We start from the raw sequence: 57,671 nt of genomic DNA, 5'->3' as shown, positions 1-57,671 counted from the left end.
GAGTTTACTATAATGATGATATTAAAATTACTTAAAAAGGATAGCGAAATTCAAAAAGATATGAGAAAAAAAGACTTTCGCTTTAGTGAAAATAAATTAGGGCAAACTATTAGAGGAAAAACTATTGGTATTTATGGTTTAGGCACAATAGGTTATTTAGTTGCACAAGGATTAACCGGATTTGGTGTAGAAATAATATCGACAACTCCACATCCAAAAACTTACTCAAAAAACATAGTGGATTTTGTAGAATTTGATGAACTTTTAGCAAAATCAGATATTATTACAATCCATTCAGCCTTAGTTAAAGAAAACTTCCACCAGTTTGATAAAAAAGCTTTTGACAAAATGAAGGATGGATCATTTATTGTAAATACTTCTCGAGGTGGATTAATTGATACAAAAGCCTTATTATCATCAATTAAAAGTGGAAAGATTCATGGGGCGGCTTTAGATGTTTATGAGAACGAAGCTGATATATATGGCTATGATAAGCCTAAATATGATGATAAGATCTTTGATAGTTTACTAGAAAATCCTAAAGTTGATATGTATAATCACGTTGCATATTTTACAAAAACTGCATTAGAAAATCAAATTAAATTTGCCTTAGATAATGCAGTAGAGGTTATTGAAACTGGTGATAGTGAAAATAGAGTGAATTAAAAATCGGGTTTAATGCCCGATTTACTTATTTAAATAAAGTACATATTCATATATCTCATTTTTTGAAAAATCTGTAGTTTTTTTTATATTTTTGACTATATCTTTTGTACTAATACCTTGGTCGATTTGATTTTTAATTTTATCTTCATAGTCAGTAATTTTTAGATTATTGCTTTGCTTTTTTCCTGATAATAGCAATACAAATTCACCTTTTAAAGTTATTTCTTCTATACTTATTTTTGAAATATCTTCTAATATATATTCCTCAAATTTTTTTGTAAGCTCACGTGCTATACATAGTTTGCGATCAGAAAAATATTTCTTAAAGTCAGCTATAGTATTTTCTAAATTATGGGGGGTATCAAATATTATTGATGTTTTATTTTCATTTTCTAATTCTTTATAAAGTTTAATCTTATCAGATTTTTTTTTAGGGATAAATCCATAGTAAGTAAATTTATTATTATCAAGTCCTGAACCTACAAGAGCTGTTATCATAGCACTTGCACCTGGCAATATTGTATAAGATACATTTTCTTCTATACATTGTTTTATAAGTATATGACCTGGATCAGAAATACCTGGCATACCTTGGTCGGTAATAACTCCATAAGTTTTTCCTTCTTTTACATTTTCAATAATTTCTATTGATTTACTTGTTTCATTAAATTTATGATAAGAGGTAAGAGGCTTGTTAATTTCATAATAATCGAGTAATTTTTTACTTTCTCTGGTGTCTTCACATGCAATAATATCTACTTTTTTTAAAGTATTTATTGCTCTAATTGTCATATCTTCCAAATTTCCTATTGGTGTTGGAATAAAATAAATTTGATAATCCATAAAATCTCCTTTAATTAATTGTATCAAAAAACACGTCTAAGTAAAATTAGACGCGTTTTTATATGTTTATTAATTATTTATTGATATTTTCTGCTGCTGATTTACCAGAGATTCTACCAAATATAACTGCTGATGAATATGCTCCAGAAGTATCTGTTACTTCACCTGCTGCATATAGTCCATCAATTATGTTATCATCCTTATCTAAAACTTGTGCTTTTTCATTAGCAACAATTCCACCTTTTGTCATGTGTAGGGCAGGAGTTACTTTTACGCAATATAATTTGCCATCTGTATTTATTTCTTCTTCTCCAGCTTCTTCTCTAAATGGATCGTCAGCTTCACCTTTCACGGCTTTGTTATAAGTGTCAAGTGTATCATTTAATGTATCTGTTTCACATCCTATAGCTTTAGCTAAGTCTTCTACTGAATCATATTCATCTATATAACCTTTTTCAACTTGGCTTGATAATCTATAGAATGAATCTTTGGCAGTTTCGTCAAATATATAATAAACTGGGCGATGTTTTACCATTTCTTGTCCGTATTCGATACCACTGCTTGTTTCATCTATAAATCTTTCTCCATCTTCATTTACGAAGATAAAGTTGTTATCAAATGCTCCTGTTAGGTCACGTCTAGGATCTAAAATTTTTGGAAATACAGATGGTTTATCCATATCATCTAATTTAATATTGTGATCTTTAGCTATTTTTACAAAGTCACCAGTTGCTCCTATTTGATTTGATGTTGGAAGTTCTTCTCCACCTGGAATATATTCTGCAAGTAAGTCAGGATTATTTGAGAAACCACCTGTTGCGATGACAGTAGATGTAGCATTTATATTGTAAGTATTTTCTTTATCTTCTACAACAGCTCCGCTTGCTTTGCCATCTTCTATTATTAAATCTGTAGCTTTTGTTCCAGGTATAATTTCGATACCTAATTTGTTTGCAGTTTCTTCTAATTTTGTTTGGATATAGTTACCGGCATATTCATCTTCCTTAGCCATGTGGTTCATTGATCCATCTTCACCGAAGTTGTATTCAAGTTTAATTCCTTGATCTCTTAACCAACTATCAACTTCAAAAGCTCCGTCTGTCATAGCATCTATTCTTTCATCACTATCCCAAGAATTTTCAGCAAATTTTTCTTTGTATTCTTCTTTAGTAACTTCGTTGTTATTTGCTTTCATAGCTTCGGAATTAGCCATATCAAAGAAGTTCATATCAAATTTTCCGTTACCACTTAAGATATCCATTTTTTCGATAACTGTTACATTTTCAACTCCATCTTGTTTAGCTTGGATAGCTGAAGAAAGGCCAGCTGGACCAGCACCGATTACTAATAAATCAGTTGATTTATCCTCACCTTCTTTTAATTCTCTATCTTCTTCATAGCCTGTGGAGTTTGTAACTTTTATAGAGTCTTTTTCAAGACCAGCTTCTTCTAAAGCAGCTAAAGTTGCTTGTTTTACTGCTGTTGTAGAATATGTGGCTGCAGAAACAGAATCAACATCTGGGCTATTTGCCTCGATTATTCTTTCTTTAATTATAGGAAATGCTCTGTTAATTACAGGATCTGATTCGTGATTATCTAAAAGCTCTATGTCACTAATTTTGCCATCTGCAATTTTTACTTCTAGATTTAATTCACGGTCATAGCCGTTTGCACTTGCCTTGTATGTACCGTCTTTTAAAGATGAATTGCTTTTAGCTTCTTTATTTTCATCTTTATCTTCTTTTTGATCCCCTGCTTGATCAGTTTCTTCGTTTTTTTCTTTATCAACTTTATCGGTATTTTCTACTGATTCGTTTTGTTCAGTTTTATTAGCTGGTTCTTCTTTTTGATTATTATTTTCGCAACCAGCAAATACTAATGAAAGTGATAGTGCTAAAACTATTGGTGTTAGTTGATTAAATTTCATATCTCCTCCTAATATAATAAAATTTATTATTATAATTTTAACATATTTACAAATATTTAACAAATTATACGTTGTTTAGAGTGATCCGTTTATTCTTTTCATTTCCTCTGTATAAGTACTATTCTCGTATATAATTAGTGGATCTTCTATCTTTATTCCATCATTAGCATTTTTTACAAATTCTATTAAAATAAACTGTGGTTTTTTATTGTAGGTAGATTGAACAAATCTTATTCTCTTAGGCTTTAAATTACCTGATTTGTTAAAAATTTCTACCATCCTTTCAGGTTTGTGGATCATAAAGAGTTTTCCTCTATCTTTAAGAGTTTTATTTGCAAAGTCAAAGATGTTTTCTAACTTTAGGTATTTTTCTTGACGAGATATTAAAAATTCTTCGTTTTTATTTCTTATATTGTCTGTTATTTTATAGTAGGGAGGATTTGTTATTATGTAATCAATTAAATTTGACCCAAGATCAACATTATTTAAATCTTTATTAACAACTTCTACATTATAAATGTCATTTATATTTAAATTCTCTTTTAATAAATTTGCTTTTTCTTTTTGGATTTCTATAGCGTAAACTTTTTTTAGATTGTAGTAGTCATTCGCACCTAAGCTAAGTATGCCAGAACCACTGCCTATATCTATTAGATTCTTGTTTTTTTTCATTTTTGCAAAATCTAATAAAATTATAGAATCAACTCCAAAAGTATAAGACTTATCAACATGTAGCATTTTTATATTTGTTTTTGGTATATAATCTAATTTTGTCATAATACAATTATAGTATATTTCTAGGCAAAAAAAAGAAGAGCCTAAGCTCTTCAGAAATTTATTTTGTGTATATTGATTTTAACTCATAGTATTCTAGTAAGCCGTAAAGTCCACCTTCTCTACCTATACCAGATTGCTTGTAACCACCAAATGGTAAATTTGGTCCTTTTGCTGATGTATTTACATAGCATTCGCCAGCATTAATTTCTTTTGCGATTTCGATAGCTTTATCATTTTTTCCGAATACTGCTGAAGATAAACCGTAATCTACAGAGTTGGCAACCTTTATTGCCTCGTCAACGTCTTTTACCTTTATAATGGAAAGTACAGGACCGAATATTTCCTCATCGTGAATTGTCATTCCAGCTTTTACATTTGTGAATATTACAGGTTTTACATAGTATCCCTTGTTATTTTTGTTTGGTATTTCACCACGAATAAGTTCAGCACCTTCTTCAATACCTTTTTCTATATAATATTTAACTCTCTCAAATTGTTTTTTACTTGAAAGAGGTCCTATAACTGTTTTTTTATCTGTAGGATTTCCTACAGGATAATCTTCATATTGTTTCAAAAATTCTTCTAAAACTTCATCGTATATATCTTCTGTAACTACTGCACGTGATAGGCATGAGCATGTTTGTCCGATATTTTTATAAACTGTACCTAATACTTGGCTAACACCTTCTTTTATATTGGCTCCCTTAACAAATACTGCAGGTGATTTGCCTCCAAGTTCTAGGACAACTTTTTTTGCTGTATCCATTCCAGCTTTTGCAGACTCTGCACCACCTTTAAGGGAACCTGTATAAGAAATCATAGCTACTTTTGGATGCTTATTTAATATATCTCCAACTTCTGATCCTTGACCAGTTATTAAATTAAATACACCTTTTGGGAAACCAACTTCATCAATACCTTTTGCAAGTAAATATGCAGATAAGGGAGTATTTGTTGCTGGTTTTTGCACTACTGTACATCCAGAAAGTAGAGCAGGTATTACCTTTTGAATTATTTGACCAAGCGGATAATTCCATGGAGTAATTGACGCTATGACACCTATTGGTTCACGAACTAATATTCCACCTTCCATTGATGTTTCTAAATCGATATTTTGGACTTGTTCGATAAATACATTTGTGCGATCTATTTGCCTACCTACTTGAGAATCATGACCTATATTGATTGGAATGCCAAGTTCAAGTAGTATTAATTCATCAAACTCATCTTGATGATCTTTTATCCATTGATTTAATTTTTTTACTAATGCAACTCTTTTATCTAAGGAAGTTTTTGACCAAGTTTTAAAGGCATCATAAGCTGCATCAACTGCTTTATTTATATCTTCTTCGTTAGCACTAGGGATTTTTGCAAAGATTTCTTCTGTAGCTGGATTTTCTACATCTATAAATTTACCACTAGAACTTTCAACGTATTCTCCATTAATATAAAACTTTTCGTTATTTAATGTTTCTAAATTCATTATATCACCTCTGTTATTTTTTACCCATAAGGACTTTTTACAAGCAATTCTTTTGATTATTAGCTCAAAGTGTATAATAAAAAATATATAAACAGATATACACTTTAGGAGGTTTTATGAAATATTTTGGAACCGATGGTTTTAGAGGTGAAGCAAATAAAGGGCTAAATGTCTATCATGCTTTTAAAATAGGTAGATTTTTAGGAGATTATTTTAATAAAAAAAATGGCTATAGTGGGAAAATTGTAATAGGGAAGGATACTAGAAGATCATCATATATGTTTGAAGATGCATTATCTGCTGGTATTACATCATCAGGAGCAAATGCTCATCTATTACACGTTACTCCAACTCCTTCTGTTTCTTACATAGCAAGGAGTGAAGATTTTGATTGTGGCGTAATGATTACAGCTAGCCATAATCCTTACTATGACAATGGTATAAAAATTATTAATTCCGATGGCGAAAAAATGGATGATGATTTTTTAGAAAAATTAGAAAAATATATTGATAGTGATATAAATGACATCGATCTTACAGTTGGTGAAGATATTGGTAGGACAGTTGACTTTATTGGCGGTCGTAATAGATATATTGCGTTTTTAATACAGACAGTTGATAAATCATTTGAAGGAGTAAAAGTAGGTCTAGATTGTGCAAATGGAGCAAGCTTTACAATTGCAAAACCCGTTTATGATGCGCTTGGTGCTGATACTTATGTAATAAATGATAAGCCAAATGGATTTAATATAAATGTAGATTCAGGATCAACTCATATAGAAAATTTACAAAAATTTGTATTAGATAACCAACTTGATATAGGATTTGCCTTTGATGGAGATGCTGATAGATGTATAGCAGTTGATAGCAAGGGGAATATTGTAGATGGAGATTCTATCATTTATATATGCGCAAAACATATGAAAGATGAAGGCAAACTTCCTTCAAATACAGTAGTAACTACAGTTATGAGTAACATTGGTCTATATAAGGCTCTAGATAATTTAGGGATAGATTATGTTAAAACTAAGGTAGGAGATAAATATGTTCACCAATCTATGGAAGAAAATGATTATGAAATAGGTGGGGAACAATCAGGTCATGTTATTTTTAGAAAATATGCTAGCACAGGAGATGGTATTTTAACATCCTTAAGAATAATGGAAGCTATGATTGATCAAAAGAGTGACTTATATTCATTAACTAGAGATCTAAAAATATATCCACAAACTATGCTAAATGTCAAAGTAAAAGATAAAGAAGCTACTTTAAATAACGATATTGTAAAACAAAAAATAGATGAAATTTCCAATCAATTATCTGATACAGGGCGAGTACTAGTTAGGGCAAGTGGAACAGAACCACTAATAAGAGTTATGGTTGAGGCTGAGACTGATGATACTGCAAAAAAAGCTTGCCAGGAAATAGTAGATACTATTAATAAAGAAGGCTTGAGTATAGATGCGTGATTTTAAAACAGGCAGAAAAGTAGATCCTAAAGAGAGAGTTTTAGTAGTAAAAAATAAAGTTTATACAGATGATAGCTTTGTGATTTTTGATACAAGTAAATTAGAAGATTACCCACCAGAAGTATACTATGACAGGGAGGATATATATCTTGGGAAAATGTTTGATGAAGATGTATATGTACTACCTGATATAGAAGAAATTTTGTTAAACTATCAAGACCAATGTTTTTCAAACCATGACCTTGATGATTTAAGAGAATTTTTAGTATCAAGGCGCATATCATTTTATGAAAAATTAGAGCAAATATAGGTTGACAAATATATATATGGATGGTATCATTATCACTTGTAGGAATTATCCGTATATTAAATAGGAGGTGTTTTAATGGCAGATAAAGTAAAATTAGAATGTACTGAATGCAAAAACAGAAACTATGATACTACAAAAAATAAAAAAACTCACCAAGAAAGAATTGAGTTAAAAAAGTATTGCCCATTCTGTAAAAAACATACATTACACAGAGAAACAAAATAGGAGCAAAATATGGCAAAAAAAGATGAAGGTTTTTTCGCCGGTGTCGCAAAAGAAAGAAAAAAAATTCAATGGCCAGATAAACAAACTACACTACAATATACATTATTAGTATTACTAATAAGTGCTATAACAGGAGTAGTAATTTGGTTATTAGATATGTTATTTGCAAACCTATTAGGTTTTATAATTTAATGTAGGTGCATGATGACAGATTCCTTTGACAGAAATGAACCTTTAGAAGATCAATCAGAAGCTGTAGAAGATACAGTAGAAGAAGTAAGCGAAGCTTCTAAAAAGGCAAAATGGTATGTAGTTCATACCTATACAGGTTATGAAAATAGGGTATGCGATAAAATTAGATCTATGATTGATAATGAGCAAAACCCAGATATAATCGATGTAACAGTGCCAACAGAAGAATACGTAGAAGTAAAGAACGATCAGAAAAAAGTAAAAACTAGAAAATTGTTCCCAGGCTATGTTATGGTTAAGATGAATGTTACAAACAAATCTTGGTATATTATAAGAAATACTCAAGGGGTAACAGGATTTGTAGGTCCAGATAGAAAACCTGTGCCACTTACACCAGCAGAAGTTAGAAAATTTGGTGTAAAAGAGAAAAAACCAATTATGGATATCAATGTAGCTGTCGGAGATAATGTAAATATAATTGCAGGTCCATTTAAGGATTTTGTAGGAGAAGTCAAAGAAGTTGATGCTGAAAAACAAACTATAAAAGCATTAGTAGATATATTTGGACGTGATACTTCAATTGACTTAGAATTTACAGACATAGAAACAATTTAGTTTATAAACTGCTAGAACGTGGGAGGGCAAACCCCCGCTATGACCACAAGGAGGTAAATTATGGCAGAAAAAGAAGTACAAGCAGTAGTAAAATTACAAGTACCAGCAGGAGCAGCATCTCCAGCACCACCAGTAGGTACAGCACTAGGTCCACACGGAATTAATATTATGGACTTTGTTCAAGCATTTAATTCACAAACAGCAGATCAAGCTGGAATGATTATACCGGTAGAGCTTACAGTATTTACGGATAGAAGTTTTACATTTATAACTAAAACACCACCAGCACCAGTATTAATCAAAAAAGCTATCAACCTAAACAAAGGTTCAGGTGAGCCAAACAAAAATAAAGTTGGTACAATCAAAAGAAGCCAACTAGAAGAAATAGCTCAAACAAAAATGAAAGACCTTAATGCAGCAAGCTTAGATGCAGCTGTAAGTATGATAGCAGGAACAGCAAGATCTATGGGAGTTACTGTAGAAGATTAGTGGGAGAGGAAACTCGACTTACCACAAGGAGGAATTAAATGGCAAAAAGAGGAAAAAAATATTTAGAATCTAAAAATTCATATGACTATGCACAAGAATATGAATTAAACGACGCATTAGAAATTGTTGAAAAATCAGCAAAAGCTAACTTTGATGAAACTGTAGAACTTCACTTAAAACTTGGTGTTGATAGCCGTCACGCTGACCAACAAGTTAGAGGCACAATTGTACTTCCACACGGAACAGGTAAAGAACAAAAAATTCTTGCCTTCGTAAAAGAAGATAGAATTGATGAAGCCTTAGCTGCAGGTGCAGACTATGCAGGTGGAGACGAATTAGCAGAAAAAATCCAAAATGAAAACTGGTTAGACTTCGATGTTGTAATTGCAACACCAGATATGATGGCTACAGTTGGTAAAATTGGTAGAATATTAGGACCTCAAGGTCTTATGCCAAACCCAAAAACTGGTACAGTTACAATGAATATTAAACAAGCTATCGAAGAAATCAAAGCAGGTAAAGTAGAGTATAGAACTGATAAAGCAAACTTAATCCACGTACCAACAGGAAAAGTATCTTTTGGACAAGAAAAACTTGCTGAAAATATCAGAGCTCTATTAACAGCTGTAGTAAAAGATAAACCAGCAGCATCAAAAGGTAGATACATTAGATCAGTAACAGTAACATCTACTATGGGACCTGGTGTAAAACTATCACCTCAAAGAGTAATGGATTTAGTTGAAAAATAGTTTGCAAAATTAAAAATCTGTGATATAATATCATAGTCAAATAAACAGGCTACCAAAGACTACGCAGACAGTAATGTTTAATAATTGCGTATAGGTGGGATAAAAGAAACTTACATCCCCACCGATGTAAGCATATTTAATATGCTTATGTAAAGTGGGGATTTTTTAATACCTACCACAAAAGCCTTTAGGAGGTGAAAAAGTGAGCGAAAAAGCTATAGCAGTAAAACAAGAAGTTGTTAATGAAATTAAAGAAAAAATCGAAAATTCAAAATCTGTAACACTTGTTGGATTTGATAGAATGGACGTGCAAGAAATCACTGATCTTCGTACAAAATTCAGAGAAGGAAACTCAGAATACAAAGTTTACAAAAACACAATGATGAGATTTGCTTTTGAAGAACTAGGATATGGTGATTTAGCAAGCGAATTAAAAGGTACAAATGCTTTAGTCTTTTCAAATGAAGATTCAGTAACAGGACCAAAGGTTGCTGTTGATTATAGAAAAGCTGGAGATGAAGAAAAAGAGAAACTTCTAATCAAAGCTGGTCTTTTAGATGGAGTTATCCAAACAGGTGACCAAATGACAGCAATAGCATCATTACCAAGCAAAGACGTACTTTACTCAATGCTTGCAAATGTATTACAATCACCAATCCAATCACTTGCTGGTGATCTTAACAATACAGTTGCAAAAATTGCTCTTGCTCTTGATGCAGTACGTGCTAAAAAAGAAGAAAATGGCGAAGTTGCAGAATAAGTAGATGAAAATACAGAAAACGAAGCTGAATAATAAATAATAAAGGAGAATTAAAATGGCAAGCGAAAAAGTAACACAAATATTAGATGAAATTAAAGAACTTACAGTATTAGAATTATCTGATCTAGTACACGAAATCGAAGAAGAATTTGACGTAACAGCACAAGCAGCAGTAGTTGCAGCAGCTCCAGGAGCAGCAGCAGCTGGTGGAGAAGCAGCAGAAGAAGAAAAAACAGAATTTGACGTAGTTCTTAAATCAGCTGGACAAGCTAAAATCAACGTAATTAAAGTTGTTAAAGATGCAGCTGGATTAGGATTAAAAGAAGCTAAAGCATTAGTTGATGGTGCACCTGCAAATGTTGCTGAAGGCGTATCAAAAGAAGAAGCAGAAGACTTAAAATCAAAATTAGAAGAAGCTGGTGCAGAAGTAGAACTTGCATAAGTTTAGATAATAATAAAAAAAGCTCTATTAAGAGCTTTTTTTTATGCTTAAAATAAATCTTTATTTTCAATAACTGTATTCACAATCATTATTTATAGTAATTTTTTCTGATAAGATATATATTTTAATTTTTTATGTATATTGTAAATTTTTATATTATATACTAGTAATCTGTCTAACTGGTTTATATGAAAATATTATTTAAAAAATTATCTATATTATTATTTATATTAATATTTACAGCTTGCGGAAAAATAATAATACAAATGATCAATCTGCATAGACAAATAATAAGACCAACAAGTTATAGTTAAACCAAATGAATATTATATTGGAGACAAGGTTACATTTTTATTCTTCAAAGAGCTAGATCTGGCTCTAGTTACTGCACAATCTGGTGCTTGTGTTATAATTAGAACCTCTATCAGTGCAAAAGATACAGATTTCCCAGTTTGCTATATTGAATTTGTCAAAACTGTAGATAATAGAGGTATTTTTTCCAACAGTAGCTAATAAAGGAAAAGTTACGGATTATACTTAACTGGTACCATTTTATACTATTGGAAATAACCTAACATCTCAAATGAATATTATACATGCTTTTGATTTTGCTGTGGATACAGATGAAATAATTGAAACTATTCTAGATTGATAAGGAAGACCAGCTTATTCAAGTGCAGATAGTCTTGCTTGTTTTTAATGAAATAACTATTGAAAAAGATGAGGTAGACTTAAAAAAAGCTAAATAGATACTCGATGATGCTGCTTAGAAAGAGGGCTCAGATGGTATAAGAGAAAAATACGGTTAATAGCTAAGTTTAATTTATACTATGCTTATCAAGATCGTAAAAATATAGCTTTATATTTTGCAGATCAAACTAAAATAATTTGCATTGAAATTAATCCAGTGCTTGTTCATTAAGATTTCGTTACTCTACATATGCACTCAGATGCAGTTCTATTTGTTTGGGGTGGATATGACCCATTAAAAATATTCTATAATTATCCATCAAATTACAAAGGAGTGTGGAATATTATAATTCTAGCTTCTATTCAAATCTTGAAGTTTTAAATCATTTTAAAAATGAAAATAATATGGATATGAATCTAATTTCTTATAATCAAAAGCTTTTTGAAGTACTAGATGGCAAAGTAATAGATATAACCAACTATTAATATATGGTAGCTTATTTTATATTTAGTTTTAAATTATCATAAAATTTTTTGCATTTATTCTATTGATTAACTATTATTATATTGTATACTATTATTCATAGGGGGTGCTATGGAAACTAAAATAAATGAGATAAAAAACCTCAGTAACGAAAATAGGATGAAGGAATTAAAAGAATTGTTAGAAGAAAACAATATAAGATTATCACATCAAAGGCTTTTAATTTTGAACTATTTGGTTTTAAATCACACCCATCCAACAGCAGAAAAAATATACAGGGATTTAAAGGAAATTGATCCGGTTATATCCCAAGCGACAGTTTATAATACTTTAAATCTATTTACAGAAAAAAAAATAGTTAAAGAATTAGATTTTAATATGAATAGTAAAATGTATGAATTTAGGAAAAAATTTCACGGGCATTTTATATGTGAACAATGTGGAAAAATATGTGATTTTGAGATTATTGACCATAACTTACCTAATGAACTAGAAGATTATGATATACAGTCCGAAGAAATAGTATATAGAGGACTCTGTCCAGATTGTAAAGAAAAAAAGACCTCATAAGAGGTCTTCTTATATATCAAAATATTATTGAATTCTATCAAAGAAAACCATAGAGTGATCAATATCGTGATATTTATATCCTAAATCAAAAGCTTCTTTTCTTTGGGCTGATGATCCATGGGTAAATGTATCTACGTTTACATTTCTACCAGACATTTCTTGAATTTTGTCATCACCTATAGCGGAAGCTGCATTCATAGCTTCATCTATATCTCCTGCTTCTAAGTATCCTTTTTCTTCAACATAGTAGGAAAATAAACCTGCAAAATAATCTGCTTGTAATTCTTGTGCCACAGAGTATTTATTATATTCCCTAGTAGATAAAGTTTTTCGTAATTTATTAGTTTGGTCTAATATGCCTAGCTGTTTTTGTACGTGGTGTCCGACTTCATGAGCTAATACATAGGCTAAAGCAAAGTCACCACCAGCTCCAAACTGATTAACCAATTGATTATAAAAATCAACATCTATATAAATACTTTCATCTACTGGACAATAAAATGGTCCCATATCTGATTGGGCAACACCACATGCTGACCTAGTTGATCCAGTGTATGGAACCATGGTTGGTTCTTCGTAAGTTGCATCGATTTCTTCAAATTTTGCATGCCAAACATCTTCTGTATCTGCCAAAACTACTGATAAAAAATCTTCTAATCTCTCTCGTCCACCAGATTCATTAGTAGTTTTTGGTCTAGCTTCTATTTGGTCTTGGTACTGAGTTTGATTATTATTATTTGAATTATCATTTCCCAAATTTGAGCCTATGCCAAAAAGACCTCTAATTAGTGCCATTAGTATAAAAAAGAAAATAATGCCACCAATACCACCTCTTCCGCCAGTTGGTATAAAAATAGGCCCACGATATCCGCCTCCTCCAGAGCCACGGGTATTCATACTAGGACCTCTTCTTACATTTGAGCTCCTTCTTCTATCTTCCCATTTCATATATTCCTCCATAAATCTTAGTATATTAATTATTACCCAAAAGTTCTTATGGATAATTATAAATCAAGTTTATAGTTAATTATATCGTGTTTTTGCAAATGTTTTCTTGACTAAAAAAATTTTCAAATTATACTTAAAATATAAATATTAAGGAGGAATCTATGGATAAAAAAGTCCGACTTAAAGTCGCTCTTTTACTAGCGATTGGAATAAGTATAACACCTTGTATAAATTCTCATGCTGCAGATGTAAATGAGGAAAATGTTTTAGAGTATGATGCTGACAACTTAGATGATATTTTTAATCAAGAAAATGATCCTGAAGTTGAAGAAGAACTAGAAATTGATGATGAATTGATTGAAAATGATCAATTTAAGACAGAAAATAGCGATGTAGATAAAAAAGAAGACAAGCAAAGTATAGAGAATGATAAATCTGTTAGCAAAAATAAAGAGACTCACAAAGAAAAAAATAAGAAAATTGAAGATAAAATTTCAAATATGACCTTGGATGAAAAAATAGGTCAAATGTTAATGCTTGAGTTTAGATATTGGGAAGATGAAAATGGTAATCTAAAAGAAGTCACAGAATTAAATGACGATATAAAAAATGCCATTTTAAAATACAAAATTGGTGGAGTTATTTTGTTTGCTGAAAACATTCAAGATACCAAGCAAACAACAAAACTCACACATAATATCCAAAAAGCTGCAATAGAAAATGGACTTGATCCATTATTTATTTCTATTGATCAAGAAGGTGGGATAGTAGTTAGATTAGCAACAGGAACATCTTTACCAGGCAATATGGCTTTAGGTGCTACAAGAGATAAGGATTTAGCTTATCAATACGGAAAGATTATAGCTGATGAAATAAAAGCATTAGGTATAAATGTAAACTTAGCGCCAGTTATGGATACAAATAATAATCCAAACAATCCAGTAATTGGACTACGTTCTATATCCTCTAATCCAGAGTTAGTCGGAGAATTAGGATCAGAAGTTGTCAAAGGAATACAAGATCAAGGTGTTTCTGCAGCTATAAAGCATTTCCCAGGACATGGAGATACAGCAACAGATAGCCATTTAGGGTTGCCAGTAGTTGATAAATCTTATGAAGGAATAGAAAAACTTGAACTAGTTCCATTTAAAAAAGCTGCAAATGAGGGTGTAGATATGATAATGACAGCTCATATATCATATCCTCAATTAGAAAAAGACACTGTAATTTCTAAAAAAGATGGAAGTATTATAGGCATACCTGCAACTTTATCTGATGATATAATAACAGGAATTATTAGAGACAAGATGCACTACGATGGCATAGTTATTACTGATGCTATGAAGATGCAAGCTATAGCTGATCATTTTGGAGAAGAAGATGCTGTTATAATGGCTATAAAGGCAGGAGTAGATATTCCACTAATGCCAGCTTTACTTCAAAAAAATTCTGATTTGGAAAAATTAGATAATATTGTTGGTAGAATTAAAAATGAATTAGAATTAGGAAATATTTCAGAAAAGCAAATAAATAATTCAGTTTATAGAATCCTAGATCTTAAATATAGAAGAGGGATATTAGACCTAGACCAATACAATAAACCATTAGAAGAAAAAGTTGATAATGCTTTAATGATAGTAGGTAATAAAGAGAATTTTGAAAAACAAAGAAAAATAACTGATAAGGCTATTACTGTTACTAAAAACTTAAATAACACTCTTCCTTTATATCCTAAAGCTGGAGAAAAAGTTCTGATCTATACTCCATATGAAAATGAAATCCCAGGATTTAAATATGGATTTGAAAAATTACAAGAAGAAGGAGTAATTGATAAAGGAGCTTCTTTAGATGTACTTACTTTTGAAAACTTTAAAGAAAATCCGGATCAAGCTAATGATGATATAAAACAATATGCAAAAGACTATGATTATATAATTGGGATTAGCGAAATAGGAAGAGCCGGTCAACTAAGTAAAAATGATTGGTTGGCGCAAATTCCAGATATGCTTACAAGATATGCAAAAGAAAATAATAAAAAATCTACAATTATAAGTATAGGTAAACCTTATGATTTAGATAGATATGAATCTTCTGATGCCCATGTATTAGCTTATGGATCAAAATGTATGGATCCTACAGAAAAAGGTAAAGATCCAGTAAAAACATTTGGACCTAATATTCCTTATTCATTAGATATAGTATTTGGTAAAGTAGCATCAACAGGAAAACTACCAGTGGATGTACCAGGGCTAACAGATGAGTATGAATATAATGATGAAATATCTTATGAAATAGGATATGGCTTAGAAACAAATATAAATAATAGTTTAGTAGATAAAACTAAGGGAGAATCTAAAAATATAGAAAAATCTGATAAAAAAGATTTAAATAATAAAGACTTAGTTAAAAAAACAGAAGCTCAAAAAAATATTCAAAGCGATAAAGAAAGAAAAATAGATACAAAGAAATCAAATCCAGGTACAGGAGTTACAGGTTTAACTGGTATAATAGCAACTCTTATAGCAGCTTCATCTGGATATATAATTAGTAAAAAAAGAAACTGAAAAGTTAGGAGGACTTAATGGTCTTCTTTTATATTTATAATGAACTTTGAAATACTGAATTTTAGGCAAAAAAATGGAGCCACTTCCCGGGATCGAACCGAGGACCTCATCCTTACCATGGATGCGCTCTACCTACTGAGCTAAAGTGGCATTACTCATATAGTATACACTAAAAAAGTAATATAAGCAAATGAAAATAATAATAGGTCTAATATATAGAATTTTCTTTTTATTTATGGTAGAATATTCTTAAAATGATTACATTTGGGAGGATAAAATGTCTAAACAACAATTCGAAAGAACAAAACCACACTTAAATATCGGAACAATCGGTCACGTAGACCACGGTAAAACAACAACAACAGCAGCAATTACACAAGCATTAAACAAAAAATACGGAACAGGCGAATTCGTGGACTACGAAAACATAGATAAAGCACCAGAAGAAAGAGAACGTGGAATCACAATCAACACATCAGTAGTAGAATACGAAACACCAAATAGACACTATGCTCACATCGACGCTCCAGGCCACGCAGACTACGTTAAAAACATGATCACAGGAGCAGCACAAATGGACGGAGCAATCATAGTAGTATCTGCAGCAGACGGTCCAATGCCACAAACAAGAGAACACATCCTACTAGCCCGCCAAGTAGGAGTACCAAAAATCGCAGTATTCCTAAACAAAGAAGACCAAGTAGACGATCCAGAACTAATCGAATTAGTAGAAATGGAAGTAAGAGACCTACTAAACGAATACGAATTCGACGGAGACGAAGCCCCAGTAGTAGTAGGAAGCGCCCTAAAATCACTACAAGAAGGTGGAGAAGGCGAATGGACAGACAAAATCCTAGACCTAATGGAACAAGTAGACGAATACTTTGATGTACCAGAAAGAGACAACGACCAACCATTCCTAATGCCAGTAGAAGACGTAATGACAATCTCAGGACGTGGAACAGTAGCAACAGGAAGAGTAGAAAGAGGAACATTAAAAGTAAACGACACAGTAGAAATCATAGGTCTAACAGACAAAACAAAAGAAGCCGTAGTAACAGGCGTAGAAATGTTCCACAAATCACTAGACCAAGCAGAAAGTGGAGACAACGTAGGAGTCCTACTAAGAGGAATCCAAAGAGACGAAATCTCAAGAGGACAAGTAATAGCAAAACCAGGCAGCGTACAACCACACACAGAATTCGAAGGACAAGTATACGTACTAACCAAAGAAGAAGGAGGACGTCACACACCATTCTTCAGTGGATACAGACCACAATTCTTCTTTAGAACAACAGACGTAACAGGCGATATCGAACTAGAAGAAGGCGTAGAAATGGTAATGCCAGGAGACAACGCAACATTCAAAATCAAACTACAAAAACCAATAGCCCTAGAAGAAGGACTAAGATTCGCAGTACGTGAAGGTGGAAGAACAGTAGCATCAGGAGTAGTAACAAAAATAGATAAATAGTCCCAATCTATACATGGTTGTTAGATGCAAAGCATCTGACATCTATCTCTAAGATTAAGTAAAGCTTAAATTTAGATAACTAAGTAAGAAGAGCCCAAAGGGCACTTCGAGAGGATTATAAGTAATTGGAATATTTGGATAGATTATATAAGTTATTCAAATATAAAAATAAAATTTAGAATTTCTTTAAAAGAGCGGGCAAGCTTGCTCGCCCTTTTTTATTTAAAGGAGAGTATATGAAGATAAAGAGGAAACTTACTTACATTTTTTTTTCAATTATGTTAGTTCTAACTTCCTGTACATCCACTAATACCAAGAATGATCAATCAGCAAAAGTAGATGATAAGACTATAGATCAAGCTGCTGAAGAGATTTTAGAAGATAATGGTCTTATAAATGATGCTGTTGAAAAACCGGTAGGAGAACCCTATGAAGTAGGTGTAACTCCAGATGACTATAATATGGATTATGATACTTCAAGATTGTTATCATTAGACGAAAAAAAATCTAAATATTATCCTAAAGATGGTGTCAAAGGTCTATATTTTAATACCTACAATGTAAATACTCCAGAGACTTATAATAAAATAATGGATTTGATTGAAAATTCTAATTTAAATACAGTGGTAATAGATATAAAAGATGACTGGGGCAATGTAACTATGGATTTTGACACAGATGATGAAGATATAAAGTATTCAAAGATAGATATAGTTGATCCAGAAGCTATGATAGAAGATTTTCATAATAGAGGTATTTACGTAATAGGAAGAGTGACGACCTTTAAAGATAGTATTATTACTGAAAAACATCCTGATTGGGGATTTACATTGGATGATGGAAGTTTGTGGAAAAATGCTCAGGATGAAGCTTTTATGAATCCATTTTTAAAAGAAGTTCAAGATTACGATTTAAAAATAGCAAAACTTGCAGCTCAAGCTGGTTTTGATGAGATTCAATTTGACTATGTTAGATTTGCAGAAGGCTTTGAAACTTTTGGCGATACTTTAGATTATTCTAAAGGTGAATTTGAAAATAATACAGAAATGGATGAGGGAGAAAAAAGAGTAGCAGCTATTACAGGTTTTGTGCAAAGAGCTCGTGAAGAACTACAAAAATATGATGTACCAATATCAATAGATGTATTTGGTTACGCATTACAAGTTAGACATGCAGAAGGTATAGGACAAGATTTTGATAAAATGGCTAATCAAACAGATGTAATATCAGCCATGATCTATCCATCCCACTGGGGGAGCGGTTCATTTGATCTTGACAAACCAGATTTACAGCCTTACGAACTTGTAAAAAGATATTTAGATGAAGAACAAGAAGTATTAGGAGCATTAGATCATCCTCCGCTATCTCGACCATGGATTCAGGACTTTACTGCATCATGGATTGGTGAAGGAAACTGGATGGAATATGATGCCGATGCAGTTCAAGCTCAAATAGACGCTATCTACGATCAAGGACAAAATGAATATTTAATATGGAATGCAAATAGTGAGTACTCCACAGGAGTAGATTATTAATATGAACTGTAGTAAAAAATTTACTACAGTTTTATTTTTTTGAATATTTTGTAACAAATGTTACTGATAATGATATTCTTTATATGTTAAACTAATGATGGAGGATAAGCTATGAAAATTGATATAAATGAAAATATTGCAAAATTAATACATTCTAATGAAACGTTAAAAAATGATTTAATAAGTATTGGATTTATCGGTTTAGATAATCCATTAATGATAAAAAATATGGCAAATAAAATGTCAATAAAGCGTGGGGCTAAGCTACTAGGAATTTCAGAAATAGAATCAAAACTTGAGAGTCTTGGATATGAAGTTATTGATTCATCCTTGGATAATGATGTAATTGAAAGACAAAAGTTAATTAAATCTTATATAAGAAGGTTATCGGATGGTGAAAACATAGAAAATGTTAGAAAAGATTTTAAAGAAAATTTCGATGGGGTATCATCATCTGAGATTATGGATGCTGAGCAAGCTCTATTAAGTGAAGGTATGGATAAAGATGAAGTAAGAAAACTTTGTGATGTTCACTCATCACTTTTTCACGGAATCACTGAAAATGAAAATATCAAAAAAACTTATGAAAATGATGTTTTAAAATATTTTAGCAACGAAAATAATAATATAAATAAAGCTTTGGAAACATATAATGCATTACCTGTGGAAGAAAAATTTGCAGAAAGTAAAGAATTAAAAAGATTATTAAATATTCACTATAGAAAAAAGGGTGATTTAATTTATCCTTTACTTAAATCAAAATACAATAAGCCAGGCCCTTCAGAAGTAATGTGGGGTGTGGATTATGAAATCTTAAAAAGTTTTAGCAAAGCTATAAAAAATAAAGATTTAGATTTATTAGAAAATACTCTTGCTAGGGCAGAGGAAATGACTTATAAAGAAGAAAATATATTGTTCCCATTATTAGAGGAAAATCTATCTGATGAAGATTATTCAAATATATATAACGATTTAAGTGAATATGATCATGATATAAATAATAATCAGATTAAAACTTATAATAAATCATCAAAACAAAAAGACGAGAATACAGAGGGTTATATATATTTTTCAAAAGGTAGATTAAGAGTAGATCAACTTGAAGCATTGCTCGATACCATGAACATTGAAATAACTTTTGTAGATGAAGAAGATATAAACTCTTATTATAATAATCATAATGGAGATAAAGTTTTTAAAAGACCTAAGTCGTCTTTAGGTAGAGATGTATATTCTTGTCATCCACCTCAAGCTGAACGTAAGGTGAGAAAAATTATTTCTGATTTAAAATCGGGCGCTAGAGATAAAGTTGTAGTGATTAGAGATATAGGTGGCAGTGATTATACTGTAACTTACTATGGAGTTTGGGATAAAAAAGGCAATTACAAAGGGATCTTAGAAACTGTTCAGAATATGGATTTTTACAAAAGTTATCTTAAAAAATGGAATAAATTATAGTTAAATTAAAAATCGTGTCATTAAATAATATACTCATTTAATATGACACGATTTTTTAAAATTAAATTATAATCTATGTTTTTTCCTAAATTGAGAAGGAGTTTGTCCAACTTTCTTTTTAAAAACTTGATTAAAATATGATTGAGAATTAAAACCTACTATTGAAGAAATCTCCTCCATAGAATGGTTAGTAGAAATAAGCAAATTTTTAGAAATCTCTATTCTTTTTAAAATTAGATATTCAATAGGGGTAACTCTATATGATTGTTTAAATTCAGAAATTAAATGAAACTTATTCATATATGCCATTGCTGATAATTGCTCTAATTTGATATCTTCTGCATAATTGCTATCAATATAATTTTTTATATAGTCTATTTGTCTATTAACTTTTCTATCGTGTTTTACAGTAATGGAACTCTTAAATTTTCTTAAAAATTCTACTATAAATATTGCAGCCTTTGAATTAGCCATTGCTTTTGAGAAAATTTCATCGCTATTAAATTCATCATAAATTTCATCAAAATAATGAGCGTCTATATCGTCTTCCTCTACATTTGCATTAAAAAAATTAATTGTATCAATCTTTCCACTTTTTTTATTAATCTTTGAAATAGATAAAGATTCCACACCAAAACCAATTATTTCACATACACCACAAGATCCATCAACATATATAGTATGTCCAATATTTGAATTTATTACAATAATGTCATTTTGATGTACATTAATTGTTTCATTTTCAACAGAAAGTTTGCCAAAACCTTTTTTAACATAATAAAAATAAGTAAAAGGGTGAAATTGTATTCTTGAAGAATAATTTCTATTATAATTGTTTTTTTGAGCATCAAGTATTTTGATGTCTACATTTGATATATCATTTTCCTGCTCTATGTCCCTAAAATAAGTATTTTCCATCATAATATCAGTATCCTTTAATTCTATCCTTTTTCACTTTATATTATATATTATAATAGATATAAAAATATTTTTAAAGTTATTTTAAAGAATTAGTCCATATTTAAATATATTGCTAATAAAATTATACATATTTAAGATGATCAAAATTTTTAAAAAAATCCAAACTTAACAAAATAAAAAATAATGACAGTTATTGATTTATTATGATTGTTTTTGAAGTATATTGTTTTTATGATACTAGAAGAAAGACTTAGTCTTATAAGAAAAATTTTAAAAAAAGAAGGTACTGTTTCAAATTCTTCCCTTTTAGAAGAGCTTGATATAAGCGAATCAACTTTAAGGCGTGACTTAGATTACTTGCAAAATAATGGAGAAATAAGGAGAGTTCATGGTGGAGCTACTTTAAATAGACTCCTTGAAGAAACAAATTATAAGTATAATGAAACGTCTAATATATCTGCAAAAAAGAATATAGGCAAAAAAGCTAGTTCTTTAATAGAAGATGGTTCGTATATATTTTTGGATGCGGGTACCACAACTCATTGTTTGATAGATTATTTAGTCAATAAAAAAATTACGGTAGTAACTAATGGTTTAATGCATTTAGAAAAACTAAGTGGTTTTTCCATTCCTACTATTATATTAGGAGGAAAAGTAAAAGGATCTACATTTATCAGCTATGGTGAAGAAACGATAAATGAAATAAATAGTTTGAATTTTGATATAGCTTTTATAGGAGCTAATGGTGTAGATGACAGTTATTATACAACAGCTGATATAAATGAAGCTTTAATAAAAAAAGCAGCTATTAACAATGCAAATAAAGCATATATTTTAGCTGATTCTTCAAAAATAGGTAAGAAATATTTTGCTAATATATGTAGCTTTGAACAAGCAAAACATATTAAGGAGGACTGATGATTTATACATTAACTTTAAATCCGTCTATTGATTACATAATGAAACTTGATAGTTTTAATGATGGAGCTACGAATAGAAGTTACGAAGATAAGAAATTTCCTGGAGGAAAGGGAATAATGGTTTCAAAACTTCTTAAGAATTTAGGAGAAAATCCTATAAACTTAGGTTTTATAGGTGGTTTTACTGGGGATTTTATTATCGAATCCTTAAGAAAACTTCATATTAAAGAGGAATTTACAAGGATAAAAGGCCAATCACGAATCAATGTAAAACTTAAATATGATGCGGAAACAGAAATAAATGCTGGTGGTCCAAATATTAGTGAGAGTGAAATCAATAGTTTTTTAGAAAAAATAAGAAATATTAACAGCGATGGTATTCTAATAATTTCAGGTTCTATACCACAATCATTAGGAAGCGACTTTTATAAAAAAGTATTAGAAACTAATAAACTTGATTTTACCATAGATATAGCTGGCAGGGAATTATTAGATTATTTAAACTATAAACCCTTATTAGTAAAACCAAATATAGATGAGCTAGAAGATATATTTGGAACAAAAATTGATGAAAATAATATAATAATCTATGCTAAAAAATTACAAGAATTAGGTGCAAAAAATGTTATTGTTTCATTGGGCAAAGATGGATCTATATTTGTAAGCGATGAAATGATTTTAAAAGCTAAGCCTATTGATGGTAAATTAGTAAATTCGGTTGGAGCAGGTGATAGTATGGTTGGTGGATTTGTTTATGGAATAAAAAATGGTCTTTCAAAAAAACAAGCTTACAGATTAGCGGTAGCATCTGGTACAGCTACAGCTTTTAGTGAAGATATTGCAAGTAAAGAATATATTTATAAAATTTTAGAAAAAGTAGAGGTTAACGAATATGGAAATTAGAGATCTGCTAAAAAAAGACTTAATGATTTTAGATTTAAAGGCAAATAATAAATCTGATGTAATAGAAGAAATAGCAAGTAAGTTTTATAAAAAAGGATATATTAAATCTAAAGAAGAATTTATAAATGGATTAAAAGAAAGAGAAGATCAGGGGTCTACTGCTTTAGGTGACGGAGTTGCTATTCCACATTCAAAAAATAAAACTGTAAAAGAACCAGCTGTTTTATTTGCTAGAAAAAAAGAAGGCTTAGATTATGAAGCCTTAGACGGGGAAGATACTTTTATATTCTTTGCTATTGCCGCCCCAGATGGTGAAAATAATCTTCATGTTGAAACTCTTGCTCAATTATCCAAGATGATAATGAAGGGTGGATTTGTAGATGACCTCAAAACCGTTAATAATTCTGATGAAGTTTATAGTATTATTGATAAATATTCTGATAATAAAGATAAGCAAGTTATAGAAAAAAAATATGTAACAGAAACTAATAATGCTAGTGCTGAAGGTAAAAATAATGACTTTATAGTAGCTGTTACAGCTTGTCCAAATGGAATTGCCCATACGTATATGGCTCAAGAAGCTTTAGAAGAAGCTGCCAGAAAAGCTGGAGTTGATATAAAAGTAGAAACTAATGGATCAGATGGTATTAAAAATAGATTAACTAACGAAGATATAAAAGATGCCACTGCTGTAATTATTACAGCTGATAAAAAGGTTGAAACAGCAAGATTTGACGGCAAAAGAGTTATACAAAGACCGGTTTCAGATGGCATAAGAAAAGCCGATGAGCTAGTAGATAAGGCTATCAAGGGTCAAGCAAATGTATTTTATAGCGAAGGTTCAGCTGATGAAAAATATGTATCATCCAAAGAAGATTCGCAAAGTTTTTGGCAAAAAATATATGGGGATATAATGAATGGTATCAGTCACATGTTGCCATTTGTTATAGGCGGAGGTATTTTACTTGCTATTTCTTTTCTATTTGAAAGATTTACAGGAGAAAATTCTCAAGCCTTTACTATGTTAAATGGTTTGGGCTCGGATGCGATGAGTTTCCTTATTCCAATACTTGCAGGCTATATAGCTATGTCTATTGGTGATAGACCAGCCTTAATGCCAGGTATGGTTGCAGGCCTTATGGCAAGTCGTGGAGCAGGATTTATTGGTGGATTAATAGGAGGTCTTATCGCAGGTTATCTAACTAATTCTATAAAAAATATGACAAAAAATTTACCGAAATCTGTTGAAGGACTTAAACCTATGCTTATTTATCCGGTTTTAGGTCTATTATTTACTGGTCTTATAATGTACTTTATAATAGATCCAATTTTTACTGGAATAAATAATGGTATTAATAATTGGCTTATAAATTTAAGTGGTTCAAATAGAGTATTATTAGGTGCATTACTTGGTGCAATGATGGCTATTGATATGGGTGGTCCAATTAATAAAGCTGCATACGCTTTTGCTATAGGTGTATTTACAGATACAGGAATTGGATCATATATGGCAGCAGTAATGGTTGGTGGTATGGTACCACCTCTTGCTATAGCTCTAGCTTGTTCATTATTTAAAAGTAAATTTACAGACAAAGAAAAAGAGACAAAGATAACAAACTTTATTTTAGGATTAAGTTTTATTACTGAAGGAGCTATACCATTTGCAGCTAGTGAACCACAAAGTGTTATTCCATCAGTTGCAATAGGATCTGCAATAGCAGGTGCCATAGTAGGAGCATTTAATGTAGAGTCGCCAGCTCCACATGGGGGAATATTTGTTCTTCCTGCTATGAGTAGCTTAAATCAAGCATTATTTTTCCTATTATCAGTAGCTGTTGGTTCTATAATTGGTGCATTAATTTTAGGAAAATTAAAGAAAAAACCAGAAAATATAGCTTAGTCTATTTATAAGAAAGATTTTACAATTTTAGTATTGTAAGATCTTTTTTATTGAAAAATATGAAAATTGAATACGAAATTATAATAAGTATAATTTAACTAACAGAGGTGATTATATGGCTATGATTTCAGAGCAAAAAATTGATGAAATTAGAGCTAGTTCTAACATAGTCGATATTATTGGCGAATATGTTGATCTTAAAAGATCTGGTTCATCATATAAGGGCTTATGTCCCTTCCATAATGAAAAAACACCTTCTTTTACAGTAGATGAAAAGAAACAATTATTTCACTGCTTCGGATGTGGGGTAGGTGGAGATGTTGTTTCTTTTATTATGCAAAAAGAAGGTCTTTCTTATCCTGAAAGCTTAGAATTTCTTGCAAATAAGGCTGGTATTAGGATGGAATATAGTAATGATTATAATGCTAATCCAAAAAATAAGGAACTTTATGAAATTAATAAAGACATAATGATGTTTTATTATAAAAACTTATTAACTAGTAAAGAGGCAATTAATTACCTAAAAAATAGAGGTCTAAGTGGTAAGCTTGTTAATAGATTTATGCTAGGTTTTGCTAAAAATAGCTGGCAAGATTTATGTGATTATATAGAATACAAAGGATATGACAAGAAGGATTTAGAGGATATAGGTCTTATTAAAAAATCAAGTAAAGGAAATTACTATGATAAATATAGGAATAGGATCATATTCCCTATAATAAATCACTATGGAAATGTAATAGGCTTTGGTGGAAGAGCTATAGCTGGTGAAATGCCCAAATATCTTAATTCCCCAGAATCGAATATATTTAAAAAGCGATTTAATCTATATGGTCTAAATATTTATAAAAAGCAAAAAGGCACTGAGATTATTTTAGTTGAAGGCTACATGGATGTCATTGCTTTAAATAATTTTGGTATAGATTATGCTGTGGCAAGTCTTGGTACTGCGTTGACAAATGAACAAGCAAAATTAATAAAGCGCTATGCAGATAATGTTTATATTTGCTATGACAGAGATAGTGCAGGTATAAATGCAACCAACAAAGCTATAGAAATATTTTTAGAATCTGACGTTAAGGCAAAAATAATCAGCTTGGAAGAAGGACTAGATCCTGACGATTTTATTAAAAAATATGGGAAAGAAGCATTTTTAGAAAAAAAAGAAAATGCTTTAGATGTATATAATTATAAGTATAATCAAATACTAGACATGTATTCAAATGCTGGTGCCAATGAAAAATATGAAAAGCTTGATTTATTTGTAGAATTTCTTGCAGGAATAGATTCTGATTTAACTCGAGAAATATTTGTAAATAATGTTTCTACTTTATTTAACATAGATAAAAGTACTTTAAATCAAGCAGTCGACAAGTATAATACTAATATTAATGAGAAAGAAAACCGTAAGAATTATTATAAAAAGAAAAATAAATCTAAGGTTATTGTAAAAAGTAATCCTCAAAAGTTTAATTTCCATGAGTTAGAAGTTTTAAGACTTATATTTAACCAAAAAGAAGATTATTTAAAAAATAAAGAAATTTTTGATAAAAGTCTTAAAAATACCAAGCTTATAGATATGAAAGACTTTATAGTAAATAAAGATTTAGAGAAATTTAACCAAAATGATGAGGATCATATATATATTTTAAATTATATAAGAGATAATACCAATCCTATTTATCCAAGCGAATTAATTGAAAAGATAGAGCTCTATGAAAAAATTAAGAAACTTGATGAATTAAAATCTCTTAATAAAAAAGCTAAGGGGAGTTTTAATGAGTAGCGATAGCGATAAACTACTTGATGAAGATGTTTTAAATGAAATAATAGAAGAATTTCAATCAATGAGTGAATCTCAAGATGGTATGATAACCTACAATCAAGTATATACATTTGAAACATTTAAAGAAATAGAAGAAGATAGCAAAAAATATGTTATCTCACAAATAATTAGCAAGGGAATAGAAATTGTCGAAAAATCAGAAGCTAGTACTGATGAAGATATAGAAGATGATGAAGAATTAAATGATGATTTAGATGATGATATATCAGATGATGAAGATATAGATGAATCAAAAATAGAAGAAGAAGCTGTAGATGAGGATATAGATGATTTTTCAGGCATAAAAGTAGATGACCCAGTAAAAATGTACTTAAAAGAAATTGGAAAAGTTTCATTACTAACAGCAAAAGAAGAAATACACCTAGCACGTCAAATGGAGATGGGTGAAATTGCCAGAAAGAAACTAGAAGGCAGAGATCTGAATAAGCAAAATAAAATGAAATTATCCAATGACATATTCTTTGGTAATCTTGCCAAAGTAATAAAGCAAGCTAATGATGAGTTGATATATAATGGAAAAGCATCAGAAAATTCTTTAAATAATTTAGATGGAATAATTGCCATGGGAAAATTGTTTGATGAAATTATGGTGGAAGATCCTGATTTAGAAAAAGTCGAAGAGTTAAAAGCAAAAGTATTAATTTGTAAGATTGCTAGCCAATCCATTGAAGAAAAAGAGCTTTCTAGAAGTGAAGCAAATTCTTTATGTGATTTATTTGACTCTTTTGATTATCTAATAAATTTAAATGAAAATGAAGATGTAGTTACCTATAACTATGAGTTCTTCACAGATTTATTATCTAAAGCTGCGAACAATGAATATTTAAAAACAATTGATAGAATGATTATTGATAATTTTAAAGAAGCCGCAGTAGTATCATCAGATATAAAAAATGGCAAGAAATTAAGCGGTGAATTTAATAATGATATAGAAACCTACCTTGCTGATAGTCATATGGCTCATATGATATTAGGCAGTGAGCAAATAAGTGATGAAGATGAACTAAATTTAAAAAGAGCTATTTTAAAATCTAAAAGAGCAAAACAAAAACTTGCTGAAACAAATCTTAGACTTGTAGTTTCAATTGCTAAAAAATATGTTGGACGTGGCATGAGTTTTTTAGATCTTATCCAAGAAGGTAATATGGGTCTTATGAAAGCCGTTGATAAGTATGATTATAATCGAGGGTTTAAATTCTCAACTTATGCAACTTGGTGGATAAGACAAGCAATTACTCGAGCTATAGCAGATCAAGCAAGGACAATAAGAATACCAGTTCATATGGTAGAAACTATAAATAAACTTGTAAGAACCCAAAGACAACTAGTTCAAGATCTAGGTCGTGATCCATCAAATGAAGAAATAGCTGAACAAATGGGCATAGAAGTCACAAAAGTACAAGAAATCAGAAAAATTGCCCAAGAACCAGTATCTTTAGAAACTCCTATTGGTGAAGAAGAAGATTCACACTTAGGAGACTTTATAGAAGATGAAACAGCTATAAATCCAGATGATGCAGCAAATTATACTATGTTACGAGAACAATTAAATGACGTATTATCTTGCTTAGGCCAAAGAGAAAAAAGAGTGTTACAATTAAGATTTGGACTAATAGATGGTACACCACGTACCCTTGAAGAAGTAGGAAAAGAATTTGATGTAACTCGCGAAAGAATTCGTCAGATAGAAGCAAAAGCTTTAAGGAAATTAAAATCACCTAATAAAAGCGAATCATTGAAAGACTTTTTATAATGAATAATAAAAAAAGATTGATAGAAATTATAAATATTATTGACAGTGGAAAAAATGTCATAGATGTAGGAACCGATCATGGATTGGTTCCTTTATATTTAGCAAAAAATGAAATTAGTAATGATATTTTAGCAACAGATATTTCCGCACCATCACTAAAAAAATTAGAAGAAAAATTGGATGAAAATCTCAGTAAAACAATTAAAACTAAAGTTACAGATGGTTTTAAAGATATTGAAAAAAAAGATAATCAAGTGGCAATAATTGCTGGCATGGGTGGCAATACGATAATAGAGATTATAGATCAAAGTTTAGAATTTGCCAAAAATTTAGACTATATGGTTTTAGAATCTAATATAGCTACAGAAAGATTACGTGGATATTTAAATAAGAATAGTTTTGAAATAACCAGGGATTTTTTAACTTATGAACATGGTAAATATTATGATATATTAAAAGCTAAATATGGAAAGAAACAAAATTTAACTTTAAGTGATATATACTATGGACATGAAAATATTATAAATAAAAGTCCATTATTAGAAGAAAAATTAGCTATAGATTACAAAAAGAATAAAAAATTTAAAGATGATATAATAAGAAAATCCACAAATAATGATGGAATTGATAAGATAAATCAGAGATTAAAGGCCATTGATGAGGTGTATAGAATATGGAAGTTAGAGAATTAATAGAAAAATTAAATGATAAATATCCTTTGGATTTACAAGAAGAATGGGATAATTCGGGCTTGCAAATAGGAAATATTAATGACGAGTTAGATAACATTTTAATAAGTCTTGATCTTGAAGATGAGGGAGTTGATTTTGCTATTAAAAATAATTGCAATCTAATTATAACTCATCACCCATATTTATTTAATGGAATTAAGTCTATAAATTTAACCGATTCCTTTTATAATCGTCTAAAAAAAGTTATAAAAAATGATATTGTTGTATTTGCTATGCATACAAATTTAGATATAGCTAATGACGGATTAAATGATAACTTATGTGAGATTTTAAATATACAAAAAAGAAAAGTTTTAGAAATCGATAAAGAAATAGGACTTGGAAGATATGGATTTATAAATCCAATAAAAGCGTGTGAATTTGCAAAAAACGTAAAAGAACAATTATCAGCTGAAAAACTTATATGCTATGGAGATATGGATAAAACTATAAAAAAAGTAGCGGTATGTGGGGGAAGCGGATCATCTCTTTTTGAAGATGCTACAAAAAGAGATTGTGATTTGATGATTACTGGAGATGTTTCTTATCATATGGGCATGGATTATTCAAATAGAGGCTTATCTATAATTGATGCTGGACATTTTGCTAGTGAAAATCATGTTATATACAAATTACAAGATGTAATTAGCAAAATGACAAATAGAGAAATATTTACTTATTCTAAAGGTGATTCTTTTAGAACATTTATTTAATATATATTTTACAAATATATAATAAAGAGTAAAATAAAGTACGGAGTAAATCAGACAATCGCGGCATAGTACGAGGAAAGTCCGTGCACCACAGAGCAAGGATGCTTGATAACGTCAAGTAGGAGTGATCTTCAGGCTAGTGCAACAGAAATATACCGCCGAGTTTTCTCGGTAAGGTTGGAATGGCGAGGTAAGAGCTCACCAGCTATATGGTGACATATAGGCTATGTAAACCCCATCCGGTGCAAGAACGAAGGGATGAAAACAAAGCTTGCTCGGCTTTGATCCAGAATGGTTGTTCGCTTGAACTTATTGGTAACAATAAGTCTAGATAGATGATTGTCTAATACAGAACACGGCTTATAGATTTGCTCCATACATAATCATTACAAAATGTAAATTTTTTGTTTACTATATTTTAATTATTACACTTTTGTTGATATTTTTTATGAAAATTATTGGCTTTGCTTTATATTTACCAATATACATAAAAATATACGTCAAAAGTGTAATTTTTTTGTAACTTTTTCTTGACTTATTTGTTAATTTAGTATAAAATTAATTCAGATTTAATTTCAAGACTATTTATAACAGTAAAGAAGGGAATCTATTTACCAATGAATAAAAAAAGAATTGGAGCAGCCTTATCTCTAGTTGCTGCCGTATCAGCAGGAGCTACAGCTTATGCTTCAACAATAAATAATTTAGAATCAGATAAAAATACAAATGCTATTTTCACACCAAGTTATAGTGATAATACATATGATTATAATTTTGTAAAATCAGATTATACAAATGATTTAAAAAATACTGCTATAGCAAACGAAAAAAGAACAGTTCAAAATACTTCAAAGCAAGAAGAGGATGTTGCTAAAGTAGAAGAAAATGCGAAAAACATCTTAAAAACAAGTGTGATCAACATTGTAGCTAAAGAAAAAGCTTCCCAAAATGAAGAAGAATCAACAGAAGTAGAAGATGTAGAATCTGAAGTAGAATCACCAGAAGTTAATGATGAAGAAGTAATAGCTTATGATGGTAGTCAAGTTTCTGAAAGTAATGTAAATACTAAAGATGATCTAGAAGAAATTCAAGCGGATAATGAAGAAACAGAAGAAGAATCTAAGGAAGAAGATGTAGTTGCTTATGATGATTCTAATTTAGATAGTGATTCAGATAAAGAAAATGAACAAGAATTAGAAGTGGCTGAAGCAAATGACGAAGTTGTTAACTATCTAGATGAAAATTCTAAAGAAGTTGATATTGAAGATAATGAAGAAGTTAACCAAAAAGTTAGTAAGTTTGTAAATGTAGAAGCACTTTATATAAGATCATCTAAATCAATGGCAGACAACTCAAATGTTTTAAGAACTTTAGCGGCTGGAGATAAAGTAGATGGTGTTATTGAAGGTGAATGGTTAAAAATTGATGAAGGATATTTAAATTTAAAGTATCTATCTAATGATTATCCACAAAGCTTAGTTGACTCTATAAAATCAAAAAAAGCTCAAGAATCTAAAAAACAGGAAGAAGCAAATAAAGCTAAAAAAGTAGAAGAAAAAGAAGTGAAAGTAGAAGAAAAACAAGAATCACCTGTACAGTATGGTACACCATTTACTGGATGGGTTCATAACACTGCTGCCATCAATGTTAGAGAGCAAGCAAAAACAGGCAAAATAATTGGGACTTTAGCAAAAGGAGCTAAGGTTGATGGCCAAATAGCTAATGGCTGGGTAAAAACTACTTATAATGGTAGAACAGCTTTTGTTTCTGCATATTACTTGACAACACAAGAAGCAGATTTACAAGAAAAACAAGCCGAAAATCAAAAGATAGAAGAAAAGGTAGTTCAACAACAAGCACAAGCTGAAGAAAATAAAACTAAGCAAAATCAAAATAATGATAAATCAGCAGCATCTGAACAAGTAGTAGATGAGGAAACTATTGTAGAAGAGCAAGCTCAAAAAGCACCAGCTGTAAACCAAAATGGTCAACAAGCTGCAAATATTGCATGCCAATTTGCTGGTAGTCCGTATGTATGGGGTGCATCAAGTCCTTCAGTTGGTTTTGACTGTTCAGGATTAGTGACTTATGCTTATAATCAATTAGGTGTAAGCTTGCCACATTCATCACAAGCACAGTTTAATAATGGTTACGCTGTTGGGATAAATAATCTTCAACCAGGAGATTTAGTATTTTTCTCAAATCATAGTGGTATAGACCATGTAGGTATTGTAACAAGCTCTGATGGTACATTTATTCATGCATCTACACCAAGGTCAGGTGTAAAATATGATAATGTTTATAGCAATTATTACCAAAAAGTATTTGCTGGAGCAAGAAGAATTTTTTAATAAATATAATAGTACGCCCAATTGGGCGTTTTTTTATTGGAGATAAAATGAAAATACTTAATACAAATAATATTAAAAATGAATTAATAACAAAATTAAAATATAATGAAATCAGCAATAAAGTTTTGCTATTGACTTATAAGCCAAGTAAAGAAGGAGTATTTTATAAGAACTTTATAATAAAAAGATGTATAGAATTTGGTATAGAATATATTGATCATGAGTTTGAGGATAATGCTGATAGCTTTACTATTGTTAATTATATAAATAGCTTTGATAAAAATGATGGATTTATAATTTTTCTACCATTTGGAGATTTTTCGGATATTGACTATCTTCGTGAAAATATAACAATTAAAGATCTGGATGGATTCACTAATTTATCAATGGGCAAGTCCTTAAACGGTGAATACAAAAATTTACCAGCAACACCAAAAGCAATTGCTAGATTCTTAATAGAAGATTACGATATAAAAGCAAAGAATGTAGTTATTGCAAATAATACAAATTTGATAGGATTACCTTTAGCTACATTTTTATCTAAAAAAAACGCCACGGTTACCATTTTAAATTCATCTAGTACTAATGATAAAGCTATAATTAAAAATGCAGATATTTTCATATCAGCAATTGGTAAAGCTAATTTTTATGATAAAAGCTACTTTAAAGATGGTCAGCTTTTAATAGATGTTGGAACTTCTTATGTAAATGGTAAGATAATAGGTGACATCAAATTTGATGATTTAGAAAATTTAGATATAGAAATATTAACAAGTAAAAACGGAATAGGGTCAATTACAACTTTGACTCTGTTAGAAAATTTGATAGATTAGGGAGAGGCAATGCCATTAGTAGAAAGTAAGGAAGATTTAGATAGATATATAGAATTTGTAAGAAATTCTGATTACGCGAGACCTATGCAAGATCCATCATGGTCTAAAGTTAAAGAGAATTGGTCCAGTGACTATATATACTTAGAAGAAAATAAGCAAATTATCGCAGCTATGAGTGTTATTGGAATACAAAATCCCAATGGGAAATACTTTTTGTATGCTCCACGTGGACCTGTTTGTGATTTTAGAAAATATGATTTAGTTACTGACTTAATTAAAGAGGCAGAAGTTTTAGAAGAAAAATATGATGCATTTTTACTAAGAATGGATCCAGAAGTAATCTTTGATGAAAAGGCTATTTATGAATATAAAAAAAGAGGGTTTGATTTTAGAAGCTATGGTACGGACCCTCATTCATTTACTCAACCTAGATATAATATGATCTTACCTATATCTGGTATGAGTGAAGATGATTTATTTGGAAGCTTTTCATCAGCTACTCGTAGAAATATTAGAAAATCATATAGAAATGATATAAAAACTATAGAAGCAACTAATGAAAAAACTTTAGATGATTTTTATGAGCTTACAAAAATAATGGCTGAAAGACAAAAAATAGGTCATAGACCAAAAGATTATTTTAAAAGATTATTAGACCATATGGATGGTAGAATTTTTACATCTTATTATGAAGATCAAGCTTTATCAGCATCTTTATTGGTTCCATATGGTAATAAAGTTTATTACTTATATGCAGCAAGTTCTAATGATATGAGAAATAAGATGCCTAATTTTAATATGATATGGGAAGAAATCAAGTGGTGCCGTGAAAACGGTTATAACTATTTTGATTTTGGAGGAACATTTTCGCTTGATTCTAAAGATGGACTATATAGATTTAAGGAAGGATTTTGCTATCCTGATAGATACTCTAATTTTGTAGGAGAATTAGATGTTGTTTATGATAGAGAAAAATATGAAGAATTTTTAAAATAAGAAAAACCCTTAGGATTTTGAGTCTTAAGGGTTTTATTTTTGATCAGTTAGCTCTAAAGCTATTTCGAAAGCCTCATTAACATCAGGTAATTCATTATTTTGATCTAAGTATTCTATATGTCTTATTAGATTGTTTTTATCTACTACAAATATTGCTCGATTTACTAGTTTTAACTCTTCTATTAACAGTGAGTATTTTTTTGCAAAATCTTCATTTAGATAATCAGATACAAAACCTATTTTCTTTATTCCTTTTTCTTTTTTAAAGCGTTTTTGAGCAAATGGTAAATCATTTGAAACAGTAATAACTGATAAATCTTCTGGAAATTCAGATTCTTTTTTTGTAAATAAAAAAGTTTGTAATTCACAAACTGATGTATCAATTGAAGGCAAAGCAGAAATGATTTTTACCTTATCTTTTTCATTTTTATAAAAATCATAATCTGATAGGTCTTCTAATACACCTTTAAAGTTTGGAGCTTTATCATTTATTTGAAGTTTATTACCTTCAACTGTTAAATCAAGTTGTCCAAATTTTACAACTCTTTTTGTCATATTAATCTCCTTAAATTATAAAACAATTACTTATCTATTTTATATAATAGTATAAAAACTAAGCATTGTAAAGGATGAGATTTTAGGGTATAATTAGTCAGTATGAATATATAAAGGAGGGAATATGGCAGACTTAGTATTAAATGCAAATAACAGAGAAGCTACTGGAAAAAATAAAGTCAATAAATTAAGAGCTGAAGAATTAATTCCAGCTGTTATTTATGCCAAAGGTGAAGAAAATCTTAATGTTCAAGTTACATCAAGAGATTTCGATAAAGTTTTAAGACAAGCTGGTACATCTACAATCATTACTTTAGATATTGATGGAGAAAATAAAGATGTACTAATTAAAGATTACCAAACACATCCATACAAAAATCAATATTTACACGTTGATTTCCAAGCAATTAACCAAAATGAAACTATCAGAGTTAGTGTTCCAGTTGTACTATTAGGTAGAGATGATTTAAGAATTGATGATGCAGTATTAGTACAAAATCTTGACACTATCGAGGTAGAATGTTTACCAAAATACATTCCACAAACTGCTGAAGTTGAAATTTCAGAAATGGAAATTGGTGATGCAAAAACAGTAGCTGATTTAGACATTTTCGAAAATGATAATATCACACTTCTTGAAGAAGATGATGAAGTTATATGCTCACTACAAGAAGCTAGTGAAGAAGAAATTTCAGAAGATGAAGAAGGCGATGACGTTGATGCTGCTGAAGTACCAACTGTTGAAGAAACAGAAGGTAAAGAAGCTAACGAAGACGCTGAATAATAATTTAAAGGCCTTAGGGTCTTTTTTTATTGCCATAAAGTCTAAATATTTGCTATAATAGATTTATGAATGGAAAATTAATTGTTTTTGAAGGACCAGATGGATCTGGAAAAACTACGATATTAAAAAAAGTAAATCAACAACTTTCTAAGCAAGGTTATAAGTTAATGTTGGTTAGAGAACCAGGTGGCACAGAAATATCAGAAAAGATTAGAGAAATTATAATTGATAATGATAATGTAAATATGTCAGCAAAAACTGAAAGCTTACTATTTGCAGCTAGTAGGGCTCAATTAATCGATGAAAAGATTAGACCAGGACTTGAAAATGGAAAAATTATTCTTTGCGATAGATTTGTTTTAAGTTCGCTTACCTATCAAGGTGTTGGACGTGGACTAGGTATAGAAGAAGTAAAAGCAATAAATGATTTTGCTACAGATAATATAAGACCTGATTTGACTATATTTTTTAATATAGATTATAAAACGGCTTTGGTAAGAAAACGAGAAAATTTTTCGGCGGATAGGCTTGAAAATGAAGACTTTAATTTTCACAAGAAGATATTTGATGCCTACTTAGACATAGCACAAAAATATAATAGAGATATAAAACAAGTAGATGCAACTCGTTCTATAGAAGAAGTTAGTAGTGATGTTTTAAATCTCATAAAAGACTTATTGGAGGACTAGATGAAACTTTTAATTGCGATTGTACAAGATGCAGATGTAAATTTCCTAATGGATGCACTTACAGATAATGGATACAGAGTTACAAGATTATCTACAACAGGTGGTTTTCTCAAAAAAGGTAATACAACTTTATTAATTGGTGTAGAAGAAGATAAACTTGACGATGTTCTTTCAATAATTGAGCAAAATTGCAAGAGAAGAAATACAACTACAACTATTATCAATCCATCAGCTGAAAGTTCATTATTATCAAATACGGTACCAGTAGATATTACTGTTGGAGGAGCTACTATATTTATTTTAGATGTTGATCAATATATTAGACTATGATAGATTTAAATAGACAAATTAATCAAAATACACTATCACACGCCTATATTTTTGAATCAGCAAACGAAGAATATAATCTTGACTATGCTTTAAACTTTGCGAAAAAAATTTTTGAAAATAAAGGCGTTTTTGTAGACAATGATTTAAATCCAGATTTATATATCATTGATAAAGGCAAAGATATAATCGATATACAAAGTATAAGAACTTTGTTAAAAGACACAGCTTTAAAACCTTCAAATAACATAATTAAAATCTACATAATACATAATTCACATAATATGAGAACTGAAGGTTTTAATGCTATGCTTAAGACTTTAGAAGAACTTAAAAATTATAACATAGTAATCTTTACAACAAAAAATAAAGATTTACTTTTGCCTACAATTAAGTCTAGATGTCAAATTATAAGATTAGATGCTGATGAAAATGAAAATAAAATAGACATTTCAAAGCTTGCAGAAATACTAGCTGAAGTTTATAGAGGGAATATTAGCCAGTTTTACCAAAACAAGGCTTTTTTTGAAATCTATAAAAGCGAAGCTGATATAATGTTTGATGGATTAATAGATGTATTTGATATAGTTTTAAAAGAAAAGTATACATACAATCAAGATAATACAGATTTAAATGTTAAAAAATTATCTACTATGCATTTAGATCATATAGAGGAAGTTATTAACTTGTTATATACAATAAAAATAGGACTTAAGAATAATATAAATTATGATTTGGCTATAGAAGAAGTCATATTTAGTATATACAAGGGAGGTATGAATTAGTGAACGTAATAGGTGTTAGGTTTAAAAGAACTGGCAAGATATACTATTTTAAAAGTGAAGATAATATATTTAATTACAAAGATAAAGTGCTTGTAGAAACTGAAAATGGAATAGAATTAGGCGAAGTAGCTTTGGCTAATGTAGATATAGCAAAGGAAAAGTTTGATAAAGAGTTAAAGGAAATTATAAGACCCGCAAGTCAAGAAGACATAAAAACCCATGTTATAAACAAATTAGATGCAAAAAAAGCACAAGAAATTTGCCAAAAAAAGGCTGATAGCTATAACTTGAAAATGAAGATAGTTGACTGTAATTATACATTTGATAGATCAAAACTAACTTTTTATTTTACCTCAGCAAAAAGAGTAGACTTTAGAGAACTTGTAAAAGACTTAGCCAGTACATTTAAAAGTCGAATTGAACTTAGGCAAATCGGCGTAAGAGATCATGCAAAATTAGTGAAACATTTTGGTGCGTGTGGTCAGGAATGTTGTTGTTCAAGATATTTAACGGATTTTGAACCTCTTTCAATAAAATGTGCAAAGGATCAAAATATTAGTCTTGATCCTTCAAAAATTTCTGGTGTATGTGGTAGACTCATGTGCTGTTTAGCCTATGAAGAAGATAATTACTTGCAAGTTAAAAAAACTATACCAAAATACGGTCAATCAGTAGTAACTGAAGATGGAGAGGGAGTCGTAATTGCTAACAATATGGTTAGAGAATGTTGTAAGGTTCGCATACATAAAAATGATGATGAAACTATAGAAAAACATTATAAAGTTTGTGAGCTACAAGAATTAGATTAAATATGATAGTGATTATCAATATGAATAATTATTTAAAAAAAGCAAATAAAAGAATAATTATTCTTGACAAAAATTTATTTTGATTGTACAATTCTAGTATAAAATAAATAGGAGGTAATTATGGCTTACAAAATAGATGAAAATACATGCATTAGTTGTGGAACATGTGCAGGAGAATGCCCAGTAGAAGCAATCTCAGCTGGAGATGATTCTTATGTAATCGATGCTGATACTTGCATTGATTGTGGAACATGTGCATCAGTTTGCCCAGTAGAAGCAATTGATCCAGAATAAAAACTACATACAACTTAGACATATTATTATAAACAAAAAATGCTAGCTTTTATTGCTAGCATTTTTTTTATTATTAATTAGAGATGATTTTTGTAGATGGAAAATTATAAATTTTTTAAAAAAATCCCTCACATTAAAAATGCAAGGGTCTTTGGAGCTTCAAACAGGAGTTGAACCTGCAACCTACGGTTTACGATACCGTTGCTCTGCCAATTGAGCTATTGAAGCAAATTATAAATTAACTATACTTAAATTTTCTTAATCGACAATTCTTATATTTAAAGTTTTGGTAATCTCTTAATATTTGATATAATAAATTAGGAGTTTATTATGGATTTTTCATTTATTTTAAGACAATTACAAACAATTTTATTAAATAATAGAGTGACATTGATTCCTTTGATTTTTATACTCTTTAATCTATTGATTTTTATTGTATCTAGAACTTTTAGAAAAACAGGTTTATTTGTATTAGCCCTAGCATTTGGTCTAGACTATGCAATAAAATCTATTCCTTATGATGTATACTATAATTTTCCTCAAGTATATAATTTTATTACTATTTTATATATAGTGGGTTTTGTAGTTTTCTTTGTAAAAATTATAAAAATTTTAATTAGAATGAGTAATTTAGGGATAAGTTCTTCTAAAAAGGCTGATAGTAAGTTTGGAAATTTCTTCAAATATACAGGAATAGTTCCTTTCTTAATAATGCTATCTCTAAATATTGTCCATCTTGATAAAATTATAGGTACAGATATTTTAAGAATTCTAACTTCTGTTTCTTTTATTTATATGCTGATTAAAACTATATACTCAACTTACAAATTTTTAAGTACAAAAGAAAGTATTGTTTTAGGTGATAAAATGGATTTTAAAGAAATAAAAGATTATCTAAATGCAGAAAATAAGGAAAACAAAAATGTACATAATTCAAAAAATCAAGGTAGAAGAGTTCGCAAATCTTTTGATAATAAAAAAGACAATCTCGAATCTAGCCAAACAGTAAAGATTGATAAAAATGAAATAGATGAAAAAATTAGCATGGCTAATATAGAAAATAATCAAAAAAATCATAGTAAAATAGAAAAAAAGAATAATAAAATATATAATGAAAAATCAAATGCAAACAAACTTTCTAACACTGATTTAATTAGGCTTGTAAGCGGAGATATTAATAAAACTCATAACCATACTACTATGACTATTACTAATCTAAAATCTTCTGAAAAAATATCTTTTACAAGTTCAAGACCTATATTAAAAATTCAAGAATATAATGAATATAAAATAGATTTAGAATTTGAGAATGTAAATGAATATGATTACGGGAGATTTATAGATATACTGCTTAAGTATTCAAAAGCAAAAGATTCTTATAAATTTGAATTAATTGTTAGTCCAGACCAGGATCCATCTAGTAAAATAGTGTTTTTTGATCCATCTAATATTTATGATATAGATGAAAAAGATTATGCTAATGTAGGTGGTAAAATTATTAGTATGAATTTTCCAAAATATAAAATTAATTTTATTACAGGTAATTAATATGGAATTTTTACAATATAAAACAAAAGAAGAGTATACAAAAGTTTGGTATAGGGATAGATCATATTTTTCAGGAGCACACTTAAAGTATATTGCTATGATTTTTATGCTCCTATCTCATCTAGCTCAGACAGATTTTTTATATGATTTAGATCAAAAATTTACTCTTATTGCAGATTTATTTGTATTTTTAGGTAGAATATCCATGCCGATCTTTTGTTTTTTTACAGTACAAGCAATTATCTATACTAGAAATTTCAAAAAATATACCTTAAGAATGCTTATATTTGCTTTAATATCAGAAATTCCCTTTGACTTAGCACTCCATAGAAGTTTTTATTATCCAGAAAGTCAAAATGTTATTTTTACATTATTAATAGGTGCTGTAGTTATTTATGCTATGGATTATTTTTGGAAGAGTAATTATAATCCGATTTTAAAGCTAATAGCTATGATTGCTATCGTTTATGTTGGGTATAAGCTTGCTTTTATTTTAAGAGCAGACTATAAGGGCTATGGTATAATAGCAATCGTATTTTTGTATTTAGCCAAAGATAGTAAAATTTCAACATGCCTTGCTTTATTAATAGCTTTTTATTTTGAATTTATAGTTTATGGATATGCTATCCATATAAGTTATGGATTTGTATATTTATCTATACCTCTTATAATGCTTTACAATGGACAAAGAGGTAAGCAAAATAAATGGTTATTTTACATATTTTACCCAGCACATTTATTACTTATATACATCTTAGAACTATTATTTTTATAAGGAAATTATGAATATTACACAAATTTTATCAGAACAATTAAATATAGACAAAAAAAATATTGAAAATGTAATCAATCTTTTAGATGATGGTTCAACAGTAGCTTTTATTGCTAGATATAGAAAAGAAAAAACCGGCAATCTAAATGATGTTGATATTAGAAATATTGAGAAAAATTTAAATAAACTTAGAAATATCGAAAATAGACAAGAAGAAATTATATCATCATTAAAAAGTCAGGATAAACTAAGTGATGAACTAAAAGAGCGAATTTTAAGTGCCAATTCTCTAACTATATTAGAGGATATATATGCACCATATAAGAAAAGAAGAAAAACCAGAGCTGATAAAGCAAAAGATTTAGGGTTAGAACCATTATATAAATTTTTAATAACTGATGCTAACAATCAAAAAAATGCTTTAGAATATGCTGAAAATTTTGTAAATGAAGAGCTTGAAACACCTGAATCTGCCATTGAAAAATCTTTGGATATTTTTGCAGGAGATATATCAAATAATGTAGATGCTAGAAATATTATAAGACGTGATGGCATGATTAGGGCAAAGCTTATTTCTACACAGAAAGATGATCCTGAAAAGGTTTATGAAACTTATTATGACTTTTGTAAAAGAATTAGAGATATAAAATCTTATCAAATATTAGCGATAAATAGAGCGGAAAGAGAAGGTGCATTAAGTGTTAAATTAGAATTTGCTGATGCATATAATAAAAAACTAATAGCTGATTTATACCAAGCAAACAATGATTATCAAAAGGAATTATTAGATATTTCAGTAGATGATGCCTATAAAAGGCTAATTTTACCTTCAATTACAACTGAACTTCGTAATTTTTTAACTGAATCAGCTGAGGATGAATCTATAAAAGTATTTTCTAAAAATCTAAAACCATATTTCTTACAAAGACCAATTAAAGGCAAAAATGTGATGGGCCTAGATCCAGGATTTAGAACTGGATGCAAGGTGGCAGTTGTCGATTTAAATGGAAAATATTTAGACAAGGCAGTAGTTTATCCTGTACAACCCCATAATAAGGAAGAAGAGTCTATTAAAATTTTAAACGATTTAATAGAAAAATATAATGTAAATTTAATAGCTCTAGGCAATGCTACCGCAAGTAGAGAAACTGAACTTTTTGTAAATAAGCTTATAGAACAAAGTGACAAAGATTTAGCTTATGCGGTAGTAAATGAAGCTGGAGCTTCAGTTTATTCTGCATCAGCATTAGGAGAAGAAGAATTTCCTGATTTAGATGTAACTATTCGTGGCGCAATTTCTATGGCTAGAAGACTCCAAGATCCAATGGCTGAACTAGTAAAAATAGAACCAAAACATATAGGTGTTGGTCAATATCAACACGATTTAAATGAAAAAAAATTAGATGATGAACTTTCAAAAGTTGTTGAAGATGCTGTAAATGAAGTTGGAGTTACTATAAACAATGCTTCTTATAAGCTTTTATCCTATGTTTCTGGATTAAATCCAACCTTAGCTAAAAGGATTGAAGATAGTTTTAAGGAGGGCACACTAGTTTATAGAAAAGATTTAAAAAATATAAAGGGACTAGGTGATAAAACTTATAAATTAGCAGCGGGTTTTTTAAGATTTCCTGATTCACCGGAAATTTTAGATAACACTGGAGTTCATCCGGAAAGTTATAAAATAGCCAAGAAATTAGAAAACTATGACTTGAATAAGGCTGATGTAAATGAGCTTAGTAAAGAATTAGATGTAGGAGTTCCAACTTTAGAAGATATCATAAAAGAGCTCCAAAAACCAGGCCGTGATCCTAGAGAAGATAATCCAGAAGTGCTTACAAAATCTGAAATAATGACCATTGATGATATAGAAATAGGTGATGAATTGAAAGGAAAAGTGAGAAATGTAACTGACTTTGGGGCTTTTGTGGATATTGGAGTTGGAACAGATGGTTTAGTTCATATTTCTAAAATGAGTGATAAATTCATAACAGATCCTAATGAAATTTTAAAGAATTCGGATATAATTAATGTTAAGGTCATTGATATTGATAAAGAAAAATCAAGAATATCTTTATCAATGATAAACTAAAGGAGATTATATGGATAATCAAAATTTTAAAATATTCTGTAACAATAATATATATGGAGCAAACACTAAAAAATATTATAATAAGTGCGTTGCTAAAGCCCCCGAGATTAGAATTTAAATTTTTTAATACAATATTTTAGCAACAAATTTTTATAATAGGAGAAACAAATGAGATTAACAAATTATTATATGCCAACATTGAGAGATGACCCAGCTGATGCAGAGGTAGTAAGTCATAAATTACTTGTTAGAGGTGCCTTTGTAAGAAAACAAGAAACAGGAATTTATTCTTACTTACCATTAGGTATGAAAGTAAAAAACAAGATCTATAAAATAGTTTGTGATGCTATGGAAGATTACGATTCTGTTCAAGTAGAAACTTCTATGATTCAACCAAAAGAGCTTTGGCAAGCTTCAGGAAGATGGCAAACATTTGGTCCAGAGATGTTAAAAATGACTGATAGACTTGGTCGTGAATACTGTTTTGGACCAACAGCAGAAGAATATTTTGCAGATTTGGTAAAAAATGAACTAGTTTCTTATAAACAACTTCCACTAAACCTATATCAAATTGTAGAAAAGTTTAGAGATGAAAGAAGACCTAGAAACGGAATTATAAGAGCTAGAAGCTTCCTAATGAAAGACGCTTATTCTTTTGATGAGGATTATGAAGGCTTAAAAGCAGCATATCAAAAGATGTGGGATGCATATGTTCAAGCTTTTGATAATATGAGAATTGACTATAAAATAGTACAAGGGGACACTGGTGCTATGGGTGGTAGAGTTTCACATGAATTTATTGCTCCAGCTGAAAATGGCGAAGGAATAATTTTCTATACAGATGAATCAGATTATGCGGCAACTATAGAAAAAGCAGCTTTTATCAAAGAATATGAAAAAGAAGAACTAAAAGATATAGAGCTAGTAAAAACTACTGATAAAACTACTATCAAAGATGTTAGTGAGTTTTTAAATGTACCAGAAGAGAAATTAGTAAAAACTGTAGACTTAAAAGTACAAGGTCAACCAGTTTTTGTATTCGTTCCTGGAGATAGAGAATTAAACATGGCAAAATTGATTGCTTACTTACAAGTTCCAGAACATGAAATTGAAATGATGGATGATGAAATGATCCTAGAATATACAGGAGCAGAACCAGGTTATACAGGACCAAAAGGTCTATTAAATAATCCAAGAATAATCATTGATAAATCAATTACAAAAATGACTAATACAGTTATTGGAGCAAATAAAAAAGACCACCACTACATGAATGCAACTTTTGGTCGTGACTTTGATGGTGAAGTAGCCGAAGATCTTCTTACAGCTAAAGAAGGGGATATGGCTATAGATGGTTCAGGAAAATTAAAGTCTGCTGAAGGTATTGAAGTAGGGAATATATTTCAATTAGGCACAAAATATTCTGAATCTATAGGAGCTTATTATTTAGATCGTGATGGAAAACAAAAACCTATAGTTATGGGGTCATATGGTATAGGTGTTAGTCGTTCCATAGCAGCTATTATTGAACAAAATCATGATGAAAATGGTATCATCTGGCCAACAACAGTTGCTCCATTTGAAGCTATAATTACAACTATAAATATTAAAGATGAAGAGCAAAAAGCTTTATCTGAAGAAATTTATGAAAAACTTCAAAAAAATGGTATAGATGTTTTATTTGATGATAGACAAGAAAGAGCTGGAGTTAAATTTAACGATAGAGACTTAATAGGTATTCCATATAGGATTACAGTTGGTAAAGATGCTGGTGATAAAAAAGTTGAATATTCTACACGCCGTGAGGGTATAAATGAAAAAGTAGAAGTTGATGAAGCTATCAACAAAGTAGTAGAAAATGTCAAAGCCGATTTAGTTATGACTAGACATAAACCAGGAACTTACGAAGCATAAAAGGAGATAAAGAATATGTTAGTAAATGCTAAAGAAATGTTAGATAAAGCCTATGAAAATGGATATGCAATTGCGCACTTTAATACAAATAACTTAGAATGGACAAGAGCAATCCTTGAAGCTTGTGAACAAAAACAAACAGCAGTAATTATTGCAGCAAGTGAAGGTGCAAACAAATATATGGGTGGCTATAAAGTTGTTGCAGATTTAGTTAAAAATTTACATGATTCGCTAGATATTACAGTACCAGTTGCAATCCACCTTGACCATGGTACTTATGAGGGTGCGAAAGCTTGTATAGAAGCTGGATTTACATCAGTAATGTTTGATGGATCTAGTCTTCCTCTTGAAGAAAATTTAGAAAAAACCCGCGAAATTGTAGAACTTGCTCACGCAAAAGGTATCTCTGTTGAAGCAGAAGTAGGTGGCATTGGCGGCGAAGAAGACGGCGTTACAAGTGCTGGTGAACTTGCAGATGTAGATGAATGTAAAAAGTTAGCATCTTGTGGTATTGATTTTATTGCAGCAGGAATCGGTAATATTCACGGAGTGTATCCAGCTGACTGGCAAGGTCTAAATTTCGATAGATTAAGTGAAATTTCAGATGCTGTAAATATGCCTATAGTATTACATGGGGGTACAGGTATTCCTGAAGACCAAATTAAAAAAGCAATCGAACTTGGCGTATCAAAAATAAACGTAAATACAGAATGCCAACTAGCATTTGCAAAAGCTACTAGAGAATATATTGAAGCTGGAAAAGACAAAGAAGGCAAAGGATTCGATCCAAGAAAATTACTAGCACCAGGTACAAATGCCATAAAAGAAGTTGTATATCAAAAGTTGGATATGTTTGGTTCTGAAGGATCAGCAAATAAATAATTAACTTTAATTAGGGTCGTTTTGGTTTATCCAATAGACCCTTTAATTTTTTAATAGGATAAATATGGATAATTTAGAAGAAAAGTTAGTAACCGAACTAAGAGAAATAGCAAAAGAGTTAGAAATACCGTCGGTTACAAAGTATAAAAAAGATGAATTAATAAAATTAATAGAAGAAAAATATAGAGAAAAAGAAGAAGAAGAAAAAGAAAAACGAGATAATGATCTAGGTGAAAAATTTGACTGTGAAGGTGTTTTAGAAATTCTCCCAGATGGCTTTGGATTTTTAAGATCTGATCTATATGAACAAGGTGACGATGATATTTATGTTCCTCCTAAACAAATTAAAATGTTTAGGCTAAAGACTGGAGATTATATCAAGGGAATTGCAAGAGAAAAACACGACAAAGATAAATTTGCACCTTTAATATTTGTTTCTGATGTAAATGGTATAAAGCCAGGTGAAGCATTTAATAGACTATCATTTGAAGACCTTACTCCAATCTACCCAAATCAAAGAATTAGACTTGAAACTACAAAAGAAAATATTTCTGGAAGAATTATAGATATGATTTCTCCAATTGGCCGTGGTCAAAGAGGATTAATTGTCTCACAACCAAAAGCAGGAAAAACTACTCTTATAAAAAATATAGAACGTTCAATTGAAAAGAATTATGATGATGTTAAAATTTTTGTGCTTTTGATAGATGAAAGGCCAGAAGAAGTTACAGATCTTATTAGATTTGTAAATGAATATAGAGATCCTAATAATGATTATATGAGAACAGAAGTAGCAAGTTCTACATTTGATATGCCTCCACAAAATCATATCGATATTGCAGAAATGATATTAGAACGTGCAAAAAGATTTGTAGAAGATAAAAAAGATGTAGTAATTCTTTTAGATTCTATAACAAGACTAGCTCGTGCTTACAATATAATAACACCGCAATCAGGAAGAACCCTATCAGGAGGACTAGATCCATTAGCTTTAGTTGGACCGAAACAATTTTTTGGTGCAGCTCGTAATGTAGAAGATGGGGGATCACTTACCATTTTGGCTACGGCTTTAGTAGATACAGGGAGCCGTATGGATGATATGATTTTTGAAGAATTTAAGGGAACTGGTAATATGGAGGTACACCTTGATAGAAGACTATCAGATAGGAGAATATTCCCAGCTATAAATATTGAAAAGTCATCCACTAGACGTGAAGATTTGCTATTAAGCAAAGATGAGTTAGAAGCTATATACAAAATTAGAAAATCAGAAATGGATACTGCAGAATCTATAGTAGAACTTATAGATTTTATGAAAAGAACACCAACAAATGAAAAGCTAATAGATCTTATAAATAATTCTTTATAGCTTGATATTAATATTTTTAAATGGTATAATCTAATATGCTTATTGAATCAAGAAATAGAGGTGTTTAAATGAATAAAGAAATCCAACCAGAATACCACGAAGCAAAAGTAACATGTATTTCTTGTGGAAATGAATTCACAGTAGGATCTACTGAAGAAGAAATTAAAGTAGAAGTATGCAACAATTGCCATCCATTCTACTCAGGAAAACAAAGAAATGCTGAACGTGGTGGTAACGTTGAGAAATTTAACAGAAGATACGGTAGAAAATAATAAGGTTAGGCAACTAACCTTATTTTTGTGTATATAATGAAAATAAAAAATATTTTAGATAAAAATAATGATGATCTTGTAATTGCCCTTACTTATATCTTGGATAAGACAAAATCATTTATTTATTTAAATCCAGATTATGAGCTAAATGATCAAATAATTGAACAATTAAATAATATCGAAGTTATGATAAATGAAGGTTTGCCATTACAATATGCTATAGGACATTGGGAATTTTATGGCTTAGATCTTTTAGTAGATGATAGAGCCTTGATACCACGATTTGAAACGGAAATTTTAGTAAACTGTATTATAAATTCTGATATTAATAAAGATGAAATTTTAGATATAGGAACTGGAACAGGAGCAATTTCTTTAGCTTTAGCTAAAAATTTAAGTAAAAGTCATATTATTGGGGTAGATATATCAGATAAGGCTGTATCTTTAGCAAAAGATAATAAAAACAAATTACAATTAACAAATGTAAATTTTTTACAAAGTGATTTATTTAAAAATGTAGAAGGAAAATTTGATATTATAGTATCGAATCCGCCTTATATAAGTGAATCTGATTATAAAAAATTAGATGAAAAGCTATTTTATGAACCAAAATCTGCTCTAGTAGGTGGAAATGATGGTTTAGACTTTTATAAAGCGATTATAAAAAATGCTGGAAACTATTTAAATAAGGATGGACATCTTGTTTTTGAGATTGGATATGACCAAAAGGAGTCTATAAATAACCTATTGATCAAATCTGATTTTAAAAATATAAAGAATATTAAAGATTTTAATGGCTTTGATAGAATTATCATTGCCCAGAAAGGATAAATATGTTTGAAAATTTAGATCATATTAGAGATAATTATAAGGATTTGGAGTTAAAACTTGCAGATCCAGAAGTATTGTCTGATATAGATAAGTTTACAAAAATTTCTAGAGAATATAATTCATTAAAACCAATAGTTGAAAAATATGAGCAAATATTATCTGCTCAAGCAACTATTGAGGAAAATCAAGAGTTGATGAATGAAACAAATGATAGCGATATGCTTGATATGTTAAAAGAAGAAATCAATGAAAATAAGAAAAATCTTGAGTCTTTTAATGAAGAAATGAAAATATTATTAATTCCAAAAGATCCTAATGATACGAAAGATGTTATTGTTGAAATCCGTCCAGGTGCTGGTGGAGATGAAGCTGGTCTTTTTGCTGGTGACCTTTATAGAATGTATAATATGTATGCTGATAAGGCTGGATTTAAAACTGAAGAAATAGATATTGCTAGCCAAGGAGTAGGTGGTATAAAAGAAGCTACTTTTGTAGTAAAAGGTGAAGGGGCTTACTCAAAATTAAAATATGAATCAGGAGTTCATAGAGTACAACGTGTACCAGAAACAGAATCTGGTGGTAGAATTCATACATCTACAGCTACAGTTGCAGTATTACCCGAAGTTGATGATGTAGATATACAAATTGATCCCAATGATGTAAGAGTTGATGTATATAGATCAAGTGGGAATGGTGGACAATCTGTAAATACAACAGACTCAGCAGTAAGATTAACTCACGAACCAACCGGACTTGTAGTAACTTGCCAAGATGAGAAAAGTCAGATAAAAAATAAAGAAAAAGCTATGAGGGTTCTACGTGCTAGACTTTATGAATTGGAGGAAGAAAAAAGAAATAAAGAAATAGCTGATAATAGAAAGTCACAAGTAGGTACTGGTGATAGAAGTGAAAGAATTAGAACTTACAATTTCCCACAAGGAAGAATAACTGATCATAGAATAAATAAAACTATTTATCAATTGGATGATTTTTTAAATGGAAATATAGAAGAAATGATCGATTCGTTAATTGCTGAAGACCAAACTAGAAAGCTTGAGCAAATAGGAGAATAATTTGTTTAACTTTTTGGCCAAAAAATTTATTAAAGATTATAAAAACTATGATACACCTGAAGTAAGGCTAGAATTAATTTCTTTATCTTCTATAGTAGGAATTGTGATTAATCTTATACTTGTTATTTTTAAATTAATAGTAGGATTTTCTACAAATTCATCTGCTATAGTTAATGATGGATTTAATAACTTATCAGATACAATAGTATCTATTATGGCACTAGTAGGATCAAAAGTTAGCCAAAAACCTGCAGATAAAGAACATCCATTTGGCCATGGACGTAGTGAAAGTTTGATATCACTTTTAGTTGGTATTTTAATTATGTATGTTGGAGCAAAATTATTTATCAATGCTCTTAATCATTATGCTGGTGATAATCAAACAAACTTTACAGCAATAGCCATAATAGTATTAGTATTAAGTATAGTAGCTAAGTTTTATATATATTTTTTAAACAGAAAATTATATAGAAATTTAGAATCTGATCTTAATTTTGGTGTTATGGCAGATGCTAGAAATGATATTTTAGCTACAACTGGTATTATTTTAGGAGCACTTCTTGAAAAGTACTTTAATCTAAAAGTAGATGCTTTGATGGGTGTTATTTTAGCATGTTTTGTATTTAAACCTGGACTTGATTTGTTTAAACAATCTTCTGCCTATCTTTTAGGACAAAGGGTCGACTCAGAGATTGAAAATAAAGTTGGTAAAATAATATTAGCGAATGATTTTATTATAGGCTATCATAGCCTACAAATCCACGAATATGGTAAAGGTCATCTTGAAGGATCTGTAGATGTAGAAATTGCAGAAAATTTATCTTTACTAGTAGCTCATAAAATTGTAACAGATATTCAAAGAAAAATAAAAGATGAAACTGGATTGAATTTAAGTATTCACATGGATCCTACTTATTCTCTAATTATGAGTGATAGAGTAGAAGCTGAGATAGAAAAGATAGAAACGCAGGCAAAAAATGATTACGAAGATTTTTAGCTTAAACAAAGAAAATATAGATGAAGATATACTAAAAGACGCAGCAAAAATAATAAACGAGGGAGATTTGGTAGCTTTTCCTACTGAAACTGTTTATGGACTAGGTGCAGATGGTCTAAATGATCAAGCTTGCCAAAAAATATTTAGGGCAAAGGGTAGACCATCGGATAATCCATTAATTTTACATATTTCAAATCATAATATGCTATATAATTTAGTAGACAGTATAAGTGAGGATGCAAAAATATTAATGGAAGTTTGCTGGCCAGGTCCTCTTACATTAATTATGAAAAAATCAGATTTGGTTCCAAATACTGTTACGGCTGGCTTAGATACCGTTGCTATAAGAATGCCTAGTGATGATATTGCATCAAAATTTATTGATCAAGCAAATACACCTATAGCAGCTCCAAGTGCCAATACCTCTGGAAAACCATCACCTACTAGAGCTAAAGATGTTTTCCATGATCTAAATGGAAAGATTCCTATGATTTTAGATGGAGGATCTTGTAAAATAGGTATTGAGTCAACAGTGATTGATTGTAGTGAAGAAAATCCTGTTATTTTAAGACCAGGATATTTTACATATGAGTATTTAAAAAAAATCATACCAACTATTAGCCTAGACGATGCTTTAGTTAGTGATAAAAAAATACCGAAATCACCTGGTCAAAAATATAGACACTATTCACCAGATGCAAAAATGGAAGTTTTTATAGGTGAGAATGCTACAAAAATAATGTTAGAAAAAGCTTTAAAATATAAAGAAGAAAATCAAAAAGTTGGTGTTCTTACTTTTGAAGATTCTATTTCTAATTTTGAAGATTTTAAAACAATATCTTTTGGTAGCAGAGATAATTTATCTTATATGAGTCATGTTTTATTTACTGCCCTTAGAGAGATGGATAATGTTGGTGTGGACATCATACTTGCAGAGGGGGTAAGTGATAAGGACTTGGGTAAGAGTATAATGAATAGAATGAAAAAATCCGCATCGAATAATATAATTTATCTTTAGGAGGAATTATGCAAGAAAATGTACATGTTTTAGATCACCCAGTTATTAAACACAAGATTTCAATTCTACGTGATAGCAATACTGGGGCTACAGAGTTTAGATCAATTATAAAAGAAATATCTATAATACTAGCTTATGAAGCTACAAAAGACTTGGAATTAGAAGAATATGAACTAGAAACTCCGATTGCTAAAACAACAGGTTATAGAATTTCTGGTAAGAAATTAGGTATAGTTCCAATTTTAAGAGCTGGTCTTGGCATGGTTGATGGGGTACTTGAAGTATTGCCAGCAGCAAAGATTGGTCATATCGGAATGTATCGTGATGAAGAAACATTATTACCAGTTGAGTATTATTCAAAATTACCAAAAGATGTTGAAAATAGAGATATGATAGTAGTTGATCCAATGCTAGCTACCGGTGGTTCAGCATGTGATGCGATTGGTAGATTAAAAGAAAAAGGATGCAAAGATTTAAAACTTTTAAGCATCATTGCAGCTCCAGAGGGTGTTGAAAAATTACAAAAAGAACATCCCGATGTTGATATTTATATAGCACAGCTAGATAAAGGATTAAATGAAGATAGTTATATTGTGCCAGGCTTAGGAGATGCTGGAGACAGACTTTTTGGTACAAAATAAAGGAAAATTAAATGGATAAAAAAGAAATTTTAGTAATAAATGGTGGTGGTCCTTTAGAAGGTGAAGTTACTATTTCAGGTGCAAAAAATTCTGCATTGCCAATACTTGCAGCCTGTGTATTGGGAACAGAAGAAATAATCTTAGATGGTGTACCAGATCTAAAAGATGTAGAAATAATGATAGAAGTTCTTAGACATCTTGGTTCAAAAGTAGAGTATATATCTGAAGATTCTGTTAGAATTGATTCATCAGAGTTAAATACTTGTGAAACTCCTTTTGAGTTGATGGATAAGATGAGAGCATCTTTTGTCGTAATGGGACCTCTTTTATCAAGATTTAAAGAAGCCTATACAAAAGCTCCTGGTGGATGTAATATAGGAGCTCGTCCCATAGACTTACATTTAAAAGGATTTGAGGCACTAGGTGCTACTAATATAGTAAATGATGATGAAATTTCAATAAAAACTGATGGTAAATTAATTGGAAATGAAGTTTATTTAGACTTTCCATCAGTAGGAGCTACTCAAAATATAATGATGGCTGCAACCTTAGCTAACGGAGTAACCACAATAGAAAATGCTGCAAAGGAACCAGAAATAGTTGACCTTGCATCATTTTTATCAAAAATGGGAGCAAAAATTAAAGGAGCTGGTACATCTACTATTACTATAGAAGGAGTAGAAAAACTAACAGGTACCCGCCATACAATCATTCCTGATAGAATAGAAGCAGCAAGTTATATGATAGCTGCAGCTATGACAAAAGGTAATGTTACAATCAATAATGTAATAGGTTCTCATATTAGACCGGTTATTGCTAAACTAATTGAAATGGGTGCTGAAGTTGATGAAATAGACGATGAGGATATTATAAAAGTTAAAGTTAATAAGAAACTTAAACCAACAAATATTCAAACACTTCCTTATCCAGGATTTCCAACTGATGCTCAAGCTCAATTTATGGCGTTAATGACAATTTGTGATGGAGAAAGTAAAATCCAAGAAACAGTATTTGAAAATAGATTTATGCATGTTGAACAATTAAATAAAATGGGAGCAGCGATTGCTACAAGTGGTAATCGAGCTACTATTGTAGGTGTAGATAAACTACATGGTGCAGATGTACGTGCAACAGATCTTAGAGCAGGAGCAGCTTTAGTAATTGCAGCTTTGATTGCAGAAGGTGAAACTAGAGTTTCTGATATATACCATATTGATCGTGGTTATAGTAATATAGTAGAAAAATTTACTAATCTTGGAGCAGATATCAAGAGAGTAGAAATATAATAAAATGAAAATAGAAGGCATAGTTACCAACATAATTTATAGAAATGAAGACAATGGATACAACATTATTGTTGTAGAAACATCTGATTCTGATATAACTTGTGTTGGAACTATGCCTTTTTTTGATCAAGGGGATAATGTAGAAGTAATAGGTGAACTTATTTATCATGATAAATACGGTGAACAAATGAATGTAAGCTCAATAAAATTATTAAAACCTTCAGGTAAGGATGCTATAATTAATTATCTATCAAATGCAAATATAAAAGGCATAGGTAGAAAAACAGCAAAACAAATATATAGTGAGTTTGGAGAAGACTCAATAGATATTGTATATAATGATCCTGAAAAATTAAAAACTATATCAGGTATAGGAAAAAAAAAGATAGAAGATATAAAACTTACGACTGAGCAAACAAAAGATTCTAGAAGTAGCTTATTGTATTTACAAAGTTTAAATATTTCTTATAAATTATCTATGAAAATATATAAGCTATATGGAGAGGATACCATAGATATAATAAAATTGAATCCTTATAAACTTGTGGATGATATAAGTGGAGTTGGATTTACTATGGCTGATAATATAGCTCGTAATATGCAAATAAATTCAAACTCAGCCTTTAGGATTTCTGCTGGTATAAGTCATATTTTAAATTATGAATCGGAGTTAAACGGTCACACAACTATAAAGAAAGATTTTTTAATTAATAAAGTTAGTAAACTTTTAAAAGTAAATACTATAGAAGTTAGTGATCAAATTAAAAAAGATAGCATAACTGGAAAGCTATATATAGTTGAGATAAATGATGAAGAATTTGTATATAAGAAATCTCTTTATAAGGCTGAAAAGTATATAGCAATGACCTTAAAGCAAAAAAAAGATAGTCAATATATATTTGATGTAAACATTGACGAAGATCTCAGTGTTTTTTCAAAAGAACAACAGACAGCAATTACAGAAGCTTTTAAAAATATGCTTATGGTTATAACCGGAGGACCAGGTACTGGTAAAACCACAATTATAAATGCTATAAAAAAAATATTAAATAATAATGATTTGACATACTCATTACTTGCACCTACTGGCAGAGCTGCAAAAAGGATACAAGAATCTACAGGAGATGAAGCTTATACTATACATAGATTGCTAGGTATAAAACCAGATGAGTCTTTAGCAGAATATAATGAAGAAAATCCAATAGATAAAGATTATATAATTGTAGATGAAATGAGTATGGTTGATATTTATTTGATGGAATCATTAATAAGTGCAATTTCTCCAAATACCGCCTTAATTATGGTAGGTGATAGTAATCAGTTGCCATCGGTTGGTCCTGGAAATGTTTTAGCTGATATAATCAATACTGACATAAAAACAATAAAACTAAAAAAAATATTTAGACAGGGTCTTAAGTCAAATATAATAGTAAACGCTCATAAGATAAATAAGGGAGAGTATCCTATATTAAACGAATTAGGAAAAGACTTCTTTTTTATAGAGGCAAATAAGAATAATTTTAGTCAAGTCTTAGCAGATTTAGTAAATAATCGATTGCCAAAATTCTATGGTCTAGATAAGATAAAAGATATTCAGATTCTCTGTCCTAGTAAGAAAACAGCTTGGGGATCTACAAATATAAATAATAATATTCAAAATATTCTAAATCCTTCAGATAAAAAAATTGTTATAAATGAAAAAAATTTTAAACTTAATGATAAAGTGATGCAGATTAGAAATAATTATGATTTAGTAGCAGAAAATAGCTTAACTTATTCTGAGGGAGTTTATAACGGAGATATAGGTTTTATAAATGTAATTGACCAAGAAGATGAGAAACTAAAAGTAGAATTTTATGATGGTTCAGTAGTAACTTATAAAAAAGAAGATATAAAAGATTTAGATTTATCATACGCAATAACAATTCATAAGTCTCAAGGTTCAGAATTTGACTGTGTTATAATACCTATGATGCAGGTTGCGCCCATGCTTTTAACAAGAAATTTACTTTACACAGGGGTGACTCGTGCTAAAAAACTAGTTGTGCTTGTAGGTGAAAAACGAATTATTAAACAAATGGTTGATAATAATTTTTCTAATCAGAGATATACAAACTTAAGTTATTGGATAAATGAAATGGAGAATGTAGAAAATGATTGATTTTCTATTTTTAGATAAAAATATATGCTATTCTTGCAAAGAAAATGAAATTTATGATTATTTTTTGTGCAAAGATTGCTTAAAAAAATTAGATTACGTTGCAAATAGCTTTATTTTAGATAAGTATGAAGCTCATACAGTATATTTTTACAATGACTTTATGAAAAAATTAATAGGAGATTATAAATTTAATCGTAATACCTCACTTGCTAAATTTTTTTCCAGTATTCTATACAATTATGGGAAAAAATATAATTTGTTTGACTGTGACTATATTTTACCATCTCCTAGTTCTAAGAATACTTTAAATAATAGAGGATTTGATCATATAAAAATGATAACTAATCATTTTATAAATGATGTTCCTTGCCAATATTTAGAAGGTTTTAAGAAAATTAAAAATACTAAAGCTCAACATAATCTAAATAGAGATGAAAGGTCTAAAAACTTAGAAAATGCTTTTTACTATAATGGTAACCTATCAAATAAAACCGTTCTTTTAATAGATGATTTAATCACTACAGGAAATACAGCTAATGAAATAATAAAAGTTTTAGAAAATCACAAAGTAAAAGAGGTGAAGGTATTATCTATCACCTCTGAACGTAGGGTTAACTAAATTGTATTTGGATTTCTAAAACCAAAGTACCAAATTGCCCATAAAATAATTACTAGTAATACCCAGAACCACCAGTTTGAATAAAAAGGTTTATCTTCGCTAGCCTTATTTTTTGAGTTCTTAATATCATCTTTGGAATTATTTTTATGGTTATGGTGAGTTTTATCTCCTTCTGCATTTACTCTTTTATAATCTGAAGTATCAACTTTTTCATCATTATTTGCTTCTTTATCTTCTTTATGATGATTTAATTCATCAAAATCATTTTTAACTTCTGTATTAGCGTGGTCTACATCACTTTCTATTTTATTTTTTGCTTGGTCAATCTCATTTTTATTTTCATTTTTTACATAATTGAAGTCGTTTTCAACATTAGTTTTTGCATGTTCAACATCACTTTCGAATCTATCTTTATCCTCGATAACTTCTTTTTTAATATTATCATTTGTATTCTCAAATGATTCTTTGATATTTTCTCCTGCTTTATCAAAATCTTCTTTAATATTCTTTTTTTCTGATTTATTATTGTTGCCGGATTCAAATGTTCTTTTGTTGTTATCTGTCATAATATCCCTCCCAAAATTATTTATACAATAAAAATACCCAATAATATATTTATTATTCAAATATATTACTAGGTATTAACAATTTTAGGCTATAACTTCACTTTCTTGTGAGTTTTTCATATATTCATAGATTTTAATTGCTATTGCCATTTCAATTCTTTTTCTAAATAATTTACATGAGTAATTGTGGGTCTTATTTATATCACCATTTGCATTGTAATTATTGGCTGCACATCCACCTGAACAGTACATATTAGCCCAGCAACCTTTGCATTCTTCTTTAGAATAACAGTTACAAGTTTTAAATTGATTTACTAGATCATCACGAAGAATACCATCATCTAAATTTCCTAAAACAAAGTCATCATTTCCTACAAATTGGTGGCAAGGATATAAAGTACCAGTAGGGGTAACTGCTATATATTCTGTTCCAGAACCACATCCTGATAGTCTTTTGTGTGCACAAGGACCATTTTCTAAGTCTATCATATAATGATAAAAAATAAATTCATCATTATTATCTATAGATTCCATTATCATATCTGCTAATTTTTCGTATTGTTTATATAAAATTTCTAGATCTTTATCTTTTAAAGCATAGTCAGAATCTTTATTTCCTACAACTGGCTCTAGAGATGTTCTTTTAAATCCTAAATTTAAATATGTTTTTATATCTTCGGTAAAATCTAGATTATTGGCGGTATATGTACCACGCATATAGTATTCTTTATCACCACGTTTATTTACAAAGTTTTGGAATTTTGGTACTACTGTTTCAAATGAACCTTTACCACCGATAGTTTTCCTAAACTCATCATGTACTTCTTGTCTTCCATCTAGGGAAAGAACA

General features: G+C 29.8%; 56 protein-coding genes, 2 tRNA genes and 1 other RNA gene (2 of these 59 running past the window's edge). 48 read left to right on the top strand and 11 right to left on the bottom strand.

Annotated elements, in window-relative coordinates; translation table 11 throughout:
• Positions 1-666: the 3' portion of an NAD(P)-dependent oxidoreductase gene (locus tag DY249_RS03820; protein ID WP_115595236.1), read on the top strand. 318 nt of this gene lie to the left of the window's left edge; 666 of the gene's 984 nt are visible here — the last part of the coding sequence; the start codon falls outside the window, past its left edge; the stop codon is at positions 664-666.
• A gap of 21 nt (positions 667-687) precedes the next feature.
• Here DY249_RS03820 and rsmI read toward each other — a convergent pair whose 3' ends face one another.
• The 4 genes from rsmI to DY249_RS03800 all read right to left on the bottom strand — a co-directional run bounded on the left by rsmI (position 688) and on the right by DY249_RS03800 (position 5,696).
• On the bottom strand, positions 688-1,509 hold the full coding sequence (gene rsmI / locus DY249_RS03815; RefSeq protein WP_115595235.1) for a 16S rRNA (cytidine(1402)-2'-O)-methyltransferase: 822 nt from the start codon (positions 1,507-1,509) through the stop codon (positions 688-690).
• Positions 1,510-1,582: 73 nt separating this feature from the next.
• Complete coding sequence (locus tag DY249_RS03810) at positions 1,583-3,436, bottom strand: FAD-binding protein (protein WP_115595234.1); 1,854 nt, start codon at positions 3,434-3,436, stop codon at positions 1,583-1,585.
• A 75-nt stretch (positions 3,437-3,511) separates the two neighbouring features.
• Positions 3,512-4,213 carry a tRNA1(Val) (adenine(37)-N6)-methyltransferase gene (locus DY249_RS03805; RefSeq protein ID WP_115595233.1) on the bottom strand — a complete coding sequence of 234 codons (702 nt, stop codon included), beginning with the start codon at positions 4,211-4,213 and terminating at the stop codon, positions 3,512-3,514.
• Between the two features lie 58 nt (positions 4,214-4,271).
• Positions 4,272-5,696 carry an aldehyde dehydrogenase family protein gene (locus DY249_RS03800; RefSeq protein ID WP_115595232.1) on the bottom strand — a complete coding sequence of 475 codons (1,425 nt, stop codon included), beginning with the start codon at positions 5,694-5,696 and terminating at the stop codon, positions 4,272-4,274.
• A 116-nt stretch (positions 5,697-5,812) separates the two neighbouring features.
• Between DY249_RS03800 and glmM the strand changes: the two genes are divergently transcribed.
• From glmM to DY249_RS03750, 11 genes are all read left to right on the top strand, one after another.
• The gene (gene glmM / locus DY249_RS03795) at positions 5,813-7,165 is read left to right on the top strand and encodes a phosphoglucosamine mutase (RefSeq protein WP_115595231.1); all 1,353 of its coding nucleotides are present in this window, start codon (positions 5,813-5,815) and stop codon (positions 7,163-7,165) included.
• On the top strand, positions 7,158-7,475 hold the full coding sequence (locus DY249_RS03790) for an aspartate 1-decarboxylase (aspartate alpha-decarboxylase) (protein ID WP_115595230.1): 318 nt from the start codon (positions 7,158-7,160) through the stop codon (positions 7,473-7,475). Before glmM ends, DY249_RS03790 begins: the two co-directional genes overlap by 8 nt.
• A 75-nt stretch (positions 7,476-7,550) precedes the next feature.
• Complete coding sequence (gene rpmG, locus DY249_RS03785; protein ID WP_101540540.1) at positions 7,551-7,700, top strand: 50S ribosomal protein L33; 150 nt, start codon at positions 7,551-7,553, stop codon at positions 7,698-7,700.
• Between the two features lie 9 nt (positions 7,701-7,709).
• The gene (gene secE / locus DY249_RS03780; protein WP_101540541.1) at positions 7,710-7,892 is read left to right on the top strand and encodes a preprotein translocase subunit SecE; all 183 of its coding nucleotides are present in this window, start codon (positions 7,710-7,712) and stop codon (positions 7,890-7,892) included.
• A gap of 12 nt (positions 7,893-7,904) precedes the next feature.
• A complete protein-coding gene (nusG, locus tag DY249_RS03775) occupies positions 7,905-8,507 on the top strand; it encodes a transcription termination/antitermination protein NusG (RefSeq protein WP_101540542.1) in 603 nt (200 codons plus the stop codon).
• Between the two features lie 60 nt (positions 8,508-8,567).
• Positions 8,568-8,996 (top strand): 50S ribosomal protein L11, encoded by a 429-nt coding sequence (gene rplK, locus DY249_RS03770; RefSeq protein ID WP_101540543.1) that lies wholly within the window; start codon positions 8,568-8,570, stop codon positions 8,994-8,996.
• A 38-nt stretch (positions 8,997-9,034) separates the two neighbouring features.
• Complete coding sequence (rplA, locus tag DY249_RS03765) at positions 9,035-9,745, top strand: 50S ribosomal protein L1 (protein WP_115595229.1); 711 nt, start codon at positions 9,035-9,037, stop codon at positions 9,743-9,745.
• 202 nt (positions 9,746-9,947) lie between these two features.
• Positions 9,948-10,505 carry a 50S ribosomal protein L10 gene (gene rplJ / locus DY249_RS03760; protein WP_115595228.1) on the top strand — a complete coding sequence of 186 codons (558 nt, stop codon included), beginning with the start codon at positions 9,948-9,950 and terminating at the stop codon, positions 10,503-10,505.
• 55 nt (positions 10,506-10,560) lie between these two features.
• Positions 10,561-10,947, top strand: a complete 387-nt coding sequence (gene rplL / locus DY249_RS03755; RefSeq protein WP_115595227.1) for a 50S ribosomal protein L7/L12 — start codon at positions 10,561-10,563, stop codon at positions 10,945-10,947.
• A 1,026-nt stretch (positions 10,948-11,973) separates the two neighbouring features.
• The gene (locus DY249_RS09145) at positions 11,974-12,123 is read left to right on the top strand and encodes a hypothetical protein (RefSeq protein WP_172540053.1); all 150 of its coding nucleotides are present in this window, start codon (positions 11,974-11,976) and stop codon (positions 12,121-12,123) included.
• Between the two features lie 109 nt (positions 12,124-12,232).
• Complete coding sequence (locus DY249_RS03750; protein ID WP_115595226.1) at positions 12,233-12,691, top strand: Fur family transcriptional regulator; 459 nt, start codon at positions 12,233-12,235, stop codon at positions 12,689-12,691.
• Positions 12,692-12,715: 24 nt separating this feature from the next.
• On the opposite strand, the gene ypfJ is transcribed toward DY249_RS03750, so the two are convergent.
• Positions 12,716-13,639, bottom strand: a complete 924-nt coding sequence (gene ypfJ / locus DY249_RS03745; protein ID WP_115595225.1) for a KPN_02809 family neutral zinc metallopeptidase — start codon at positions 13,637-13,639, stop codon at positions 12,716-12,718.
• Between the two features lie 161 nt (positions 13,640-13,800).
• On the opposite strand from ypfJ, the gene DY249_RS03740 reads away from it, so the two are divergent.
• Positions 13,801-16,203, top strand: a complete 2,403-nt coding sequence (locus DY249_RS03740; protein WP_245943507.1) for a glycoside hydrolase family 3 protein — start codon at positions 13,801-13,803, stop codon at positions 16,201-16,203.
• A gap of 74 nt (positions 16,204-16,277) precedes the next feature.
• Here DY249_RS03740 and DY249_RS03735 read toward each other — a convergent pair.
• Positions 16,278-16,353, bottom strand: a tRNA-Thr gene (locus DY249_RS03735).
• A 127-nt stretch (positions 16,354-16,480) separates the two neighbouring features.
• On the opposite strand from DY249_RS03735, the gene tuf reads away from it, so the two are divergent.
• From tuf to DY249_RS03720, 3 genes are all read left to right on the top strand, one after another.
• Entirely contained in the window at positions 16,481-17,677 is a 1,197-nt protein-coding gene (gene tuf / locus DY249_RS03730) for an elongation factor Tu (protein WP_115594894.1), read from the top strand.
• 236 nt (positions 17,678-17,913) lie between these two features.
• A complete protein-coding gene (locus DY249_RS03725) occupies positions 17,914-19,212 on the top strand; it encodes a putative glycoside hydrolase (RefSeq protein ID WP_101540191.1) in 1,299 nt (432 codons plus the stop codon).
• Positions 19,213-19,323: 111 nt separating this feature from the next.
• Complete coding sequence (locus tag DY249_RS03720; RefSeq protein WP_115595224.1) at positions 19,324-20,670, top strand: DUF438 domain-containing protein; 1,347 nt, start codon at positions 19,324-19,326, stop codon at positions 20,668-20,670.
• Positions 20,671-20,736: 66 nt separating this feature from the next.
• Here the strand turns inward: DY249_RS03720 and DY249_RS03715 are convergent, their stop codons facing one another.
• A complete protein-coding gene (locus DY249_RS03715; RefSeq protein ID WP_245943506.1) occupies positions 20,737-21,591 on the bottom strand; it encodes an AraC family transcriptional regulator in 855 nt (284 codons plus the stop codon).
• Between the two features lie 231 nt (positions 21,592-21,822).
• On the opposite strand from DY249_RS03715, the gene DY249_RS03710 reads away from it, so the two are divergent.
• The 11 genes from DY249_RS03710 to DY249_RS03660 all read left to right on the top strand — a co-directional run bounded on the left by DY249_RS03710 (position 21,823) and on the right by DY249_RS03660 (position 34,537).
• Complete coding sequence (locus DY249_RS03710) at positions 21,823-22,509, top strand: DeoR/GlpR family DNA-binding transcription regulator (RefSeq protein ID WP_115595223.1); 687 nt, start codon at positions 21,823-21,825, stop codon at positions 22,507-22,509.
• Positions 22,509-23,414, top strand: a complete 906-nt coding sequence (gene pfkB, locus DY249_RS03705) for a 1-phosphofructokinase (RefSeq protein ID WP_115595222.1) — start codon at positions 22,509-22,511, stop codon at positions 23,412-23,414. Before DY249_RS03710 ends, pfkB begins: the two co-directional genes overlap by 1 nt.
• Entirely contained in the window at positions 23,404-25,314 is a 1,911-nt protein-coding gene (locus tag DY249_RS03700) for a PTS fructose transporter subunit IIABC (RefSeq protein WP_115595221.1), read from the top strand. Before pfkB ends, DY249_RS03700 begins: the two co-directional genes overlap by 11 nt.
• A gap of 115 nt (positions 25,315-25,429) precedes the next feature.
• Positions 25,430-27,100, top strand: a complete 1,671-nt coding sequence (gene dnaG, locus DY249_RS03695) for a DNA primase (RefSeq protein WP_115595220.1) — start codon at positions 25,430-25,432, stop codon at positions 27,098-27,100.
• Positions 27,093-28,913: an RNA polymerase sigma factor RpoD gene (gene rpoD, locus DY249_RS03690; protein ID WP_115595219.1), complete on the top strand. Its 1,821-nt coding sequence runs from the start codon at positions 27,093-27,095 to the stop codon at positions 28,911-28,913. The genes dnaG and rpoD overlap by 8 nt, the downstream gene beginning before the upstream one ends.
• Positions 28,913-29,605 carry a tRNA (adenine(22)-N(1))-methyltransferase gene (locus DY249_RS03685; protein ID WP_101540183.1) on the top strand — a complete coding sequence of 231 codons (693 nt, stop codon included), beginning with the start codon at positions 28,913-28,915 and terminating at the stop codon, positions 29,603-29,605. The genes rpoD and DY249_RS03685 overlap by 1 nt, the downstream gene beginning before the upstream one ends.
• A complete protein-coding gene (locus DY249_RS03680) occupies positions 29,587-30,357 on the top strand; it encodes a Nif3-like dinuclear metal center hexameric protein (RefSeq protein WP_101540182.1) in 771 nt (256 codons plus the stop codon). Before DY249_RS03685 ends, DY249_RS03680 begins: the two co-directional genes overlap by 19 nt.
• Before the next feature lie 42 nt (positions 30,358-30,399).
• Positions 30,400-30,736: RNase P RNA component class A (gene rnpB / locus DY249_RS03675), an RNA gene on the top strand.
• A gap of 238 nt (positions 30,737-30,974) precedes the next feature.
• Positions 30,975-32,708, top strand: coding sequence for a C40 family peptidase (locus DY249_RS03670; RefSeq protein WP_245943504.1), 1,734 nt, complete (start codon positions 30,975-30,977; stop codon positions 32,706-32,708).
• 47 nt (positions 32,709-32,755) lie between these two features.
• Entirely contained in the window at positions 32,756-33,541 is a 786-nt protein-coding gene (locus tag DY249_RS03665; RefSeq protein WP_115595217.1) for a bifunctional 5,10-methylenetetrahydrofolate dehydrogenase/5,10-methenyltetrahydrofolate cyclohydrolase, read from the top strand.
• Positions 33,542-33,550: 9 nt separating this feature from the next.
• A complete protein-coding gene (locus DY249_RS03660) occupies positions 33,551-34,537 on the top strand; it encodes a lipid II:glycine glycyltransferase FemX (protein WP_101540179.1) in 987 nt (328 codons plus the stop codon).
• A gap of 33 nt (positions 34,538-34,570) precedes the next feature.
• Here DY249_RS03660 and tpx read toward each other — a convergent pair whose 3' ends face one another.
• Positions 34,571-35,092 carry a thiol peroxidase gene (gene tpx / locus DY249_RS03655; protein ID WP_101540178.1) on the bottom strand — a complete coding sequence of 174 codons (522 nt, stop codon included), beginning with the start codon at positions 35,090-35,092 and terminating at the stop codon, positions 34,571-34,573.
• 124 nt (positions 35,093-35,216) lie between these two features.
• Here tpx and DY249_RS03650 point away from each other — a divergent pair, with 124 nt between their 5' ends.
• The 6 genes from DY249_RS03650 (at position 35,217) to DY249_RS03625 (ending at position 38,780) form a co-directional block, all read left to right on the top strand.
• On the top strand, positions 35,217-35,876 hold the full coding sequence (locus DY249_RS03650; RefSeq protein WP_115595216.1) for a 50S ribosomal protein L25: 660 nt from the start codon (positions 35,217-35,219) through the stop codon (positions 35,874-35,876).
• 65 nt (positions 35,877-35,941) lie between these two features.
• Positions 35,942-36,565, top strand: a complete 624-nt coding sequence (gene tmk, locus DY249_RS03645; RefSeq protein ID WP_101540176.1) for a dTMP kinase — start codon at positions 35,942-35,944, stop codon at positions 36,563-36,565.
• The gene (locus DY249_RS03640) at positions 36,566-36,895 is read left to right on the top strand and encodes a cyclic-di-AMP receptor (RefSeq protein ID WP_101540175.1); all 330 of its coding nucleotides are present in this window, start codon (positions 36,566-36,568) and stop codon (positions 36,893-36,895) included. It abuts the gene before it with no gap.
• On the top strand, positions 36,892-37,677 hold the full coding sequence (locus tag DY249_RS03635; RefSeq protein ID WP_115595215.1) for a DNA polymerase III subunit delta: 786 nt from the start codon (positions 36,892-36,894) through the stop codon (positions 37,675-37,677). Before DY249_RS03640 ends, DY249_RS03635 begins: the two co-directional genes overlap by 4 nt.
• Entirely contained in the window at positions 37,677-38,486 is an 810-nt protein-coding gene (locus DY249_RS03630) for a PSP1 domain-containing protein (protein ID WP_101540173.1), read from the top strand. The genes DY249_RS03635 and DY249_RS03630 overlap by 1 nt, the downstream gene beginning before the upstream one ends.
• A 120-nt stretch (positions 38,487-38,606) precedes the next feature.
• The gene (locus tag DY249_RS03625; protein WP_101540172.1) at positions 38,607-38,780 is read left to right on the top strand and encodes a ferredoxin family protein; all 174 of its coding nucleotides are present in this window, start codon (positions 38,607-38,609) and stop codon (positions 38,778-38,780) included.
• A gap of 152 nt (positions 38,781-38,932) precedes the next feature.
• On the opposite strand, the gene DY249_RS03620 is transcribed toward DY249_RS03625, so the two are convergent.
• Positions 38,933-39,008: transfer RNA gene (locus tag DY249_RS03620), tRNA-Thr, on the bottom strand.
• A gap of 102 nt (positions 39,009-39,110) precedes the next feature.
• Here DY249_RS03620 and DY249_RS03615 point away from each other — a divergent pair.
• From DY249_RS03615 to DY249_RS03545, 15 genes are all read left to right on the top strand, one after another.
• Positions 39,111-40,328 (top strand): hypothetical protein, encoded by a 1,218-nt coding sequence (locus DY249_RS03615; RefSeq protein ID WP_115595214.1) that lies wholly within the window; start codon positions 39,111-39,113, stop codon positions 40,326-40,328.
• Between the two features lies 1 nt (position 40,329).
• Complete coding sequence (locus tag DY249_RS03610; protein ID WP_115595213.1) at positions 40,330-41,103, top strand: TraX family protein; 774 nt, start codon at positions 40,330-40,332, stop codon at positions 41,101-41,103.
• 7 nt (positions 41,104-41,110) lie between these two features.
• A complete protein-coding gene (locus tag DY249_RS03605) occupies positions 41,111-43,192 on the top strand; it encodes a Tex-like N-terminal domain-containing protein (protein ID WP_115595212.1) in 2,082 nt (693 codons plus the stop codon).
• A gap of 168 nt (positions 43,193-43,360) precedes the next feature.
• The gene (locus tag DY249_RS03600; RefSeq protein WP_115595211.1) at positions 43,361-45,106 is read left to right on the top strand and encodes a proline--tRNA ligase; all 1,746 of its coding nucleotides are present in this window, start codon (positions 43,361-43,363) and stop codon (positions 45,104-45,106) included.
• 15 nt (positions 45,107-45,121) lie between these two features.
• Positions 45,122-45,988 (top strand): class II fructose-1,6-bisphosphate aldolase, encoded by an 867-nt coding sequence (fba, locus tag DY249_RS03595; protein ID WP_101540167.1) that lies wholly within the window; start codon positions 45,122-45,124, stop codon positions 45,986-45,988.
• A gap of 64 nt (positions 45,989-46,052) precedes the next feature.
• The gene (gene rho / locus DY249_RS03590) at positions 46,053-47,357 is read left to right on the top strand and encodes a transcription termination factor Rho (RefSeq protein WP_115595210.1); all 1,305 of its coding nucleotides are present in this window, start codon (positions 46,053-46,055) and stop codon (positions 47,355-47,357) included.
• A 68-nt stretch (positions 47,358-47,425) separates the two neighbouring features.
• Positions 47,426-47,629 carry a 50S ribosomal protein L31 gene (gene rpmE, locus DY249_RS03585; RefSeq protein WP_101540165.1) on the top strand — a complete coding sequence of 68 codons (204 nt, stop codon included), beginning with the start codon at positions 47,426-47,428 and terminating at the stop codon, positions 47,627-47,629.
• A 36-nt stretch (positions 47,630-47,665) separates the two neighbouring features.
• Positions 47,666-48,460, top strand: coding sequence for a peptide chain release factor N(5)-glutamine methyltransferase (gene prmC / locus DY249_RS03580; RefSeq protein ID WP_115595209.1), 795 nt, complete (start codon positions 47,666-47,668; stop codon positions 48,458-48,460).
• 2 nt (positions 48,461-48,462) lie between these two features.
• A complete protein-coding gene (gene prfA / locus DY249_RS03575; protein WP_101540163.1) occupies positions 48,463-49,533 on the top strand; it encodes a peptide chain release factor 1 in 1,071 nt (356 codons plus the stop codon).
• Between the two features lies 1 nt (position 49,534).
• Positions 49,535-50,530, top strand: coding sequence for a cation diffusion facilitator family transporter (locus DY249_RS03570; RefSeq protein ID WP_101540162.1), 996 nt, complete (start codon positions 49,535-49,537; stop codon positions 50,528-50,530).
• Positions 50,511-51,548, top strand: coding sequence for an L-threonylcarbamoyladenylate synthase (locus DY249_RS03565; RefSeq protein ID WP_115595208.1), 1,038 nt, complete (start codon positions 50,511-50,513; stop codon positions 51,546-51,548). Before DY249_RS03570 ends, DY249_RS03565 begins: the two co-directional genes overlap by 20 nt.
• 8 nt (positions 51,549-51,556) lie before the next feature.
• Positions 51,557-52,189, top strand: a complete 633-nt coding sequence (gene upp / locus DY249_RS03560) for a uracil phosphoribosyltransferase (protein ID WP_101540160.1) — start codon at positions 51,557-51,559, stop codon at positions 52,187-52,189.
• 11 nt (positions 52,190-52,200) lie between these two features.
• Positions 52,201-53,475 carry a UDP-N-acetylglucosamine 1-carboxyvinyltransferase gene (murA, locus tag DY249_RS03555; protein ID WP_101540159.1) on the top strand — a complete coding sequence of 425 codons (1,275 nt, stop codon included), beginning with the start codon at positions 52,201-52,203 and terminating at the stop codon, positions 53,473-53,475.
• Positions 53,476-53,479: 4 nt separating this feature from the next.
• Positions 53,480-55,636, top strand: coding sequence for an SF1B family DNA helicase RecD2 (recD2, locus tag DY249_RS03550; protein WP_101540158.1), 2,157 nt, complete (start codon positions 53,480-53,482; stop codon positions 55,634-55,636).
• Positions 55,629-56,255 (top strand): ComF family protein, encoded by a 627-nt coding sequence (locus DY249_RS03545; RefSeq protein ID WP_101540157.1) that lies wholly within the window; start codon positions 55,629-55,631, stop codon positions 56,253-56,255. Before recD2 ends, DY249_RS03545 begins: the two co-directional genes overlap by 8 nt.
• Here the strand turns inward: DY249_RS03545 and DY249_RS03540 are convergent.
• The gene (locus DY249_RS03540) at positions 56,252-56,821 is read right to left on the bottom strand and encodes a hypothetical protein (protein WP_115595207.1); all 570 of its coding nucleotides are present in this window, start codon (positions 56,819-56,821) and stop codon (positions 56,252-56,254) included. The genes DY249_RS03545 and DY249_RS03540 overlap by 4 nt on opposite strands.
• An 84-nt stretch (positions 56,822-56,905) precedes the next feature.
• Positions 56,906-57,671: the 3' portion of a thioether cross-link-forming SCIFF peptide maturase gene (gene scfB, locus DY249_RS03535; RefSeq protein ID WP_115595206.1), read on the bottom strand. It continues 620 nt past the right edge of the window; 766 of the gene's 1,386 nt are visible here — the last part of the coding sequence; its start codon lies off the right edge, out of view; it ends in the stop codon at positions 56,906-56,908.

It is taken from the genome of Anaerococcus octavius, from assembly GCF_900445265.1.
GTDB classification, from domain to species: domain Bacteria; phylum Bacillota; class Clostridia; order Tissierellales; family Peptoniphilaceae; genus Anaerococcus; species Anaerococcus octavius.
Note: the sequence above shows the minus strand (reverse complement) of the source record. Positions and strands in the feature narration are given on the sequence as shown.

Coding starts and splice junctions, on each gene's coding strand:
- DY249_RS03670 (WP_245943504.1), top strand. CDS start 30,975: ATGAATAAAAAAAGAATTGGAGCAGCCTTATCTCTAGTTGCTGCCGTA.
- DY249_RS03650 (WP_115595216.1), top strand. CDS start 35,217: ATGGCAGACTTAGTATTAAATGCAAATAACAGAGAAGCTACTGGAAAA.
- ypfJ (WP_115595225.1), bottom strand. CDS start 13,639: ATGAAATGGGAAGATAGAAGAAGGAGCTCAAATGTAAGAAGAGGTCCT.
- DY249_RS03685 (WP_101540183.1), top strand. CDS start 28,913: ATGAATAATAAAAAAAGATTGATAGAAATTATAAATATTATTGACAGT.
- fba (WP_101540167.1), top strand. CDS start 45,122: ATGTTAGTAAATGCTAAAGAAATGTTAGATAAAGCCTATGAAAATGGA.
- rplL (WP_115595227.1), top strand. CDS start 10,561: ATGGCAAGCGAAAAAGTAACACAAATATTAGATGAAATTAAAGAACTT.
- nusG (WP_101540542.1), top strand. CDS start 7,905: ATGACAGATTCCTTTGACAGAAATGAACCTTTAGAAGATCAATCAGAA.
- DY249_RS03790 (WP_115595230.1), top strand. CDS start 7,158: ATGCGTGATTTTAAAACAGGCAGAAAAGTAGATCCTAAAGAGAGAGTT.
- DY249_RS03640 (WP_101540175.1), top strand. CDS start 36,566: ATGAAACTTTTAATTGCGATTGTACAAGATGCAGATGTAAATTTCCTA.
- tpx (WP_101540178.1), bottom strand. CDS start 35,092: ATGACAAAAAGAGTTGTAAAATTTGGACAACTTGATTTAACAGTTGAA.
- rpmG (WP_101540540.1), top strand. CDS start 7,551: ATGGCAGATAAAGTAAAATTAGAATGTACTGAATGCAAAAACAGAAAC.
- DY249_RS03615 (WP_115595214.1), top strand. CDS start 39,111: ATGGATTTTTCATTTATTTTAAGACAATTACAAACAATTTTATTAAAT.
- recD2 (WP_101540158.1), top strand. CDS start 53,480: ATGAAAATAGAAGGCATAGTTACCAACATAATTTATAGAAATGAAGAC.
- DY249_RS03565 (WP_115595208.1), top strand. CDS start 50,511: ATGATTACGAAGATTTTTAGCTTAAACAAAGAAAATATAGATGAAGAT.
- prmC (WP_115595209.1), top strand. CDS start 47,666: ATGAAAATAAAAAATATTTTAGATAAAAATAATGATGATCTTGTAATT.
- DY249_RS03800 (WP_115595232.1), bottom strand. CDS start 5,696: ATGAATTTAGAAACATTAAATAACGAAAAGTTTTATATTAATGGAGAA.
- DY249_RS03635 (WP_115595215.1), top strand. CDS start 36,892: ATGATAGATTTAAATAGACAAATTAATCAAAATACACTATCACACGCC.
- rplA (WP_115595229.1), top strand. CDS start 9,035: ATGGCAAAAAGAGGAAAAAAATATTTAGAATCTAAAAATTCATATGAC.
- DY249_RS03720 (WP_115595224.1), top strand. CDS start 19,324: ATGAAAATTGATATAAATGAAAATATTGCAAAATTAATACATTCTAAT.
- DY249_RS03665 (WP_115595217.1), top strand. CDS start 32,756: ATGAAAATACTTAATACAAATAATATTAAAAATGAATTAATAACAAAA.
- DY249_RS03810 (WP_115595234.1), bottom strand. CDS start 3,436: ATGAAATTTAATCAACTAACACCAATAGTTTTAGCACTATCACTTTCA.
- DY249_RS03545 (WP_101540157.1), top strand. CDS start 55,629: ATGATTGATTTTCTATTTTTAGATAAAAATATATGCTATTCTTGCAAA.
- DY249_RS03750 (WP_115595226.1), top strand. CDS start 12,233: ATGGAAACTAAAATAAATGAGATAAAAAACCTCAGTAACGAAAATAGG.
- pfkB (WP_115595222.1), top strand. CDS start 22,509: ATGATTTATACATTAACTTTAAATCCGTCTATTGATTACATAATGAAA.
- DY249_RS03610 (WP_115595213.1), top strand. CDS start 40,330: ATGGAATTTTTACAATATAAAACAAAAGAAGAGTATACAAAAGTTTGG.
- DY249_RS03725 (WP_101540191.1), top strand. CDS start 17,914: ATGAAGATAAAGAGGAAACTTACTTACATTTTTTTTTCAATTATGTTA.
- rplK (WP_101540543.1), top strand. CDS start 8,568: ATGGCAGAAAAAGAAGTACAAGCAGTAGTAAAATTACAAGTACCAGCA.
- DY249_RS03600 (WP_115595211.1), top strand. CDS start 43,361: ATGAGATTAACAAATTATTATATGCCAACATTGAGAGATGACCCAGCT.
- tuf (WP_115594894.1), top strand. CDS start 16,481: ATGTCTAAACAACAATTCGAAAGAACAAAACCACACTTAAATATCGGA.
- glmM (WP_115595231.1), top strand. CDS start 5,813: ATGAAATATTTTGGAACCGATGGTTTTAGAGGTGAAGCAAATAAAGGG.
- DY249_RS03805 (WP_115595233.1), bottom strand. CDS start 4,213: ATGACAAAATTAGATTATATACCAAAAACAAATATAAAAATGCTACAT.
- rpoD (WP_115595219.1), top strand. CDS start 27,093: ATGAGTAGCGATAGCGATAAACTACTTGATGAAGATGTTTTAAATGAA.
- DY249_RS03740 (WP_245943507.1), top strand. CDS start 13,801: ATGGATAAAAAAGTCCGACTTAAAGTCGCTCTTTTACTAGCGATTGGA.
- DY249_RS03710 (WP_115595223.1), top strand. CDS start 21,823: ATGATACTAGAAGAAAGACTTAGTCTTATAAGAAAAATTTTAAAAAAA.
- murA (WP_101540159.1), top strand. CDS start 52,201: ATGGATAAAAAAGAAATTTTAGTAATAAATGGTGGTGGTCCTTTAGAA.
- DY249_RS03715 (WP_245943506.1), bottom strand. CDS start 21,591: ATGATGGAAAATACTTATTTTAGGGACATAGAGCAGGAAAATGATATA.
- dnaG (WP_115595220.1), top strand. CDS start 25,430: ATGGCTATGATTTCAGAGCAAAAAATTGATGAAATTAGAGCTAGTTCT.
- rho (WP_115595210.1), top strand. CDS start 46,053: ATGGATAATTTAGAAGAAAAGTTAGTAACCGAACTAAGAGAAATAGCA.
- DY249_RS03680 (WP_101540182.1), top strand. CDS start 29,587: ATGGAAGTTAGAGAATTAATAGAAAAATTAAATGATAAATATCCTTTG.
- rpmE (WP_101540165.1), top strand. CDS start 47,426: ATGAATAAAGAAATCCAACCAGAATACCACGAAGCAAAAGTAACATGT.
- upp (WP_101540160.1), top strand. CDS start 51,557: ATGCAAGAAAATGTACATGTTTTAGATCACCCAGTTATTAAACACAAG.
- DY249_RS03700 (WP_115595221.1), top strand. CDS start 23,404: ATGGAAATTAGAGATCTGCTAAAAAAAGACTTAATGATTTTAGATTTA.
- prfA (WP_101540163.1), top strand. CDS start 48,463: ATGTTTGAAAATTTAGATCATATTAGAGATAATTATAAGGATTTGGAG.
- DY249_RS03605 (WP_115595212.1), top strand. CDS start 41,111: ATGAATATTACACAAATTTTATCAGAACAATTAAATATAGACAAAAAA.
- DY249_RS03625 (WP_101540172.1), top strand. CDS start 38,607: ATGGCTTACAAAATAGATGAAAATACATGCATTAGTTGTGGAACATGT.
- DY249_RS03660 (WP_101540179.1), top strand. CDS start 33,551: ATGCCATTAGTAGAAAGTAAGGAAGATTTAGATAGATATATAGAATTT.
- tmk (WP_101540176.1), top strand. CDS start 35,942: ATGAATGGAAAATTAATTGTTTTTGAAGGACCAGATGGATCTGGAAAA.
- rsmI (WP_115595235.1), bottom strand. CDS start 1,509: ATGGATTATCAAATTTATTTTATTCCAACACCAATAGGAAATTTGGAA.
- DY249_RS03540 (WP_115595207.1), bottom strand. CDS start 56,821: ATGACAGATAACAACAAAAGAACATTTGAATCCGGCAACAATAATAAA.
- secE (WP_101540541.1), top strand. CDS start 7,710: ATGGCAAAAAAAGATGAAGGTTTTTTCGCCGGTGTCGCAAAAGAAAGA.